Below are 56291 nucleotides of genomic sequence, written 5' to 3'. Positions count from 1 at the left end.
CCCACAGGCCCAGATCGGCCCAGCTGATGCGGCCGCGCGCTTCGACCGCAGTGGCCTCCAGGATCAACAGGCCCGCACCGGACTGCGCCAGGTTGCCCAGATGCATGGCGTGCCAGTCACTGGCGCGGCCGTCTTCGGCGGAGTACTGGCACATCGGCGCGACGACGATGCGGTTGGACAGGGTCAGGGGGCCGAAGGAGATCGGCGAAAACAGCTGGCTCACGGCAGTGGGGGTGTATCAAAGGGGGTGCGTATTGCACCGCTGTACGGCCGATAGATCAACCGTGTGGGTAGATCGCTGTTTCGTGGGCAAGGCGCAGCCGATGTCTCAGCGCACCCAGCCGGCCAGCGCCTCGGCGCAATCGCGCTCGTCCTTGAACTGCAGCAGGTCGTCGGCACGGGTGCGGCCACGGTTCAGCGCGGCCACCGGCAGGCCAGCCTTGGCCGCCGCCTGCACGAAGCGGAAGCCGGAATAGACCATCAGCGAGGAGCCCACCACCAGTACCGCATCCGCCTGTTGCAGGTGGTCGTGCACGGCATCCACACGCTCACGCGGCACGTTCTCGCCGAAGAACACCACGTCCGGCTTCAGCAGGCCGCCGCAGTGCGCGCAGTCGGGCACCACGAACGTCGAGAAGTCGGTTTCCAGATCGGCATCGCCGTCGGGCGCGATACCGGCCTGCAGCGATTCCCAGCCGGGGTTGGCGTCCAGCAGCTGCTGCTGGAAGTCCTCACGCTCGCTGCGACGTTCGCAGCCCATGCAGCGCACCAGGTCCAGGCGACCGTGCAGGTCGATTACGTTGCGGCTGCCGGCACGCTGGTGCAGGCCATCCACGTTCTGGGTCAGCAGCACCTGCAGCTTGCCGCTGTCTTCCAGTGCGGCCAGCGCCTGGTGGGTGCCGTTGGGCCGGGCCCGGCCGAAGCGTGGCCAGCCCAGCAGGCTGCGCGCCCAGTAACGCTGGCGGGTGGCGGCCTCGCCCATGAACGCCTGGTAGGTCACCGGCGGCGTGCGCTTCCACTGGCCATCGGCATCGCGGTAATCGGGAATGCCCGAAGCGGTGCTGCAGCCGGCGCCGGTCAGCACGAACAGGCGTTGGGCGCGGTCGATGAAGTCGGTGAGCGGCAGGGTCATGGCAGCCAGATGGGGGCGCGCGGGCGCCCCCGCAAGCACAGGCTCAGGCCGCCGGCGCGCCGGGAAGCTGCGGCACGGTCACCGGATGGCCGTCCTCGCCCAGGGCGATCATCACGAAGTGGCCGCGGGTGCACAGCTTGCGCTCGCCGCTGTGCAGGTCCTCGGCGATCAGCTCCACCTCGACCTTCATCGAGCTGCGGCCGACCTCGACGATGCGGCCGATGGTCTCCACCATCTGGCCGATGCGGATCGGCAGCTTGAAATCGACCTGGTCGCTGCGCGCGGTCACCACGGTGCGGCGCGAGTAGCGGGCGGCGGCCAGGAAGGCGGCCTTGTCCATCCATGCCAGTGCCTGGCCACCGAACAGGGTGCCCATGTGGTTGGTGTGGTTGGGGAAGACGATTTCGGCCATGCGCACTTCGGTCGGCGGCACGGTCTCGGGAATGGGGGTCATGGGGGCGGTTCGGGTGTGGGGTAAGACGGATTTTAAGGCAGGTGGCGTGCAGGCGGCGCTACACTTCGGCACCCCCACTGCGTGAACCCACCATGCCCGCCACGTCCAACCTGCTGGCCTTCGCCCTTGTCTCGCTGGCCATGGTGCTGACACCCGGGCCGAACATGATCTACGTGATCTCCCGTTCGATCTGCCAGGGCCGCGTGGCCGGGCTGATCTCGCTGGGTGGGGTCGCGCTGGGCTTCGTGTTCTACATGCTGTGCGCGGCGCTGGGCATCACCGCGCTGCTGATGACCGTGCCGTTCGCCTACGACGCGCTGCGCATCGGCGGCGCGCTGTACCTGCTGTACCTGGCCTGGCAGGCGCTGAAGCCGGGCGGCCGCTCGCCGTTCGCGGTGCGTGACCTGCCGGTGGACGGCCCGCGCAAGCTGTTCGCGATGGGCTTTCTGACCAACGTACTGAACCCCAAGGTCGCGGTGATGTACCTGTCGCTGCTGCCGCAGTTCCTGCACCCGGACAGCGAAGGCGGCGTGTTGATGCAGTCGCTGGTGCTGGGTTCCACCCAGCTGCTGGTCAGCGTGAGCGTGAACGCGGTGATCGCGATAATGGCCGGCAGCATCGCCGGCTTCCTCGCCGCCCGCCCCACCTGGCAGGCGGTGCAGCGGTGGTTCATGGGCACGGTACTGGCCGGACTGGCCGTGCGCATGGCGGTGGATGGGCGGCGGTGATGACCCTTCCGATGCTGCAGCGATACTCCTATCTCAAGATCGATGGGCCGTCCTGCGTTTGAACATGCTGTGCCGGCTGTAGTTCAAGGATCGCTGCTTGCGATTGAGTCAATGCATCAGCACGATGAAGCGACTCCGCTTCAGGCGCACGAAGCGCATCCATCGTATTCATGTGTCCTCGGCGATGGGCTGGATCATCCATTGCTCCCTCCACTATGAAGACCCTCTCACCCCGAGCCAGGCTTTCTGTCGGGTTGTTCAGCACAACATGGTCAACCCGCGAAAGCCCCTGCTCCTTCGCCAGTACCAGCAGGCTTGCGGACATGCGCTGACTCGACTCGTCCCACGGCTTCCCATGCTCGGTGTCCAAGCGTTCCACACCAGCCCTGATCTGCATATAGAGAGCACGGTCTGCATCGCCAAGTTCAGCTGTTGAAGAAGACACTCGATGCAGCGACGGTGAGTCGTCGGCGGGAGTGCCAACTCTGTCCGCAACTGCGGTGCGTTCGGCGTCAAGTTCTGGCTCTGGCCTGCGTCGTCGCTGCCGCTGCGAGGGCGCTATGTGCTGGTCATAGTGTGCGCCGTAGTAAAGCTCGTAGTTCGCATGAGGACCAACAGACGGAGCCTCCGTCTTGAATACCTCGGCGATCTGATCCAGTGCTTGGCTACGGTTGATCCTTCCGGCCTGGAGTTCCGCCGCAATGGCTCCATATTGTTGTGGCCGGTTACCTGTGCCGGAAACGCCAATGTCCGGACCGCCAGCGGCGACAATTTCGCGCTGGACCTGGACATTGCTGAGAGTCGCAGCTGCTTCTCCTCGCAACTTGCTGTTTACATAGGATTGCTTAGTCGTCGGATCTGATGGTTCGGTGAAGAGATGGTGCCCAACTTCGTGAGAAAGAGAACGTGCGATTCTGGAGCCTTGCCCGATTGCGTTCTCGTCAATAACGATCTTCACACCGGGAATAAGATAGGTGCCGCCACCGGCTTGCCCCCATTCGACACCCAGGTTGTCGCGATCAGCCTGTGCGAGACCCGCTCGAAGTGTTGGGGATTTCGCCAGAAGCGGCGCCAGCGAGGGATCGGCCAATGGCGAAGCCGGACGACGTGTGGCTCCTGGTCGGCCACCCTCCTGCGGCTGTGACAGTGCAAGTTCTTCATTACGCTCCATGGTGCGGCTCCTTCGCAATGACAGGGGGCTAGCGCTGACTGATCGATACGAAGGTCAGCGTCTTGTAGTCGAGGGAGAGCCCGAGCACTACCTTGGCACTGTTCACCTGAGCAGACCAGTAAGGTCGGGAGTCAGGCGCATCGGGGTGAGGTGGCTCTATGGTGGAGTTCTCCCAGATGATTTCCTCGAGCGCGATGCTCGGTGGCGCGACCTCAAAGATCAGGGTCGCGTGCGTAGGATCGTCGGCAGAACTTCTCAGCGTGATGTTCCGGACCTCAAGGTCGCCCAACATTCCGCGTTCTGCGGTCCGCTCGTCCCGCAGGCCCTGTCGCGTCGGTGCACCCAAGTGCGTGTGAAGTTGTTCATTCAATGCGTCGACATCATCAAAACGCACGCTGGCCAAACGCTCGATATCGTTCTTGAATCGCTCCATACCAATTTCACTCCCTGATTTGATGGACTGTCTTTGATTCAAATGATGCGAGGGGGTTGGGCGTGCACCGCTCGAACACGCTGACAGTACCAACGCTGCAATAGTGATTGTGAGGCAGCGATACCCTGCTACCCAGGGGCGGCGTCGAAGTCCACCTTTTGATGAAGAAGCGCATTTCTCGACCGATGCATTCATGAAAGTACCTCTCGCGGGAGTCCCACTTTCGCGAATCTAGCACGACGTCGGAGTCAAGCAGGTCACTGGCCGTGGGCACTCAGTCGCCGATGTGGCAAGTCGGCTCGGTGAATCGATCCACGGTCTTCACCGCTGGCGAAAGAGGTATGTGAATCCATCATCCACGCGCCCGGTGGCAACGGCTCGGAGATGGATGACCGACATCCGGGCACGGTGCTGGCCGGGTTGGCGGTGCGCATGGCACCCTGAAAACCTTCCGCGCTGCGCGCTCGCCGGGCATGGCCCGGCGCTACCGTGGAAACGAAAAACCCCGGCATTGGCCGGGGTTTCTCGTTGCGACAGACCTGACCGGTTCGATCAGAAGTTCATGTCGAAGGCGACTTCGCCCTTCACGCCCACCTGGTAGGCCGAGGCGCGGCGTTCGAAGAAGTTGGTCAGTTCCTGCACGTCCTGCAGTTCCATGAAGCTCAGCGGGTTGCGCACGTTGTACTTGCGCTCCATGCCCAGGCGATGGAAATGGTTGTCGGCGCAGTGCTGCAGGTACTGGCGCATGTCACGGGTGGAAATACCCGCCACGCCACCGGACAGCACGTCCTCGGCGAACTGCACTTCGCACTCGATGGCTTCGGCCAGCATGTCGTAGACATCCTGCTTCATCTTGTCGTCGAACAGGTCCGGCTCTTCCTCGCGGATCACGTCCACGCACTCGAAGGCGAACTCCATGTGCGCGCTCTCGTCGCGGAACACCCAGTTGGTGCCCGAGGCCAGGCCATTGAGCAGGCCGCGCGAACGGAAGTAGTACACGTAGGCGAAGGCAGCGAAGAAGAACAGGCCTTCGATGCACGCAGCGAAGCAGATCTGGTTGAGCAGGAACTGGCGGCGCTCGTCGCGGGTCTCGATGCGCTTCAGGTCCTGGATCGAGTCGATCCACTTGAAGCAGAAATCGGCCTTCTTCTTGATCGAGTCGATGTTCTCCACCGCGGCGAAGGCTTTGACGCGCTCGTCCGGATCCGGCAGGTAGTTGTCCAGCAGGGTCAGGTAGAACTGCACGTGCAGCGCTTCTTCATACAGCTGGCGCGACAGGTACATGCGCGCTTCGGGCGCGTTCAAGTGCTGGTACAGGTTCAGCACCAGGTTGTTGGACACGATCGAATCGCCGGTGGCGAAGAACGCGACCAGACGGTGGATCAGGTGACGCTCGCCCGGCGACATCTTGCTGTGCAGGTCGCTGATGTCGATCTGGAAGTTGATCTCTTCCACCGTCCAGGTGTTCTTGATCGCGTTCCGGTACATGTCATAGAACTGCGGGTAGCGCATCGGGCGCAGGGTCAGTTCAAAACCGGGATCGAGCAGCATCTGCTTGGGCTTGTCGGCCATGGGTGTTTCCTTGAATTCCTGGGTGAGCGGCCGGGCATGGCCCGGCGCTACCGTGGGTGTCTCTCTGCAGCCGAGCATGGCTCGGCTCTACAGGTATGAGGTGCCGGCGATCGCCGGCACGGCGCGTCTTACTGGCAGGCCTCGCAGGCTTCCGGGTTCTCCAGCGAGCAGGCGATGGCCTCTTCCGGGCTGAACACCTTCTCCGGGCCGGCGGTGGCCACGTGGCTGACGGTGGTCTTGGCGATCTTGGTGGCCGGACGCGAACGCAGGTAGTAGGTGGTCTTGATGCCCTGCTTCCAGGCGTACATGTACATGGACGACATCGCGCCGATGCTCGGGCTTTCCATGAACAGGTTGAGCGAGGCGGACTGGTCGATGAAGGCACCACGATCGGCGGCCATGTCGATCAGCGAACGCATCGGCAGTTCCCATGCGGTGCGGTAGACGTGGCGCAGCGTTTCCGGAATCTGGGTGATGGCCTGGATCGAGCCGTCGGCCAGCTTGATCGCATCGCGCATTTCCGGGGTCCAGTGGCCCAGCTTCTTCAGCTCGTTCACCAGGTAGCGGTTCACCTGCAGGAAGTCACCGGACAGGGTCTCGCGCTTGAACAGGTTGGACACCTGCGGTTCCACGCACTCGTAGCAGCCGGCGATGGAGGCGATGGTGGCGGTCGGGGCGATCGCGATCATCAGCGAGTTGCGCAGGCCGTGTTCCTTGATGCGCTCACGCAGGACGTCCCAGCGTGCGGCATCTTCCGGCACCACGTTCCAGGCATCGAACTGCAGCTCGCCGCTGGCCGCACGGGTGTCGGCGAAGGACGGGTGCTTGCCACGTTCCTGGGCCAGTTCCACCGAAGTTTCCAGCGCGTGGAAGTAGATGGTCTCGGCGATCTTCTTCGACAGCGCGCGGGCTTCGGCGCCATCGAACGGCAGGCGCTTGCGGAAGAACACGTCCTGCAGGCCCATGCAGCCCAGGCCGACCGGACGCCAGCGCAGGTTGCCGCGACGTGCCGATTCGATCGGGTAGAAGTTCAGGTCGATCACGCGGTCCAGCTGGCGCACGGCCAGGCGCACGGTGTCGGCCAGCTTGTCGAAATCGAACTCGCCGTTGCCGTCGAAGTGGTTGCCCAGGTTGATCGAACCCAGGTTGCACACCGCGGTCTCTTCGGCCGAGGTGACTTCCAGGATCTCGGTGCACAGGTTGGACAGGTGGATCACGTTGCCAGCGCGCAGGGTCTGGTTGCTGGCGCGGTTGCACTTGTCCTTGAAGGTCATCCAACCGTTGCCGGTCTCGGCCAGGGTGCGCATCATCCGCGAGTACAGCTTGCGTGCGGAGATGGTGCGGTTGGCCTTGCCCTGTGCTTCGGCCTGCAGGTAGGCAGCCTCGAAGGCTTCACCGAACAGGTCGGTGAACTCGGGCACCACGCGCGGATCGAACAGCGACCATTCCTGGTCCGACTCGACGCGCTTCATGAACAGGTCCGGGATCCAGTTGGCCAGGTTCAGGTTGTGCGCACGGCGCGATTCGTCGCCGGTGTTGTCACGCAGCTCGAGGAAGTCCTCGATGTCGGCGTGCCAGGTTTCCAGGTACACACAGGCCGCGCCCTTGCGCTTGCCCCCCTGGTTCACCGCAGCCACCGACGAATCCATGGTCTTCAGCCACGGCACGATGCCGTTGGAGTGGCCGTTGGTCGACTTGATCAGCGAGCCACGCGAACGCACGCGGGTGTAGCTGACGCCGATGCCGCCGGAGAACTTGGACAGCTGGGCGATGTCGCCGTACTTGGAGTAGATCGATTCCAGCGAATCCTGCGGCGAGTCCAGCAGGAAGCACGAGGACAGCTGCTCGTGGGTGGTGCCGGAGTTGAACAGCGTCGGGCTGGACGGCAGGTAGTCCAGGTTGCCCATGCGCTTGTACAGCGCCAGGGTTTCCGGCACGTCCTCGCTCAGCGCGCTGGCGATGCGCAGGAAGAACTGCTGCGGGGTCTCGATCACCTTGCGGGTGTGCGGATGGCGCAGCAGGTAGCGGTCGTACAGGGTACGCAGGCCGAAGTAATCGAAGTTCAGGTCCAGCGAGATGTCGATGGCATCGTTGAGCTTGCGTGCGTTGGTCTGCACGAAGTTCAGCAGGCGGTCGTTGATCAGGCCCACTTCGTGGCCACGACCCACCGACTGCGAGAACGCGTGGATTTCCTGGTTGGACACTTCCTTGGCAATGAAGTTGGCCAGCAGGCGCGCGGCCAGGCGGCCGTACTCGGGCTCTTCGCCGATCAGCAGCGCCGCGGTGCGGATGGACAGTTCGTCCAGCTCCTGGGTGGTGGCGCCGTTGTACAGGCCGGAAATGGTGCGGGTGGCCACGCGCATCGGATCGACGGCGTGCAGGCCTTCAGAGGAACGCTGCACCGCGCGGACGATCTTGTTCAGATCCACCAGCTCGGTCGTGCCATTGCGCTTGGTCACACTCATCGCGTTGGACGTCGGCGGCGACGTCAACAGGAACTCGCTTTCCTTCTCGATGGTGGCGCTGGTCTCGGTGGTCACGGCGTGTGTCCTCTTGGCGTGATGGATGGTGGCTCGGTGCATCGGATGACGCGGCCCGGGACGTGACACCCCAGGGTGGCAGACCGGTGTCGCAGGAAGTGAGACCTGCGCCTGTGGCTGCTGCTGGCAGTGCTGACCGGTGCCGCTGCGGGCATGGAGGGCGTATCACCGGAGGCTCCGGCGATCCATTCCATGGACCCGGCGGCTTGGGGTCCCCACAACCGACAGCCACAAGATAGTGGGGGTAGTTGGGTCCGTCAACGCCAAATGTAGTGAAATTCGGCAATCCCTTGCGCCGCAAGGATCGTGCCATCGGCGCCCGGTTTGGACGCTTTGGACCTGCTGGAACGGGCTGCGCAGTCAAGCCCGAAAAGCGTCGTGATGGCGGTAATGAGCACCCCACCAGCGGAACAATGACAGCTTCACATGACAGGGCCATGCAGGCGAGGGACAACTCTGTGGATAGGTGGTGGGCAGCCAGTGGGCAGCCGGTGGACGGGCGACACCGGGTAGTGCCGGCCGCTGGCCGGCAGCCCATGGGCCCGGAGGCATCGTGCGGATGCCGGCCAGCGGCCGGCACTACCCCTCACGCCCGGTGCGGGGTGCCCAGGTACTCGGCGCTCTGCATTTCGATCAGGCGCGAGGCCGTGCGCTCGAACGCGCCCTGCAGACGAGTGCCGGTGTACAGCTCGACCGGCGAGGTGCTGGCGGTGCAGACCAGGTTGACGTGGCGGTCGTACAGCTCGTCGATCAGGTTGACGAAGCGGCGCGCGGCATCCTCGTTCAGGCGATCGAAGGCCGGAATGCCCCCCAACAGCACGGTGTTGAACTCGTGCGCGATCTCGATGTAGTCCGACGGCCCACGCGGCCCTTCACACAGGGCGGCGAAGTCGAACCAGGCAATGCTCTTGCCACGCGCGCGCACCGGGATCTTGCGGCTCTCGATCTCGATGTTGCCCGCCTTGGCCGGTTGGCCGCCACTCAGTTCGCCCCAGCGCGTGGCCAGCCAGGCGTCGCTGTCGGCGGCCAGCGGCGCGCGGTACACCGGCGAACGGGTCAGCGCGCGCATGCGGTAGTCCTCGGTGCCCTCGGCGTACAGTTCCACGCAGTAGCGCTGCAGCAGGCCGATGGCCGGCATGAAGCTCTCGCGCTGCAGGCCGTTGAGGTACAGGTTTTCCACCGCCGTGTTGGAGGTGGTGACCAGCGTCACGCCCTCGGCGAACATCCGCTCCAGCAGGCGCGCCAGCAGCATGGCATCGCCGATGTCGGTGACGAAGAATTCGTCCAGCACCAGCACGCGCAGGTTGCTGCGCCATTCCTGGGCGATCTTCGCCAGCGGGTCGCTCTGGCCCTGGTGCTCGCGCAGGCGCTCGTGGACGCTGCGCATGAAGCGATGGAAGTGGGTGCGGTACTTCTGCTTGATCGGCAGGCCGTCGTAGAACAGGTCGACCAGGAAGGTCTTGCCGCGGCCGACGCCGCCCCAGAAGTACAGGCCCTTGACCGGCTCGGGTTTCTTCCAGAACGAGGACAGGCGGTCCAGCCAGCCGTCCTCGGCGCTGTCCACCAGGGCCAGGTGGATCCGGTCCAGCTCGGCCAGGGCCGCATGCTGGGCCGGGTCGTTCTGCCAATCGCCGCGTTCCACCCCGGCCGCATAGCGCTGCGTCGGGGTCAGTTCCACCTCGCTCATGCCGCCGTGCCCAGCCAATGCTTGACGCCGTGGGTGAGCGCGCCGCGCAGGTCGATCAGCTTGCGGTGGAAGAAGTGGCTGGTGCCCGGCATGCGCACCAGCTCATGCGGCGCATCGAGGGTGTCCAGCCACTGGTAGACGGCCTGCGGGTCGACGATTTCATCCTGCTCGCCCTGGATCACCAGCCAGCGCGCTGGCGGCGCGATGCCGTCGAAGTCCCAACGGCCCGCCGGCGGGGCGATCGAGATCAGCGCTTCGGGCTGCAGCTCGGCGGCGGCCTTCAGCGAAACGAACGCGCCAAAGCTGAAGCCGGCCAGCCACAGGCGGTCGTCCGGACGCTGCTGGCGGACCCAGGCGGTGACGGCCTTCAGGTCCTCCTGCTCGCCCACGCCATGGTCGAATTCACCGGCAGAACCACCGACGCTGCGGAAGTTGAAGCGCACCGTGGCGATGCCCAGCTCGCGCAGGGTGGTGGCGGTCATGGTGACCACCTTGTTGTGCAGGGTGCCGCCTTCGGTGGACAGCGGATGGCAGATGACGGCCACGATCGGCTGCACCGGCACATCGGCCTTGGGCAGGTCGACGAGCACTTCCAGCGGGCCAACCGGGCCTTCCAGTGAGATGCAGGCGGTTTCGCCGGGGGCGACGGGGAACGAGGGCTTGTGCATGGCACCATGATAGCGTCCCCCGCCGCTGCCCTGTGCCCGCCCCATGCTCTACCTGTCCCTGGCCGTGATCTGCAGTGTGCTGGTTTCGGTGTTGTTGAAGGTGGCCGGACGCCGCCAGCTGGATGTTGCGCAGATGGTGACCTGGAACTATCTGGTCGCCGCGACGATGACGGCGGTGGTGCTGCAGCCGCCGCTGGATGCCTTGCGCGCACCGCATGCACCGTGGGTGTCACTGCTGGCGCTGGCGGTGGTGCTGCCCTCGATCTTCCTGGTGCTGGGCCGCGCGGTAGCGGTGGCCGGCATCGTCCGCAGTGATGTGGCGCAGCGGTTGTCGCTGCTGCTGTCGCTGGCAGCGGCATTCCTGTTCTTCGGCCAGACCGCCACGCCGTGGAAGCTGGCCGGGCTGGGCCTGGGCCTGCTGGCGATGGTGGCCATCAGCCTGCGTCCACGCGGCCCTGCAGTGGCCGCTTCCGCCGGTGGCTGGGGCTGGTTGCTGGGCGTGTGGGTCGGCTTTGCGGTGGTGGATGTGCTGCTGAAGCAGGTGGCGCTGTCGGGCACGCCGTCGATGGCGGCGGTGCTGGCCAGTTTCAGCGTGGCCTTCGTGCTGATGCTGGCGCTGCAGCTGCGGCGGCATTTCAGTGGGCGCAGCCGCCTGGCCTGGCGCAACCTCGGTGCCGGCGCGCTGCTGGGCCTGCTCAACGGCGGCAACATCCTGTTCTACGTGCATGCGCACCAGTCGATGCCGGACAGTCCGGCCACCGTGTTCGCCGGCATGAACATCGGCGTGGTGGTGCTGGGTGCGCTGGTGGGCGTGTTCGCCTTCGGCGAGGCGACCACGCGCTGGAATCGTGCCGGCCTGGCGCTGGCAGTGCTGGCGATCGGGTTGATCGCCTGGGGGTAAGCCCCGGGCGATCTTGCCCCTTGTAGAGCCGAGCCCATGCTCGGCTGCCGTTGGCGCACAAAGCAGCCGAGCGTGGGCTCGGCTCTACAAGAAGGGCCGCCGGGTTATCTTTCGAAGCCCAGCAGCAGTGGGTCGTGGTCGGAGCTGCGCCATGGGCCCTGGACGTTGCGGCCCTGGTAGCCGCTGGCGTCCTGCTCGTCGGCGTTGCTGTGCCACTCGGCGGCGCCACGCAAGCGCTTGGCCATCGTCGGGCTGAGCAGTGCGTGATCGAGGCGGCCGGTATAGCCGTTGTAGACGTAGCTGTAGGGCTGTTCGACCTTGGCTACCTTGAAGGCATCCTGCCAGCCCAGGTCATGCAGGGTGCGGATCGGGTCTTCCATGGCGTAGGCGTTGAAGTCGCCCATCAGCACCACATCCTTCACCTTCAGGCGCGCGGCTTCGGCCTGCACCCAGGTGTTGAGCTGCCTGGCCGATTCCACGCGGGTGGCGTTCCAGCAGCCCTGCCCGTCATTGCGGTCGGCGTCGGCGCCACTGGCCTCGCGGCAGCCCTTGGACTTGAAGTGGTTGGCGACCACCATGAATGGTGCGCCCTTGCCCTGGAAGGCCTGTGCCAGCGGTGCACGGCTGTGTTCGACGAAGGGGCCGTCGAGCTTGGTCAGCGGCGTGCCGAGCGGCTTGAACTCGCTCCTGCGGTAGATGATGCCGACGCGGATCGGATTGCTGCCAGGGCCCTGCCCGGCATCGACGAACGCCCACTGCTTGTCGGCCGCGAGACCGACATTGAGTGCGTCCACCAGTTCGGCGATGGCCGACTGCGGGCCGTAGCCGTCGTTCTCCAGTTCCATCAGTGCAGCGATGTCGGCGCCCAGCGCGTTGACGGTGGCGACCAGCTTGCCGACCTGCGCCTTGTGCTCGTCCAGCGTGCGCGCACCGCGCAGGGTCGGGAATCCACCGCCCTGGCCGTCACCATTGAAGAAGTTCTCCAGGTTGAAGGCGGCGATATGCAGGCTGCCGGGCACGCTCGGCACGGCCGGCCGCTGCAGTTCCGGCAGCTTCAATGTGCCGTCGACCAGCAGGCTGGGGCGGCCCTGTGCATCCACGCGCACGGTGCCTTCCACGTTGCGCAGCTGCATGCCGGTGCGCAGCACCGGGTTGCCGGGCAGGTAGGCGACGCTTGCCGGGTCACGTGCATCGCTGCCATCGTCCAGCAGCAGGCGGCGGCGCTGGTTGTCGGCCATCACCTGTTCGATACCGGCACTGCCGGGCACGGCCACTTCGGTCGGCTGCCAGAGGCGGCCATCGAAGGCGACGGTGAGCTGGCCGAAGCGTTCCAGGCCATCGGTGCCGGCCAGGGTGAGCGGCGCGGCGATGCGCACGTGCTGGCCCTCCAGTGCACGCCAGTCGGCCGGCGCGGCGGCCAGGGTGACGGTGGCCGGGCTGCGCGGCGCGGGCGCCGGGGTCGGCGCAACCTGCGGCTGGGCCTGGGCGAAAGCGGATGCCGGCAGCAGCAGGGACAGGGCAAGGGCGAGGGAACGGCGACGCATCGACAGACGACTCCACGGAAGAGGCGCACAGACTAACCCTGAAATGCGAAACCCCGCCTGCGCAGCGGGGTTTCGGCCTTGGTGGGCAAAGGGAGTGCCGGCCGCTGGCCGGGCACGCGTATCCGCGGTAGATCCACGCCATGCGTGGATGCGGCGCCCGTTATTTCAGATTGCCCAGCATCCAGTCCACGGTGGCGTGGATCTGCTCTTCGGTGAGCGCCGGGTTGCCGCCCTTGGGCGGCATGATGCCGCCGTCGGGGCCGGTGTAGCCCTCGATGGCGTGCTTGTAGAGCGTGTCCTTGCCCTGCGCCAGGCGCTTGTCCCAGTGCGAGTGGTCCAGCGTCGGCGCCATGCCCACGCCGGTGGTATGGCAGGCGGTGCACAGGTTGTCGAAGATCACCTTGCCGTCCTTGGTACCGCCGTAGGCCACCTGCGAGGCGGCCTTGGCCAGCGCAGCGGCATGCGCTGCAGCCTGCGCGGCCGCGCCGGTGCTGCCGGCGTACACCGCACCGGTGGGCGAAATGCGCTGTTCGGTGCGTTTGGCGGCGGTAGGCGACACCTCGGGCGGAATCCGGGTGTGGATGAACGCGGCCAGGAGGATCAGACCGAGGGTGATGGCCATCAACAGCGCGATCACCATGGAGAAGCGTTTCAGGAACTCCAGATCGTAATTCCGCACTCTTCGTTACCCCTGGCTGATAGTCGTTGGACCACGGCTGAGCGACTGCGTGATGGGCCGAGTATAGAACGCACGCCGCGCACGACAACAGGCGTCAGGGCTGGTGCGGCGCAGCATGCGGCCGTCGCCGCATGCGGGTAGCGCCGGGCCATGCCCGGCGAGCGCACAGCGCGGCAGAAGCCGCCCGGCACGCGCAACAGCGGCATCACCCTGCGCCAACAGCCCGCAGGCAGAAACTGCAGATGGCCTCGACCAGCGCGTCCTCGTCGCGATGCGCTTCGCGGCTGGGCGCGGTCGGGCCGACCATCGCTTCGGTGAAGGCACCCACCAGGCAGGCGGCGGCAGCGTGCGCGTCCTGCGCCGGCAGCTCACCGGCTGCCACGCCCTCTTCCACCAGGCGCAGGAACACATCACCGAAGGCACGACGGCCGCGCATGCGCTCGGCTTCCACGTCCGGGTCCACCGGCTCGACGATGAAGGCGTGGGCCAGGCCAGGGCCAGCCAGGGCTCGGCGGACAAAGGCGGTGATGGCCTGGCGCAGGCGCACGCTGGCCGGCTCCGGCGCACTGGCGATGCGCTCCATGATCGCCACCTCGTGGGCCACGGCGGCGTTGAGCACTTCCACGAACAGCTCGGCCTTGGACGGGAAGTGGCGGTAGATCAAACCGGTGGAGACCCCGGCCTGGGTTGCCACGGCCGTTACCGGCGCGTTGCGCCAGCCGCCGGTGGCGACCAGTTCGCGGGTGGCCAGCAGGATCCGTTCACGGGCCCCGGCCAGGCGTTCTTCCATCAATGCTGAGCGTTTATAGGCCATGGTCTGAGTCTAGTTTCAATTTTTGAATTTGTATTCACTTCTTACCCGAACCCCGCTACGCTGGGGTCCAATCGCCCGCGCGGGCTGCTGCTGTGAACAGCTGCCCGCTTCCCCCTTCCGGGTGCGTCCATTCCCCACCTTCCCTCGTGGAGCCATCGCAATGCACGTGCCATCCCTGAACTTCGACCTCGGCGAAGATATCGACCTGCTGCGCCAGAGCGTGGCCCATTTTGCCGCTGCCGAGATCGCGCCGCTCGCGGCCGAGACCGATGCGACCAACCAGTTCCCGTTGGCACTATGGCCCAAGCTGGGCGAGCAGGGCCTGCTGGGCCTGACCGTGGAAGAAGAATACGGCGGCACCGGCATGGGCTACCTGGCCCACGTGGTGGCGATGGAAGAAGTCTCGCGTGCTTCCGGTGGCATCGGCCTGTCCTACGGTGCGCATTCGAACCTGTGCGTGAACCAGCTGCGCAAGAACGGCACCGAGGCGCAGAAGCAGCGTTTCCTGCCGGACCTGTGCAGCGGCGCCAAGATCGGTGCGCTGGCGATGAGCGAACCCGGCGCGGGTTCGGACGTTGTGTCGATGAAGCTGCGCGCGGACAAGCGCGGTGACCGCTACGTGCTCAACGGCAACAAGATGTGGATCACCAACGGCCCCGACGCCGACGTGCTGGTGGTCTACGCCAAGACCGATGTCGAGGCCGGTGCCAAGGGCATCACCGCCTTCCTGGTCGAGAAGGGCATGAAGGGTTTCTCCACCGCGCAGAAGCTGGACAAGCTGGGCATGCGCTCCTCGCCCACCTGCGAACTGGTGTTCCAGGACTGCGAGATTCCCGAAGAGAACGTGCTGGGTACGGTCGGTGGTGGTGTACGCGTGCTGATGTCCGGCCTGGACTACGAGCGCGTGGTGCTGTCCGGCGGCCCGCTGGGCCTGATGGCCGCCGCCATGGACGTGGTGATGCCGTACGTGCACGAACGCCACCAGTTCGGTGAGCCGATCGGCAGCTTCCAGCTGATCCAGGCCAAGATCGCCGACATGTACGTTGGCCTGGGCGCCTGCCGCGCCTATGTGTATGCGGTGGCGCGCGCCTGCGACCAAGGCCGCACCACCCGCCAGGATGCGGCCGGCGCGATCCTGTACGCCGCCGAGAAGGCGACCTGGCTGACCGGCCAGGCGATCCAGATCCTCGGCGGCAACGGCTACATCAACGAATACCCGACCGGCCGTTTGTGGCGCGACGCCAAGCTGTATGAAATCGGCGCCGGCACCTCGGAGATCCGCCGCATGCTGATCGGCCGCGAACTGTTCCAGCGCACCCTGTAAGGCACCCCATGAGCATCCTAGGCAGCCAGCTGCAACCGGGCAGCGATACGTTTGAAAGCAACCGCGCGGCGATGCAGGCCGTAGTCGACGACCTGCACGCCACCCTCGCCCGCACCGCGCTTGGCGGCAGCGAAGCGGCGCGCGCCAAGCACACCGCGCGCGGCAAGCTGCTGGTGCGCGACCGCATCGATGCCCTGCTCGACCCGGGCAGTGCGTTCCTGGAAATCGCGCCGCTGGCCGCGCACGGCATGTACGACGATGCCGTGCCCGCTGCTGGCGTGGTCGCCGGCATTGGCCGCGTGAGCGGCGTGGAGTGCGTGATCGTGGCCAACGATGCCACCGTCAAGGGCGGCACCTATTACCCGGTGACGGTGAAGAAGCATCTGCGCGCGCAGGAAATCGCCGAGCAGAACCACCTGCCGTGCATCTACCTGGTCGATTCCGGTGGCGCCTTCCTGCCGCTGCAGGATGAGGTGTTCCCCGACCGCGACCACTTCGGTCGCATCTTCTACAACCAGGCCAACCTCTCCGCGCAGGGTATTCCGCAGATCGCCTGCGTGATGGGCAGCTGCACCGCCGGTGGCGCCTATGTGCCGGCGATGAGCGACGAGACGGTGATCGTGCGCGAGCAGGGCACGATCTTCCTCGGCGGCCCGCCGCTGGTGAAGGCGGCCACCGGTGAAGTGGTGACGGCCGAAGAACTGGGCGGTGCCGATGTGCACACGCGCATTTCCGGCGTGGCCGACCACATGGCCGACAACGACCTGCAGGCACTGGCGCGGGTACGCGCGATCATCGCCCAGCTCAACTGGCGCAAGCCCGAAGCAGCAATGGCGCTGCAGCCGGTGGAAGAGCCGCTGCTGCCGGCGCACGAACTGTACGGGGTGATCCCGGCCGATACGCGCAAGCCGTACGACGTGCGCGAAGTCATCGCGCGGCTGGTCGACGGCTCGCGCTTCGAGGAGTTCAAGCCGCGCTATGGCGCAACGCTGGTCACCGGCTTCGCCCATCTGCATGGCTACCCGATCGGCATCATCGCCAACAACGGCATCCTGTTCTCCGAGTCCGCACTGAAGGGCGCGCACTTCATCGAGCTTTGCACCCAGCGCAACATCCCGCTGGTGTTCCTGCAGAACATCACCGGCTTCATGGTCGGCCGCAAGTACGAGCAGGGCGGCATCGCCAAGGACGGCGCCAAGCTGGTGATGGCGGTGGCCTGCGCCAAGGTACCCAAGTTCACCGTGGTGATCGGCGGCTCGTTCGGTGCCGGCAACTATGGCATGTGCGGCCGCGCGTACTCGCCCAACTTCCTGTGGATGTGGCCGAACGCACGCATCGGCGTGATGGGCGGCGAACAGGCGGCCAGCGTGCTGGCCACGGTCAAGCGTGATGGCATCGAAGCCAAGGGCGGGCAGTGGCCGGGCGAGGAAGAGGAGGCGTTCAAGGCACCGATCCGCGACCAGTTCGAACAGCAGGGCCACCCGTATTACGCCAGTGCGCGGCTATGGGACGACGGTGTGATCGATCCGGTCGATACCCGCCGGGCATTGGCCCTGGCCCTGTCGGCCAGCCTCAATGCTCCCCCGCAGCAGACGCGCTTCGGCGTGTTCCGCATGTGACCTGTGCCATGACCGAGTCTGTTGCCATGTTCAGCAAAGTCCTGATCGCCAACCGCGGCGAGATCGCCTGCCGCGTCATCGCCACCTGCCGTCGCCTCGGCATCGCCACCGTGGCGGTGTATTCCGATGCGGACCGCAATGCACGCCATGTGCGCCTGGCCGACGAGGCCATCCACATCGGCCCGGCCGCTGCGCGCGAGAGCTACCTGCGCAGCGATGCCATCCTCGATGCCGCACGCCGCAGCGGCGCGCAGGCCATCCATCCCGGCTACGGCTTCCTGTCCGAGAACGCCGATTTCGCCGACGCCTGCGTCGCGGCGGGGATCACCTTCATCGGTCCGCCCGCCAGTGCGATCCGCGCGATGGGCGACAAGAGCGCGGCCAAGGCCCTGATGGCCAAGGCTGGCGTGCCGCTGACGCCGGGCTACCACGGCGACCAGCAGGCGCCTGAGTTCCTGCGCACCCAGGCCGATGGCATCGGCTACCCGGTGCTGATCAAGGCCAGCGCCGGCGGCGGCGGCAAGGGCATGCGCAAGGTCGAGCGCAGCGAGGACTTCGTCGATGCGCTGGCCAGCTGCCAGCGCGAGGCAGCCTCGGCGTTCGGCAACGACCACGTGCTGGTCGAGAAGTATGTCGAGCGCCCGCGCCATATCGAGATCCAGGTATTCGGCGGTGGCCATGGCGAGGCGGTGTATCTGTTCGAGCGCGACTGCTCGGTGCAGCGCCGCCACCAGAAGGTGCTGGAAGAAGCGCCGGCCCCGGGCATGAGCGCCGACCGCCGCGCAGCGATGGGCAAGGCCGCGGTCGATGCCGCGCGCGCGGTGGGCTACGTTGGTGCGGGCACGGTGGAGTTCATCGCCGGTCCGGACGGCGATTTCTATTTCATGGAAATGAACACCCGCCTGCAGGTCGAACACCCGGTCACCGAATTCATCACCGGTACCGACCTGGTGGAATGGCAGCTGCGCGTTGCAGCCGGCCAGCCGCTGCCCAAGCGCCAGGACGAACTGACCATCCACGGCCATGCCCTCGAAGCGCGCTTGTACGCCGAAGATGCCGACCGTGGCTTCCTGCCGTCCACCGGCACCCTGCGCCGCCTGCGCCTGCCGACCCCGTCGGCGAACGTGCGGGTGGACACGGGTGTGGAGGAAGGCGACAGCATCACCCCGTACTACGACCCGATGATTGCCAAGCTGATCGTCTGGGACGTGGACCGCGACGCCGCGCTGCGGCGCATGAGCCAGGCCCTGGCCGACTGCCAGGTGGTGGGCGTGACCACCAATGCCGGCTTCCTGCGCCGCCTGCTGCACACTGATTCGTTCGCCAACGCAAAGCTGGATACCGCGCTGATCGAGCGTGAGCAGGCCGCACTGGCGGTGACCGGTGACGGTGAGCAGGCGCTGTGGGAACTGGCAGCGATCGCCGCCGTGGTGAGCACACCGGCCGCTACCGCCGATGTGCGCGACCCGCATTCGCCGTGGCAGGCACAGGATGGCTGGCGGCTGGGTGCGCCTGCCGCACGCGTGGTGCCGCTGCAGCAGGGAGAGCGGGCGCACACGCTGAAGGTGTGGGCCACGGCCGATGGCTGGCGCGTGCAGTGCGATGACGCCGCGCCGAAGCAGGTCGTCGGCCATGCCGATGGCCACACCCTGTCGGTGCAGCTGGACGCGCGTCGCTGGCGGTTGCAGCTGCAGCGCGATGGCGACCAGCTGTACCTGTTCGGCAGCGATGGCCAGCACCGCTTCACCCTGCACGACCCGGTGGGCGAATCGGAACAGGCCAGCGCCGACGCCGGCAGCCTGCTGGCACCGATGCCCGGCAGGATCGTGGCAACGCTGGTGGCGGCAGGCACGCAGGTGAAGCGCGGCACGCCGCTGGTGGTGCTGGAAGCGATGAAGATGGAGCACACCCTGCAGGCACCGGCCGATGGCACGGTGAAGGGGTATCGCGCCAAGGCCGGTGACCAGGTGGGAGATGGTGCAGTGCTGGTGGATTTCGAAGCGGCGTGATGGAGGGTGAGCCGGGCGCTGCCCGGCTCACAAATCGTTGGGCGTCTTGCGCCTGCGGACCACAGACTGCCTTGCACGGCGTTGCTTCGCGGACAACCTGCAAGGCGCCGGCGTCGGCAGCATGCAGTGCGTTGATCATTTCAGCACGTCGCCGCCAGCTGATAGTCTTCGTTTGCCGCTCTGCGGCGCATCCATCACTTCGGCTATCACAGGAGTCACCATGTACCGAAAGCCCCCGCTGTCCGCCGACAACGCCGTACGCCTGCTCGATCTGCTGTGCGACGATGACGCGTTCCGCAACGAATTCTCCGTTGATCCCAGTGCAGCGTTGGTTCGACATGGCCTGCAGCCGATGGCGGGTGGCAGCCCCTGTGCAATCCATGGCGTGCTGGCCAGCAAGGAGGAGTTTTCCGCCGTCCGTTCCCAGCTGGTGGCATCGCTGATCTGTAGTGGCCCCTTCAAAGTCCCCTTCATGTTCGAGTCGGAGCAACTGGGATTGGTCCTGGCTCCTGAGGCCATGAAACAGGTGGCCTGACGGCGCATCAGACGACGAGCCGAACGCGCCTGGCCACTACGGCAGGCGCTGGTGTCTCAGCGGCCTAGCTGCGCCAGACCTGCTGCAGCGGGTCGAATTCACTGGTGACCTGGGCGGCCGCGCGCCACCCCAGGCCACATATCATCACCGGGCTGGCGTCGATGCCATCCAGCCCCAGCGCCTTCTCCACGTTGATTTCGTTGATCGCCGCAGTCACGTACGCGGCCAGCCCAAGTTCGGTGGCTGACAGCATCCACTGTTGCGAAAGGTGCCCCGCATCAAGCAGCACGGCCCTGTAGGCCTTTGGATGACTGCGGTATTTCCAGAAGCTGCGTGGGAAGCGTGCCACCTGGATGATGTGCAGCGGAGCGTCGGCAAACCAGTCCTGCCCGGAAACAAAACCCAGCACCATGCTGCGCAGGTCATCGGTGGCGACGGCGACCGGTCGCAACGCGTGTTCCATCGGATGGTAGTGATAGACGCCTGGCGCAAGACCGTCGACAGCCAGGGCGACCACATAGGTTTCCAACGGATGCAGGCCGCCGCCGGAAGGAATGTTCTTCTTCAGGAACTCCATGCCGTCCCCCGGCCGCAGAGCAGCGTGTGCCTGCACGGTCCGCTTGAGCACCTGCGCCACCAACGGAAGCGCCAGCGCACGCTGCGCATCGAAGTTGCGGCAGGTTGCACGCTTTCGCAGCAGCTGGTCACGCGCATCGTCAGGCGTATCGGGTAACACCAAGGGATCGGTATCGGGCGCGTCCACTGCGACGGGCGGTGCACCGAACCTGGCATGCAGATCCTGCGCCGTGACCAGCTTGTGTTCACGCATCTCACGCGCGCTGTTGATATCTCCCCAGCGACCCATCCGGTGCTGCAGCGCCGACAGAGGCCACCAGTTGGCGTCGCGCACGCGCTGGTCGCGGTCCCGATGAGCCGCCTCGCTAGGCTGCTGACAGATCACCAGACCAACCTCCAGCAGCCGTGCCAGCACGGCGCCTTCGATGCCGACCTGTGCAGGCTCCACCCAGCGATCCGACGCGATGCGGCCCAGCACGTCGATTTCCTCGATGCTCACCTCCACGGGTGCCTCCAGGTGGGCAGCAAGGGCCTGCCAATGCATGCGCGTCGCCAGGCCCGCCTGGCCCTGCAGCAACAGGGAGAGGTCCAGCGAGACTTCGCTACGGGGTTCGAACATCACGATCGCGCAACGTCGGATCTGCATCATGGGGCTTCCACCAGTTGAACCCATAGTATGCGGGTTGCCCACACCCGCCGCGGTACTGCGGCCGTGTTCGTGTGCAATGCACACGTCGCCCTAAATGCCGGGCGCTGGTGGCCGATACCGTAGGTTCAACTCTGGATGATCGACATGGCTACCGACCCCCGCCTTTCCGCTGAAGACGCCGGCGTACTGCTGGACAACCTCATCAACGATGCCGCGTTCCGCGAACGCTTCGCCGAATCACCGGCTCAGGCCCTCTCCAGCATCGGCCTGGACGCCGCCCTGGGTGAGAAGGACTGCATGAAGATCGACTCGCTCGCCTCGGTGGAAGAACTCACCCGCGTTCGTGACGGCCTGCAGAAGCACCTGGCCAGCTCGCTGACCGCGATGAATGTGGTGTTCTGCTTCGAAGCCGGCAAAGTCGACGAGCGCATCGGCGGCTGATTACTGCCTCAGGGCGCGCCGACCGCTTTGGACGGTGCGGCCCAGGTCGATACATCGTGCACGTTCAGCGGCTGCCAGACCTGCATCGCCGTGACCTCAGCAATGGCCTGACCACGGTGACGGGCCAGCCATTCCTGCTCGCGGCGCACGCCGGCGTCATCGCGCTGCGCACGTAACGCATGCAGCAGCACCACGTGTGCCTGCACCGGTTCGCTGCCATCCAGCATCGGCTCGATCAGCGCGCGTGCGGCGTCAGGCCGTTGTCCCTGCAGTTCGCCCATCGCAGCAACCACGCGCATCCATTTACCGACCATCGGGCTGCGCTGGGCACGTAGCAGCGCCTCGTTGGCATGCAGCCAGCCTTCGGCGACATCGGTCTGTCCCTGCCGCTGGGCCAGATAGACAAGAGCCAGCCACTGCAGGCTGCGGGCCTGCTGCATGGGATCGTCGCGATCTTCCAGCAGCGGCTGCAGCTGCGCTGCGATGGCCTGCAGCTCGGCTTTGTCGCCCGCCGCGCACAACGTGGTTACGCTGGCGTGCTGCAATCGCTGCTGGACCTGCATGTCCGCAAGCTCAGGTGCCGGCGCATCCTCGCGCACAGCCGCCTGCATCGAGGCACAATCACCCTGGTCAGCGGCCAGCAGCAGCTGTGCACGCAGCCGCATACGCTGCGCCAGCGCATCACCGGTGCGCAGCTTCACTACCAGCTGTCCGGCCTGCACATAACGGCGCTGCGCCACCAACACATCGACCCCGGTGTCATCGGGATCATCGCGGCCGCGCAGCCCTTGTGCCTGCACCAGCGTTTCGGCGGCGAGCTGTGGTTGGTTGTGCGCGATCTGGATGCGTGCCAGCTGCACCATCGGATACAGCCTCAGCGGATCCTGTGGTACGGACGCCGCATGGGCGTAGGATTCGGCTTCGCTGAAACGATTGTCCTGCAGCAGCAGCCAGGTCGTGTTGGACAACCCGGCGAAGGAATCGGGATAGACCTTGGCCAAGGTCCGCCATTGTTCAAGGGCCCAGCCACCCGGCTCCAGCTCCGCCTGCCAGGCCTTCAGGTACAGGCGCTCGCGCGGTGGCAGGCGTTCCTGCTGGGCGAGCGCGTGCTGCATCGCCTCGCGGGCCTGCCGCCCTTCTTCGGTGCGGGCCAGCAGCTTGGCCACGCCCATGTAGGCCAGGGCAAAACCAGGATCGATGTCGATCGCCGCCTGGTAGAGATTGCGTGCTTCCTCGAAGCGGCGCTGGCCCAGGGCATTCTCGGCCAGGGCATAGGCGCGCAGAGCGCGCAGGTCGCGGGTGGAGGCCTTCGGCAGCGGCAGGGACTGTTCCAGGCTGGCCACCGATTCACCGAGGCCGCGGCGCAGACGACCGACGACATCGTCCACCGCGAACATCATCTGGTCAGGGCCGTCGGCGGCGACGGTGAAGCTGCGCACCACCTGCCCGCTGCCGGGCGCCACCACATCGATTCCCAGCTGATAGCCCCCTGCCTTGGGGCGTACGGTCGGCAGCAGGACCGCTCGTGCACCTTCGCGCATGGCCACATCGATGGCTGCACCGCGGTTCAAGCGGGTATCGCCAGACAAGCGCGCCATTTCCAGGCTTTCGCGGATCTTGCCTTCGGACAGCACATTCACGTAGCGGGACTGTTCCAGCGCGATCAGTATCGCGTGGCGTGTCGATTCATCGAACACCGGCTCGCCGGTGAAATTCTCAAGGTCGGCCAGCACCACCCAATCGCGTTCTGAGAATGCGATAGCCGGCTCCGGGCGCAACAGAAACCAACCACCCACCACGACAGACGCCAGGATCAGGCTCTCCGCCAGCAGCACCACCGGCTGCCGCCACAACGGCAGATCACGCCGCGCCTTGGCGTTGCCGCGCGGCAGTCGCAGCGGAGCAAAGCCGATCTCGCCAACCTCAATCACTTCCTGGACGGTCGGCATACCCTTGAACCGCCAACGCCCGTGCGACTTCCACAGCAGGCGTTCGCCACGCTCGCCCAAGGCATCGGTGGCGCGTCGGGTCAGCGACTCGGCAACCGCGGACATCAGGATCTGGCCAGGACGCGCCAGCGTCATCAGGCGCGCGGCCATCGGCTTGGCCAGGCCTTCGACTTCCATCGACTTTGCGCCGACCTTGACCGCCTCGGGACTGTTTTCCCAGGTCAGCACATCACCCACATGCAGGCCCGCCCGTGCACGCAGTTCCACTCCACGCTGTTCGCCCAGCGCCTGCAGGTCGCGCTGGTAATCCAGTGCAAACCCGAGCGCGTCCACCGGGCGTTCGAACAGCAGGAACAGACCGTCGGAACGGTCGATCAACTGCCCGTTCCAGCGATGCTGCAGCACCAGCACCAGACGGTCGTGTTCCTGGAAGAGGGTGGCCGCGGCGGCGTCGCCGATACGCTCCACCAGCTGCAGCGAATCGCACAGGTCGGTGAACAGCAGCGCCCGCAGCTGGGCGTTATGCGGGGCCGACGTTCCGTTGTCGCCATTCATCGCCTGGATCTCCGCTCAGTGTCCATCCGGACCATCGGTCCACCGCAGGCAGTTGCCGCCTGCGCGCTTGGCTTGGTACAGCGCACGATCGGCGCGAGCGTACCACTCGCTCCAGTCCGCGTCAGGGGCCAGCAGGCTGGCACCGATGCTGGCCAGGCTGACGTGCGGGGTGCCATGGCTGCGTTCGAGCAGGCCGTGCACCGCACTCAGGATGAACTCGGCGGCGTGCTGCACGATCTCGACGTTGGCCCGGCGCAGGATCAGGCAGAACTCGTCGCCGCCCAGGCGACAGGCCAGGTCGTGCTCGCCGGCCATCGAGCGCAGGATGTTGCCCATGCTCTGCAGCACCCGGTCGCCGGCCTGGTGGCCGTGGCGGTCGTTGATCTGCTTGAAGCGGTCACAGTCGATCAGCAGCAGGGCCTGCGGGGGCCCTTCTTCCTGCGTTCGGCATTCCTGCAGGTACAGGGCCAGGCCGCGGCGGTTGTGCAGGCCGGTCAGTTCGTCGGTGCGCACCAGTTCGCGGGTATGGGTGAGCTGGTGGGTAGTGATGTACAGGTTGTCCAGCGCCGCTTCCAGGTCATGGTTGCGCCGCCGCAGCTGGCTGATCAGGGCCTGCTCGTTGGTCAGCACACGCAGGATCGTGCGCCGCAGGAAGTAGGCCACCAGGCCCGGGTCGGACTCGACCAGGCGATGGAAGTCCGCCGGCCCCAGTTCCAGCACGTGACAGTCGGCCATCACCCGCGCGCTGGCGCTGCGCGGATGGTCGCCCATCAACAGGCCGAGCTCACCGAAGAACTCATGCCGGCCAAGCGTCTTCAGCACCAGGTCCTCGCCGAAATCCAGCTCGATCAGGCCTTCGAGGATGATGTACATGCACTCGCCGCGGTGGCCGCGATGGAACAGCCACTGGCCCGCCTGCAGCCTGCAGGGCTGGGCGAACCGGGCGAACAGGGCAACCTCTTCTTCGGAGAGCAGCGCGTGCACGATCTCGGCCATCGCCGTCTTGGCGATACCGGTTGTCGTGTCGATGTTCTCGGCCGCACCCCTGCCGGTCATTCCCTGCACCCGCCGCCAGCGTCCCCTGGTGAGCCGCGGAGCATATCAGTGAATCAAACTGTGCGCCGCTTCTCATTTTTGTGAAGACGCAGCGCTCCGCATCGTCTACGGGGAAATGCCCCATTCACGCCTGGTGGCGGCGGAAGGAAAGCAAGCCTTATCAATATCTTGGGGTGGCCGCGCCGCCGATTGTCGCAGCGGCGGCAGATACAACGACGCCGGCAGATCCCCCGATCTGCCGGCGTCGTCTGGCCCTTCCCTGGCCACCCTGATCGGATCCGCAGCCCCGGTAGAGCCGGCCGCTGGCCGGCTGCCACGCAGCGCCCGGAGCATCGTGTGGTTGCCGGCCAGCGGCCGGCCCTACCGGGTCACGCGGCGCGTTCGCTGCGCCCGCCGTGGAACTGCTCTTCCTCGGTCGAGCCGGTCAGCGCGGTGGTCGAGGACTGCCCCTGCTGGATGGCCTGGGTCACCGCATCGAAGTAGCCGGTGCCGACCTCGCGCTGGTGCTTGACTGCGGTGAAGCCACGCTCGGCCGCTTCGAACTCGGCTTCCTGCAGTTCCACGAAGGCGCTCATCTGCCGGCGTGCATAGCCGTGGGCCAGGTTGAACATGCCGTAGTTCAGCGCGTGGAAACCGGCCAGGGTGATGAACTGGAACTTGTAGCCGTAGCTGCCCAGCTCCTTCTGGAACTTGGCGATGGTGGCGTCGTCCAGGTTCTTCTTCCAGTTGAAGCTGGGCGAGCAGTTGTAGGCCAGCAGCTTGCCCGGGAACTTCGCATGGATCGCCTCGGCGAATTTCCGCGCGAATTCCAGGTCCGGCTTGCCGGTCTCGCACCACACCAGATCGGCATAGGGCGCGTACGCCAGGCCACGGCTGATGGCCTGGTCCAGGCCGTTGCGGGTCTTGTAGAAGCCTTCCACGGTGCGCTCGCCGGTGGCGAACGGCGTGTCGTTCGCATCGATGTCGCTGGTCAGCAGATCGGCCGCTTCGGCATCGGTACGCGCCACCAGCAGGGTCGGCACACCCAGCACGTCGGCGGCCAGTCGCGCGGCGTTGAGCTTCTCGATCGCCTCGCGGGTCGGCACCAGCACCTTGCCGCCCATGTGCCCGCACTTCTTCACCGAAGCCAGCTGATCTTCGAAGTGCACGCCGGCCGCACCGGCTTCGATCATCGCCTTCATCAGTTCGAAGGCATTGAGCACGCCACCGAATCCAGCCTCGGCGTCGGCCACGATCGGCTGCAGGAAGTCGATGTCATCCTTGCCTTCGGCATGGTGCAGCTGGTCGGCGCGCAGCAGCGTGTTGTTGATGCGCTTGACCACTGCCGGCACCGAATCGGCCGGATACAGCGACTGGTCCGGGTACATCTGCCCGGCCAGGTTGGCATCGGCCGCCACCTGCCAACCGGACAGGTAGATCGCCTTCAGCCCGGCCTTCACCTGCTGCATGGCCTGGTTGCCGGTCAGCGCGCCGAGCGCATTGACGAAGTCGCGCTCATGCAGCGACTTCCACAGCTTTTCCGCACCCAGCCGGGCCAGCGAATGCTCGATATGGACAGTGCCACGCAAGCGCACCACATCGGCGGCGCTGTAGTTGCGCTGGATGCCTTCCCAGCGCGGATTGGTGTCCCAGTCGTGCTGGATCTGTTCGGCAGTGGGCAGCGTGCTCATGTCTATCTCCAGTTCGGTTCGTGCGGATGCAGCGGGGAAGGAAACGGCGGGGAAGCGGCATGCAGCGATCAGTCGATGCGCGCGTACGCCGGAAGGGTCAGGAAGTCGGTCAGTTCATTGCTGCGGCTCAGCTCGGCCAGCAGGGCGATGGCTTCTTCGATGCGGCCGCCACCGGGCAGCGCCGAGGTATCGCCAAGGCGCGCGGGCAGCTGCGCCAGGGTGGTATCGAGCAGTGCCAGATCAATCGCGGTGCCGTCGTCCAGCTGCTGGCCCGGCGTGTGCAGCCACTGCCACAGCTGGCTGCGGCTGATCTCGGCGGTCGCTGCGTCCTCCATCAGGTGGTGGATCGGCACGCAGCCGTTGCCGTCCAGCCACGCGGCCAGATAGCGCACGCAGACTTCGACATTGCCTTCGAAGCCGGCGCGGGTGATCGTGCCCGGCGGACGCGCGATCAGTTCATCGCGGCCCACGCGCACGTCCTGGCGCAGCACGTGGTGCTGGTTGGGCGTGGGCATGTGTTCGTCGAAGATCGCCATCGCCACCGGAATCAGCGCCGGGTGCGCGACCCACGTGCCATCGTGCCCGGCGCTCACTTCGCGCAGCTTGTCGGCACGCACCCGCGCCATCGCCTGCTCGTTGGCGACCGCATCGTTGTTGATCGGAATCTGCGCGGCCATGCCACCCATCGCATGTGCGCCGCGGCGATGGCAGGTCTGGATCAGCAGTTCCGAATACGCCTTCAGGAACGGCTGGGTCATGGTCACCTGGCCACGCTCGGGCAGCACGCGGTCAGCGTGGCGGCGGAAGGTCTTCAGGTACGAGAAGATGTAATCCCAGCGTCCGCAGTTGAGGCCGACGATGCGATCGCGCAGGGCGTGCAGGATCTCGTCCATCTCGAACACCGCCGGCAGCGTTTCGATCAGCACGGTCACCTTGATCTGCCCGTGCGGCAGGCCGAGCATGCCTTCGATGTGCGACAGCGCGGTCTCCCACAGCGCCGCCTCTTCCATGTTCTGCAGCTTGGGCAGGTAGAAGTACGGGCCACGATCCCTGGACTGCAGCGCGCGCGCATTGTGGAAGGCGAACACCGCCGCATCGAACAGGCCACCGGCGAGGAACTGGCCATCCACGCGCACATGCTTTTCGTCCAGGTGCCAGCCGCGCGGACGCACGATCAGCACCGCCTGCTCATCGTAGGGGCGCAGCGCGTAATGCTTGCCCGCCTTGCCGTTGGATGCCGGTGCGGTGTACTGCAGGTCGCCGCGCACTGCGGCAGCCAGCGACTGCTGGCCGGCCAGCAGGTTGCGCCAGGTCGGCGAGGTCGAATCCTCGAAGTCGGCCATGAACACCTTGGCACCGGAGTTCAGCGCGTTGATGACCATCTTCGGGTCGGTCGGCCCGGTGATCTCGACGCGGCGGTCCTGCAGCGCGGCCGGCAGCGGCGCCACGGTCCAGTCACCGCTGCGGATCGCGATGGTGTCCTGGCGGAAGTCCGGCAGGCCGCCCTGGTCGAAGAACGCCTGGCGCTCGCGGCGGGCCTGCAGCCGCGCCTGCCGGCCGGGTTCCACCGCCCGGTGCAGGGACACCAGCAGGGCCAGCAACGGCGCCGGCAGCACGGTGGCCTGGCCCGCCACCTGGGTCGCCAGGGCGATGCCCGGCGTGGCCTTGGCAGCAGTGGAGGGAACAGCGGAAGCGACGGCGGACATGGGAGGACTCCAGCGTGGGGGAACGACTCCACCGTGCGGCCGCAGCCCCGTATTTGGCAAAACAGTTTTTGCAATGCTTTACATAACTTGTGCTAATACTTATGACGCCATGACCACGCGCACCTCGCCAAGTCCCCGTTTTTCCTACAAATCCGATCGGCTGAAGCCGCTGCGCGCGTTCTGTCAGACCGTGCGTCTGGGCTCGGTCTCACGGGCGGCTGAGGCGCTTTTTGTCAGTCAACCGGCCATCAGCCTGCAGTTGCAGGCGCTGGAGCGTGAGTTGGGGGTGCCGCTGTTCGAGCGTAGCGGCCGGCGCCTGGTGCCCAGCCGCGAGGGCCAGCTGCTGTATGAAATGGCGCAGCCGCTGGTGGAAAGCCTGGACGGCCTGGAAGCGCGCTTCCGCGACAAGGTGCGCGGGCTGGACGCGGGCGAGCTGAACATCGCCGCCAACAGCTCGACCATCCTGTACCTGCTGCCGAAGATCGTCGAGCGCTTCCGCCAGCATTACCCCGATGTGCGCCTGACCCTGCACAACGCCATCAGCGCCGACGGCACCGACCTGCTGCGCGAGGATGCCGCCGATCTGGCGATCGGTTCGATGACCGATGTGCCGGCCGACCTCAGCTACGCCCCGGCCTACCGTTTCGAACAGGTGCTGATTGCCCCGCATGACCATCCACTGGCCAGCGGTGGCGAGCTGGAACTGGCCGACATCGCCCGTTACCCGCTGGTGCTGCCGCCGAAGCGGCAGATCACTTACCGGCTGGTCGACCAGGTGTTCCAGCGCCACCGCATCGCCTACACCGTCGCGCTGGAAGTGGGTGGCTGGGAAGTAATCAAGCAGTACGTGGCGATGGGCATGGGCATTTCCATCGTGCCGGCGCTGTGTCTGAACGATGCCGACCACGAGCGGTTGGCCGCACGCTCGATGAAGCGCTGGTTCCCCGAGCGCAGTTACGGGGTGATCGTGCGCCGCGGCAAGGCGCTGTCGGCGCAGGCGCGGGCGTTTGTCGAGCTGATCCAGCCGGAGTTGTTCAGTCCGCGCGATTACGACCAGAGCGGGCATTCGGAGCGGTGAGGGTTTGCCGGCAGGGCTGCGCCCTGCACCTGCCGAAGCAACGGCAACGGCAACAGCCTGCATTCCGTGGATGGCGGGTCGGTGTGGGTGGGCAGGACACGCCGTAAACCCGTCCATGGGGGCTCGATGGCGCCATCCATGGCGCCAACGGTCCTGCCCACCCACACCGCCCCGCCTCTGACAGATTCCCGCGATCTGTCGGGGGTCGGATCCCGTTGCTGCGCAACGGGCTCTGACCCCTGCCTCGTTCTGTGCTGCTGTTGGTGGGTGTCGACCTTGGTCGACACGGTAGATCCACGCCATGCGTGGATGACGTACGAATGATCTGGGCCCATTTGTGGCTGGCGATGCATAGACTGGGCGCATGTCCATCGAACTCCGCCATCTGCGTTACTTCCTCGCCGTCGCCGATACCCTGCACTTCGGCCAGGCGGCCGAGCGGTTGGGGATGTCGCAGCCGCCGCTCAGCCAGCAGATCCGGCAGCTGGAGGAACTGATCGGTGCGCGGTTGTTCGTGCGCAGCCATCGGCGTGTGCAGCTGACGGCTGCGGGGGAACTGCTGCAGGAACGTGCGCGCGGCATCGTGCAGCAGGTGGAATCGGCGGTGGATGAAGTGCAGCGTGCACAGCGTGGCGAGCAGGGTGAGCTGCGTATCGGCCTGACCCGGGCCACGCCGTTGTCGCCGCAGATTCCGCGTTCGATCCTGCAGTACCGGCAGCAGTACCCGCAGGTGCGGTTGCAGCTGAGCGAGATGAACACCCTGCAGCAGATCGATGCGCTGCTCGATGGCTCACTGGACGTGGGCATCATCCGCAAGCGCACGCTGCCGGCCGAGCTGGTGGCGCACAGCCTGTTCGTCGATCCACTGGCGCTGATCCTGCACGCCGACCACCCTGCCCTGCGTCGCCTGTCGAAAGGCGGCACGCTGGCGTTGCGCGATCTGGCGCAGGAACCGTTCGTGGCGTTCCGCCGCAGCGCCGGGGCGGGCATCCATGACCACATGATCGCGTTGTGCGCGGCGGCGGGCTTCACGCCGCGCATCGTGCAGGAGGCCGGTGAGGCGTCGACGTTGATCAGTCTGGCTGCTGCGGGACTGGGTGCGGCGATCCTGCCTTCGTCGTGCGACCACATCCGGGTGGAAGGTGCACGCTTCGTGGCGCTGGCCGATGCTGGCGCGCATTCGGAAGTGCAGCTGGCGTGGCGCCGCGAGGGTGTGACGCCGTTGATCCGCAATTTCGCCGGGCTGCTGCGTGGGGCGTTCGTCGCGGGATGATGCGCCGCGCTGCGCGCTCGCCGGGCATGGCCCGGCGCTACCGTCTTCCACCCTGATCGGGTAGCGCCGGGCCATGCCCGGCGAACGTCAGGCCGTCACCGGCTGCGGGGCGCGCTGCTGCAGTGCCCACACGATGCCACCGCCGATCACGGTCAGCAGCGCGGCGAACGCGCACACGCCCAGCCAGTCCCACGCGGCATAGGCCAGGCCGCCCACGCCGCCCAGCACGCTCGAGCCCAGGTAATAGGCGAACAGGTACAGCGCCGACGCTTCCGCTCGCATCGAACCGGCACGGCTGCCGACCCAGCTGCTGGCCACCGAATGGCCACCGAAGAAACCGAACGTCACCAGCGCGATGCCCACGGCCATCGCCGACAGCCACGGCATCGCCAGCAGCACGATGCCGGCGGCGATCAGGCCGAAGGAGATCGACAGGATGCGACCGCGCCCGTAGCGCGTTGCCTGCTGGCCCATCCACGCCGAACTGAAGGTGCCGACGAGGTACACGCTGAAGATCAACCCGACCACCGTCTGGCTGAGCTGGTACGGCGGCGCCAGCAGGTGGTAACCGAGGTAGTTGTAGAGAGTGACGAACACGCCCATCAGCACGAACGAGGTGGCGAACAACCACGGCAGGCCAGGGTCGGCGAACAGCGTGCGCCAGCGCGCGGGCAACTGCCGCAGGCCGCTGCGACTGGCCTGGAAGTGGCGCGACGGCGGCAGCTGCAGCCACAGCAGGACGGTGCTGGCCACGGCGATGATCGAGACCACGCCGATGCCCCAGCGCCAGCCCCAGTGGTCGGCGATGATGCCGGCCAGCAGGCGCCCGCTCATGCCACCGATGGCGTTGCCGCCGATGTACAGGCCCATCGCCAGGCCCAGCGCGCGGCTGTCCATTTCCTCGACCAGGTAGGTCATCGCCACCGCCGGTACGCCGCTCAGCGCCAGCCCCAGCAGGGTGCGCAGCACCAGCAGGGTGGACCAGTCATCAACCAGTGCCGTGCACAGCGACAACGTGGCCGAGGCCAGCAGCGCAACGATCATCAGCGGGCGCCGGCCCACCACATCGGACAGCAGGCCGGCCAGCAGCATGGCCACGGCCAGGGTGCCGGTGGTCAGCGACAGCGACATCGCGCTGCCCGCAGCGGACACGCCGAAGTGGCGGCTGAACTCGGGCAGCAGTGGCTGCACCGTATACAGCAGGCCGAAGGTCGAAAAGCCGGCGAGGAACAGCGCCAGCGCGGTGCGGCGGAAGGCCGGCGTCCCCTGCTGGATGCGGGTGTCGGCGGCAGCGTGGTCAATACGGGGACGGTCGGCGAGGGCCGCCGGAGTTTCGCCAGTCATGGGGGCGGTGGGCCGTGGGGGCGGCCGGAATGGAGGGGACGGGCCTCAGACTAGGCCCGTCCATCCAGTCGATCCATAACCTGATAGGTCAGGATTGATACTCCAGGCATATCGATTCAGCTTACAGCCGCTGCCATTCGAAGCCGTCACCACGGCGGTAATAGACCGCCACCGCACGGCCGTAGATCTTGTCCGCATCGACGAAGCCGAAGAAGCGGCCATCGAAGCTGTTGCCGCGATGGTCGCCCAGCACCAGCACCTTGCCGGCGGGCACCTGCAGATCCGCGATGTCCGGGCCACCGCCCCTGTCCAGGTCGAGGCTGGCGCGGCGCTCACCAAAGGCTTCGGTATCGGCCAGGTCAGCGATCTGCAGCGGTTGGCCGTTGATGCTCAGGTGGCCATCGTGCAGTTGCACGTGGTCGCCGGCCACGGCGGCGACGCGCTTGATCAGGCGGGTGCCGTCCGCCGGTGAATCGAACACGGCCACCTCACCACGCTGCGGCGTGCCGGTACCCAGCAGCTCCTTGCTGGTGAACGGCAGGCGCAGGCCATAAGCGCGCATGTCCACCACCACCCGGTCGCCCGGTTGCAGCGTCGGCTGCATCGAGCCGCTGGGCACGACGTAGTGGTTGGCGAGGGTGTCGCGGGCGGCGGCGAGCAGGCCCAGCATCACCAGCAGGGGCAGCGCCTCCTTCTTCAACCAGGCAAGCGTGCGCTGCGAAAACGGGGGGCGGGCAACAGCATCCATGACAGGTTCCGGAAGGGGTGATATCGGCATCAGACCACATCCGGCCCGAAGAGGTTCCCGCGCCCGCATCCTGTAGAGCCGAGCCCGTGCTCGGCTGCCGTTCCGTAGCGTCGAGCAAGCCGAGCATGGGCTCGGCGCTACAGGAGGGGTTACGCAGGTTTTACGCCACTGCCCGTCATCGGGCATCGCACCTTTACGGCCACCACGCGCATCGTGTGCCTACCGCGCCGCAGGGCGCTTTGCGCAAGGTGTTGTATGACCCTCCTGGTGATCCGGCATGCGTCGCCGTCGGTGCCGCGTCCGCTGCTGCCGGCCGAGTTGTCCGGCCATCCGGTGCTGTGCACCGACTGCGCCAGCCTGGCCGATGTGCGCCAGTGCCTGTGCCAGCCGCAGGCGCGCAGCGCGGACTGGGTGCTGCTTGATGTCGGCGTGGCCGACGAGGCGCAATGGTGTGCCGAGGGTGGTGCGCTGCAGGCGGCGCTGGACGGTCTGCCGGCGGAGTACATCGAACTGCAGTCTCCCCATCAGCCCGGTCTGGAAGCGCGCCTGCGGCTGCAGCATGGCCCGGCCGCCGTGGTGGTCGACCAGCGCAGCCAGCAGGCGGGTTATCCGCTGTCGTTGGCCATCGTCAGCCGCCGCCTGGCACGGGAGGGCTGAGCCATGTCGATCTTCATCATCCGTGGCCCGGAAGCGGCTGGCGCGCTGATCCGGACCGCCGCGCCGCTGCCGGCGCCGGTACTGAAATCTCTGGTGCACCGTGCGATCGATGCGGGCACCAGCGTGGCGATCCGCGCCTGCGGTTCGGAACAGGAACTGCTGGACGCGCTGCGCGTGGCCGACCACAGCCGTGGCGAGGTGACGCTGCTCGATCCGGGCGCATGTGCCGACAGCCTGCGCCTGCAGCGGTTGCTGCCGTACCTGCACAACGCGTACGTGGAAGTGCATGACGACGGCGCGGTGGCCGAGCCGTGCCTGCCGGCGGGCGTGGGTCAGCGATTGGGGATCGCGGCCGGGTATGGGGCGCAGAGCTATGTGCTGGCGCTGGATATCGCGCTGGATCATCTGGGGCTGGCCGAGCAGGCGAACCGGGTGCACGTAGGGACCTGATGCGCTTCGGTAACTCGCTTTTCCGCCTGTGTAGAGCCGAGCCCATGCTCGGCTGCCTTTCCAGAAAACATCAGCCGAGCGTGGGCTCGGCTCTACAGAAGAAAGCCGAGCATGGCTCGGCTCCACACAAAGAAAAACGGCGGGGTTTCCCCCGCCGTTTTCTGTTGCTTACTTCAGGCCGCGGAACTTCAGCAGCGGTTCCACCGACGGGTCCTTGCCGCGGAAATCGCGGTACAGGGTCGACAGCTCCACGCTGTTGCCGCGCGAGAGGATCTTGTCGCGGAATTCCTGGCCGTTGGCGGCGGTCAGGCCACCGTGTTCGGTGAACCACTGGTAGGCGTCATGGTCCAGCACTTCCGCCCAGAAGTAGGCGTAGTAGCCGGCCGAGTAACCGCCACCCCAGATGTGGTCGAAGTAGGTGGTGCGGTAACGCGGCGGCACCTGCGGCAGGTCGACCTTGAACTTCTTCAACGCGCTGGCTTCGAAGGCGCCGACATCCTGCAGCGGCGCATCGGCCTTCTGCGTGTGCCAGGCCAGGTCGAGCAGTGCGGCCGACAGGTACTCGGTGGTCGCATAGCCCTGGTTGAAGCTGCGCGCCTTGAGGATCTTGTCGACCAGTTCCTGCGGCATCGCTTCGCCGGTCTTGTAGTGCTTGGCGTAGTTGGCGAACACCTTCGGGTCCAGCGCCCAGTGTTCGTTGAACTGCGACGGGAACTCGACGAAATCGCGCGAGGTGGCGGTGCCAGCGATCGACGGATACTTCACGTTCGAGAACATGCCGTGCAGTGCATGGCCGAACTCATGGAACATCGTGGTGACGTCGTCGAAGCTGATCAGCGCAGGCTGGCCAGCGGCCGGCTTGGTGAAGTTGCAGACGTTGTAGACCACCGGCTTGGCACCGGTCAGGCCGTCCTGTTCGACGAACACGTCCATCCAGGCGCCACCGGACTTGCTGTCACGCTTGAAATAGTCGGTGTAGAACAGGGCCAGCGAGGTGCCGTCCTTGTCGAACACTTCGTACACCTTCATGTCCGGGTTGTAGGTCGGAATGTCGGTGCGCGGCTTGAAGGTGATGCCGTACAGCTGGGTGGCGGCGTAGAAGACGCCGTTCTGCAGCACGTTGTCCAGTTCGAAGTACGGCTTGATCTGCGACTCGTCCAGATCGTACTTGGCCTTGCGCACCTGCTCGGCGTAGAAGTCCCAATCCGAGGCGGCCACCTGGAAGCCACCCTTCTGCGCGTCGATCACCTTCTGGATCTCGCCGGCTTCGGCACGCGCCTTGGCAGTGGCGGCAGGCACGGTGTCGGTCAGCAGCTTCAGCGCGGCCGCCGGGGTCTTGGCCATCTGGTCGCCCAGCTGGTAGTCGGCGAAGGTGTCGAAGCCGAGCAGCTTGGCCTTCTGCGCACGCAGCTGGGCCAGGCGCTGCACGGTCTGCCGGGTGTCGTTGGCATCGCCGCGCTCGGCGCGGGTTTCCGAAGCCTTCAGCACGGCGGCACGCTGGTCGCGGTCGCTCAGCGAGCCAAGCACCGGCTGCTGGGTGGTGTTCTGCAGCGGCAGCAGGAACTTGCCGTCCAGCTTGCGGTCCTTGGCGGCGGCGGCGGCGTTGTTGACCGCGCCCTCGTCCAGGCCGGCCAGCTTGGCCTTGTCGTCCACCACCACCGCGGCAGCGGCGGTTGCCGCCACCAGGCGGGTGTGGAACTGGGTGGAGAGCGTGGTCTCTTCCACGTTGAGCTTGCGCAGCGACGCTTTGTCGGCGTCGGACAGCTGTGCACCGGCGCGCACCAGGCCATCGTAGTAATGCTCGACCAGGCGCTTCTGCACCGGATCCAGGCCCAGCGTCTCGCGCTGGTCGTACAGCGACTTCACGCGCGCGAACAGCTTCGGATCGAGGTTGATCTCATCCTGGTGCGCGGCCAGCTTCGGCGCCACTTCTTCCTGGATCTTCTGGCGGGCATCGTTGGTATCGGCCTGGACCAGGCCGAAGAAGATGCGCGACACGCGGGTCAGGGTCTCGCCGCTGCGCTCCATCGCCACGATGGTGTTGTCGAAGGTGGCCGGCTCGGCGCTGTCGGCGATCTTGCGCACGTCGGCCAGATGCTGGCGCATGCCTTCTTCGAAGGCCGGCAGGTAATCGCTGTCCTTGATCTTGTCGAACGGCGGTGCCTGGAACGGCAGGCTGCTGGCGGTCAGCAGCGGGTTGGTGGAGGCTTCGGCCGGCTGCTGGGCCGGTGCTTTCTGGGCTTCGGACACGGGGGTGGACTCCTTGCCGGAACAGGCCGCCAGCGCCAGGCTGATGGCGGCGGCCAGGACTACGGTACGCGACATGTAAAACGCTCCTTGGGCAGACGGTACGGGATGGCAGCCGTCCACCCTACTCCTGTCACGGGCGCCCGGCATGTGCCGGACGTGGCGTCTGCGCTGCCGGCAGCGGCCGGCTCAGACCGTGCCGCGGGTCTTGCCGATCCACGGCCGGTAGAACTCGCGGATGGCGGCCATGTCGGCGGCGTCATCGCCGGTCGGCGTGAACACCGGACCGATGCCGATGATCTTCTCCGGGTAGTGGAAGTACGCCGCCAGGATCGGCACGTCGGCCATCCGCGCGATCTTCAGGAAACCGGCCTTCCATTCCTTGACGGCCTTGCGGGTCCCTTCCGGGGTGATCGCGAACCACATCTTCTCGTTGTCGCGCAGCAGGTCCACGGCCTGGCCGACGGTGCCCTGCGGCGAGCTGCGGTCCAGCGGGATCACGCCCAGCTTGTGCAGCAGCGGACCCAGCGGCCACCAGAACAGCGAGGCCTTGCCCAGCACCTTCACCTTCATGCCCAGCGCGATCTTCGCCGCCATGCCCCACAGGCCGTCCCAGTTGGACGAATGCGGGGCGATGATGAACACCAGCCTCGGGATGTCCGGCAGGGTGCCGGTCACCTTCCAGCCGCCCATGCGCAGCGTGCAGCGCGCCAGCCAGCGCAGGAAACGGTTGGGTCTGACCTGCGGCATGTTCGGCGGAATGGCCGGCAGCAACGGCGTCGGGTTGTTCAAGCAATCACTCCCAGTCACGTGATGAGCGCCCGCGCTTGATCTGCGCGCGCCCGCGTTTGGCGTCCAGACGACGCAGTTTCGACCCGAAGGTCGGCTTGGTGGCCTTGCGTGGTTTGGGCACGCTCAGCCCGGCCTGGATGAAGGCCGCCAGCCGCTCGCGCGCATCCTCGCGATTGCGATCCTGGGTGCGGAACCGTTGCGCGTCGATGACCAGCACGCCTTCGCCGGTCATGCGCCGGTCGCGCCGCGCCAGCAGGCGCTCGCGCAACGGTTCGGGCAACGAGGGCGAACCGGCCACGTCGAAACGCAGTTCCACCGCGGTGGAGACCTTGTTGACGTTCTGGCCGCCGGCGCCACTGGCACGCACGAAACGCTCGACGATCTCGCCGTCGGGGATTTCAAGCTGCGCGCTGATGGTGACCGGTCCGTTGCCCATCCGCGCATTGTAGCGGCAGCCGCGTTGCCGTGGCTGCCATCGCGCGCCGTATGCCGCCGATCAGGCACCGAACACGCCGCCTTCGCCTTTGCCGGGGGTATGCTTGCGGTCCCGTGTACTGCAGGACGCTCCGCATGATCCGCTTCGTTCCCTCCGTGTTGCGCCGCGCAACCCTGCTGCTGGTGCTGGCCGCAGCAAGCGCGCCGGTGCTGGCCGCAGCGCCCACCGATGGCGACATCAACCGCCTGCTGTCGGCCTCGCGTGCGCAGAGCATGATCGACACCATGCTGCCGCAGATCGAAGCGATGCAACAGCAGCAGTTCCAGCAGGTGGCCGCACAGCGCCAGCTCAACGCCCAGCAGCAGGAACAGCTGCAGCGCATCCAGGCGCGTACCAGCCAGACCCTGCGCCAGGCACTGTCGTGGCAGCAGCTGCGGCCGATGTACGTGGACCTGTACAAGAAGACCTTCAGCAAGGAAGACGTGCTGGCCATGGCCGAGTTCTACGAGAGCCCGGCCGGCCAGAGCCTGCTCGACAAGACCCCGGCGCTGATGCAGAACGTGATGGTGGCGATCCAGACGCGCATGCAGCCGCTGTTCGCCGATCTGCAGAAGGATCTGGAAGCGATCGTCAACGAGCCGGAAAAAAAGTGAGGTAGTGCCGGCCGCTGGCCGGCAACCCGGATTTCCGTAGCGCCCGAGCCCATGCTCGGGCGGCGGCGCGCAGCGCCGGGAAGCGCAGCCGAGCGTGGGCTCGGCTCTACAGGTCCTGGCTCCAGCCGAACAGGTCCAGCGCCTTCTGGAACTCACCGTCGACCGGGGCCCGCACGTCCACCGTGCCGCCATCCGGATGCGGGAAGCGCAGCCGCTCGGCATGCAGCAGCATGCGGTGCACCCCCTGCATGCGGAAGTTGCGGTTGTGCCGGCCATCACCATGGCTGGTATCGCCGATCAGGTGGTGAGACAGGTGTTTCAGATGCCGGCGGATCTGCCGGAAGCGCCCCGTCTGCGGCTGGCAGCGCAGCAGCGCGTAGCGCGAACTGGCGAACTCCCCCACCGGCACCGACAGTTCGCCGGCAGCCAGACGCTGGAAATCGGTCACCGCCGGCTTCTTCACCGGCTTGCCCGGACCGCCGTCCAGATCATGGTCGACCTGCCAGGCCTCCTCGGCCGGCCAGCCGCGGCAGATCGCCAGATAGTCCTTGCTCACCTCGCCGCCCATCAGCGCCTTGCCCAGCATGCTGGCGGCGTCGCGGTCGAACGCCAGCAGCAGGCAGCCACTGGTGGCGCGATCCAGGCGATGGACCAGGAAGATCGGCCGGCCCAGCTGCTCGCGCAGGCGATCAGCGAGGAAATCATCTTCGCCACGGGCCAGCTTGCTGTCGTGGACCATCAGCCCGGCCGGCTTGTTGACCACCGCCAGGCGTTCGTCCAGGTGCAGCAGCTGCAGGGGCGCGGTTTCAATCTCGACCGCGGCGAGGGTGTCAGGTTCGGTACTCACCGCGCGATTATAAAGGCCTGCCCTCTGTAGAGCCGAGCCCACGCTCGACTGCTCCGCGCGCCCGGCAATAGCGTGCCAACCAAGGTTGGCACCTACCTGTAAAGCAGTCAGGCGTTGCGCAGCGCCAGCAGCTCGCCATTGCCCACCGGCACCAGGCTGGTGGTGAACGCCGCATCGGCAGCCAGCAGGGCGCGCAGGGGTTCCATCTGCTCGGCATGCGAGGTGGCGTTGTCGACCACCAGCAGGCCGCCGGGGCGCAGCACCCGGCGCAGCTGCGGCCACCAGCCTGCGTACTGCCCGCGATCCGAATCCAGGAACAGCAGGTCGATGCAGCCCTCCACCGCCTGCGCCAGCCATTGCCCGGCATCAGCGTGGACCAGGTCGATGCGCTCACCCAATCCACTGCGGGCGAAATTCGCGCGGGCCATCGCCACCTTGTCGGCGGCGAACTCCAGCGTGGTCACCCTGCCATCGATGGCAGCGGCAGCCTCGGCCAGCCACAGCGTGGAATACCCATTGGAGGTGCCGATCTCCAGCACGCGGCGGGCATTGCCGAAACGCACCAGCACCGACAGCAGCTCACCGGTATCGGCGGTGATGTTGAGCATGCGCCGGCCGCGTTCGGTTTCGCACGCATCGTTGTGGCTGCCGAAGCGGGCCAGTTCATCCTTCAGTGCAGCCAGATCCATCGGCTCGATCTCCGCGGTACGGGCAAACGCCGGATGGCGATGCGCCAGCAGCATTCTCGCTGCTTCCAAAGCGCCTGTCCGCATCTGTGCATTGACGTCATCGGCCTCCGTGGAGCCGTTCACCCACTGCCGGCGGCCGATGCCTTGTCTCGCCGCGTTGTTGCACGGCAAGGCCTGGGCCGAGCGTCGACGCGTTTTCGTAATGTTCCTAGGCCCTTTTTCACCTGGCCATTGCGATAGTCCGCGCCCGCTGCAGTGCGTTCAACGCGTCTGCCGCATTTCCCCTGGATTCCCGCAAGGACATGGCCATGGCCCACGACATCCTGGCAATCGGCGCCCATCCCGATGACATCGAACTGGGCTGTGGCGGCAGCCTGGCCAAGCTCGCCTTCGCCGGCGCGCGCATCCATGCCCTGGTACTCAGCCGGGGTGGTCGCGGCTGTCACGATGGCGCCGATCGCAGCGACGAATCGCATCGCGCGCTGCGGCAGCTCGGCGTCCGCCAGGTGCTGCAGCATGACTTCCCGGATACCTGTTTCCCGTCCTGCCGCAACGCCATCATCAGCGCGCTGGAGCAGGCCTGCGACGCCATCCGGCCACAGCGCGTCTACACGATGTGCGGCGAAGACCATCACCAGGATCATCGCACCGCCCATGAAGCCTCGATCGTCGCCTGCCGCAGCGTGCCGCAGATCCTGTGCTACGAGAGCCCAAGCACGCTGCCGCAGTTCGTCCCGCAGGTGTTTGAAGACATCAGCGTGCAGCTGGAACTGAAGATCCGCGCACTGCGCGAACACGCCAGCCAGGGTGATCGCCCTTACATGCAGGAAAGCCATCTGCGCTGCCATGCCCAGTTCCGCGGCCAACAGGCGGGTGTCGGCCCCAGCGAAGGCTTCGTGCCGCATCGGCTGGTGCTGTGATGAAAACCCTGCTGTTCGTGGCGATGTGCGTCTTCATCGTCGTGCGCCTGCTGGTCCACGCAACGCGCAGGCCCAGCGGGCAACTGCGCAGCATCGATGCGATCGTGCCGGCCTACAACGAAGCACCGTGCCTGCGACGCTCGCTCACCGATCTGCTGCAGAACCCCTACATCGCGCGGGTGATCTGCGTGAACGACGGCTCCACCGACACCACCGCGCAGGTGCTGGATGCGCTGCAACTGCAGTGGCCTGATCGCCTGCTTGCCGTGCACCAGGCCAATACCGGCAAGGGCGGTGCGCTGATGCACGGGCTGCAGCATGTGACCACCGCCCAGGTATTCCTGACCGATGCTGACACACGCGTCGATCCACGCAGTACCGGCCTGGGCCACCTGCTGGCGGAAATAGAACGTGGCGCCGACGCGGTGGGTGGCGTGCCATCGTCATGCCTGCAGGGCGCCGGCTTTCTTCCGCACGTGCGGGCCAGCCTGAAGCTGCCGATGATCGTCATCAAGCGCAGCTTCCAGCAGTGGCTGGGCGGTGCGCCGTTCATCGTCTCCGGCTCGTGCGGGCTGTTCCGCACCAGCGTGCTGCGCAAGGTCGGTTTTTCCGACCGCACCCGGGTCGAAGACCTGGACATGTCCTGGTCGCTGGTGGCCCAGGGCTATCGGGTACGGCAGAGCATCCGCTGCGTGGTCTACCCGCAGGAATGCAGCACGCTGGTGGAGGAATGGCGCCGCTGGCGGCGCTGGATCGTCGGCTATGCGGTGTGCATGCGCCTGCATCGGCGGTTGCTGCTGACCCGCTTCGGCCTCTTCAGCATCCTGCCGATGATCCTGCTGGCGCTGCTGGGCATCACCGCGGGGCTGCAGGTGGCATTCGGCGCCGCTACGGTGCATGGCCCCGCCGGCCTGGTGGTGGCGGTGGTGCCGCTGGTCTGGATCGGCATCGTGATGGCGCTGGGCCTGGTCAGTGCCGTGCACCACCGGCGCGCCTGGCTGGTACCGGCTGCAGCGTTCTCCGTGCTGTATGTGCTGCTGGCCTATGCGGTCTGGCTGATCCATGGACTGAAGGGGCTGTTCACCGGCCGCGAGCCGGAACGCGACAAGCCGACGAGGTATCCGCATGTGGTGGAATGACCTGGAAGCAATGGCCGGCGAACTGGCATCGCTGCAGCCCTGCCTCGATCCACGCGCGGACATATCGCCACAGGCCACGATACGCGGTGCGGTGCGCATCGGCGTCGGCAGCCGCATCTGCGATGGTGCCCATATCCAGGGGCCGGTGTCGATCGGACGCCACTGCCTGATCGGCAACGATGCGCTGCTGCGTGGTCCGCTGCGCATCGGTGACGGCACCCGCATCGGCTTTGCCAGCGAGCTCAAGAACACCGTGGTCGGCCAGCGGGTCAGCATCGGTCCGCAGTGCTTCATCGGCGACAGCCGCATCGACGACCACGCCTATCTGGGTGCCCTCGTGCGCACCAGCAACCACCGCCTGGACGGCGCGTCGATCGCCGTGCATGTCGATGGCCAGGTCATCGACAGCCAGCGCGACAAGCTCGGCGCGTGGGTCGGCGCAGGTGCGGCGCTGGGCGTCGGCGTGATCATCCTGCCCGGTCGCATCGTCGCACCGGGCAGCCAGTTCGGGCCGCGGATCACCGTGGAACGGAACCTGCCGGCGGGCCGCTATCGCCTGCTGCAACACCTGCATTCCCAACCCCTGGAGTAATCACCATGCGATTCATCAATCGTGGCGTACTGCCGTGCGCCCTGCTGCTGGCCGCCGCCAGCGCCCATGCCGGTGTCGACCGTGTTTCCCTGCAACTGGACCACACCGACTACAACGAAGGCTTCGGCAAGCGCGACGTGCAGACAGTGGATGTGGCAGGTCGCACCGGCGCCAGTCGCTGGCACCTGGGCCTGGCCCACGGCGAGCGCGATTACGGCAGCTCGCGCTACAGCGGAAACCGGGTGCAGGGTTCGTTGCACCACGACTGGTCAGACACCGTCACCACGCGTACATCGGTGATGGCGTCCAACGACGATCCGGTCTTCGTCAACCGCCAGATCAACCAGGACATCCTGTGGAAGGTGGCCAGGAAGACCGTCCTGAGCGTAGGTGGCAAGTACGCCGAGTACCACGGCAGCGGCTACGTCAATGGCTGGTCGATCGGTGCCTCCCACTACTTCCCGCGGGTGACGGCATCGGTCAAGCATGAGCGCCATCGCCAGTCCAACGGGCCCGATGGCCATGGCAGCACCGTGTCACTGCGTCTGAAGGACCGTCAGGGGCATGGCTCGACCCAGCTGTGGCTGGGCAGTGGCACGTCGGGCTATACCGCCGATGCCGACCCGCTGCTGCTGCGCGAACACGAAGCCAAGCGCCTGTTCCTGCGCCGCAGCCAGCCGCTGGTAGAGCACCTGGTACTCGACGTCGGGCTGGGCAAGACCTGGCACAAGACACGCCTGGATCGCTTCCAGAGCGTGCATACGCAGGTGGGCCTGGGCTACCGCTGGTAATCCAGCCGGCGACGACGGTCCGCTGTCGTCGCCGTTTCAGCAGGCTGCGGTCATCGCCACCAGGCACGCGCCAGCGCGAACACGCCAACGGTACCGGACAACCAGCTCCACGCCGGCACGTCACCCCAGTACCAGCCCGGCGGCTGCAGCACGTACATCAATGCGGCAATCGCCAGCAGACCAACGCCGGTGATCGCCCCGACCGCGCGCTTCTGCAGCCGCTGCAGGCTGGCATCGAGTGCGACCAGATCGCGCGAGCGCATCGCCAGTTCATGCCGGCCTTCCACCTGCTGGGTCAGCCAGGCGTGCACCAGGCGCGGCATGTCCGGCGCATGGGTCATGATTTCCGGCAGGCGCTTGCCGATCTCGCGCACGACACGGCGCGGGCTGTAGCGCTCGCGCAGGATCTTCGCCAGCACCGGCTTGGCCACCGCCCAGATGTCGATCTGCGGATCGAGCTGGCGGCCGACGCCTTCGATGTTGAGCAGGGTCTTCTGCAGCAGGATCAACTGCGGCTGCAGGGTCAACTGGTAGCGCTGGGCCACGCGGAACAGCTTCATCAGCACTTCGGCCAGCGAGATCTGCGACAGCGGGCGGGTGAAGTACGGCTCGCACACCGAACGCACCGCCGCTTCCAGATCATCGATGCGCACGTTGTCGGGCATCCAGCGCGCCTGCACGTGCAGTTCGGCGATGCGGCGGTAGTCGCGGTTGAAGATGGCCATGAAATTCTCGGCCAGGTAGTACTGATCTTCCTGCGAGAGCTGGCCCATGATGCCGAAGTCCAGCGCGATGAAGCGCGGGTTGTCGCGGCGCGCCGGATCGATGTCGACCCAGATGTTGCCGGCGTGCGCGTCGGCATGGAAGAAGTTGTCGCGGAACACCTGGGTGTAGAACACCCGCACGCCCTTGGCGGCCAGCGCCTTGCGGTCGATGCCGGCCTTGTCCAGTGCGGCGATGTCATCGGAGGGAATGCCCCATACGCGCTCCAGGGTCAGGGCGCGCTCGGCGGTATGGCTCCAGATCACTTCCGGCACGTACAGGTCGTCGGAGTTCTCCCAGAAGCGGCGCAGCACGCTGGCATTGGCGCCTTCGCGCTGCAGGTCGAGCTCGGCCGCCAGGGTGTTTTCGACTTCGGCCACCACTTCGCGCGGGCGGATCTTGTCGGCACGCGGATGGGTGCGCTCGACCAGCGTTGCCAGCGAGTTGAGCAGGGCGATGTCGGCGTCGATCTGCTTCTCGATGCCCGGGCGCAGCACCTTGACCACCACCTGGCGGCCATCGGCCAGGGTGGCCGCGTGCACCTGCGCGATCGAGGCCGAGGCCAGCGGTTCGGTGTCGAAACTGGCGAAGGCTTCGCTGACCGGCAGGCCCAGCGCTTCCTCGACGATGCGGCGCGCCGCGTCGCCGTCGAAGGGTTTGACCCGGTCCTGCAGCAGGGTCAGCTCATTGGCCACATCCGGCGGCACCAGGTCGCGGCGGGTCGACAGGATCTGCCCGAACTTGACGAAGATCGGCCCCAGATCCTGCAGCGCCAGGCGCAGGCGTGCACCGCGCGACTGTGCGGCGATGTCGGCTGAAGCGCGCGGCACGAACGGCTTGGCCAAGCGCAGCCAGCGCTCGGCCGGCGTGCCCTGCAGCAGGTCGTCGAGGCGGTAACGCAGGATCACCCGGCCGATGCGGCTGGCCCGCAGCAGCGCCTTCATGCGGCCCCCCGCAGGCGCTGCACGCGTGCGCCGAGGCGCTCGACATCATCGCGCAGTACGTCCACGTCGTCGTGGAAAGCATCCAGTTCAGCACGTGGCACCACGTCGCGCGATTCCTCGGTGATGAATTCAGCGGCACTGTGGGCCAGGTCGATCGCGCCCTGGCGGGCGTGCTGCAGGGCACTGCGCAGGGTGTTGGCCACCTGCACGCCGAGCACGTCGCCGAACACGCTGACGAACGGCTGCTGCCAGTCCGGATCGAAGCCCTTGGCCAGCTGCTGCAGGCGGCGCGCCAGCTCGGCGTCGCCGGCCACGCGTACGCGGCCCTTGCCGTTGTCAGCACCCTGGCGCGCACGCGCCAGCAACGGCAGCTGCGCCAGCACACCGGCCAGGCTGCTGCGCACGGCCAGGTCGGCTTCCTGCGCATCCACCGGGCCCACCCGCAGCTGGTTGCCATCAACACTGATGCGCATCGCCAGCGGCGGTGCGTCCAGGGTCAGGTCGATGTGGCGACCGTCGAGGCTGGCCAGTGCATGGCGGGTATCCGGATCCAGCGCCAGCGCGCGGTTCAGGGCGATCTGCAGCGCGCGGCCAGCGACCGGCTTGAGGGACTTGAGCAGGGAAAGAGCCATGTGCGCATTCTACCTGCGTGGGTGGGGGGCTGGGCCGGGCTGCCGCCCGGCACCCGCAGACGCAACGGCCAGGGCAACCGCAAGGTCAAACGCCGGCGTGCAGTGGGGAGGCGGGGTGGGTCCGGTTGCGGGGGACGCTGCAAGTACGTCCCTGTAAGCTCGGTCGCGCCATCCATGGCGCTCACGCCCCCGCAACCGGACCCACCCCGCCTTCGACAGTTTCCCGTGATCTGTCGGAACGGCACGGGGTCCGCTGCTGCTGTTGATGGGTGTCGGCTGCTGCTGTTGGTGGGTGTCGACCTTGGTCGACACGGTAGATCCAGGCCATGCGTGGATGACACGCGCGACTGGATTTCTGGTTCATCTGTGCCTCACGCGGAAGGCCGATGAAGGTTCATGCTATGCAGCCACGCAACGCACAGGACATCGCACTTCCATGGCACGGACCCGGGTCGGCATCATCTTCGGTGGCAGGTCTTCCGAACACGAGGTTTCACTGCAGTCGGCGAAGAACATTCTCGATGCGCTGGATCGGGAGCGCTTCGAGCCGGTGCTGGTCGGCATCGACAAGCAGGGCCAGTGGCACCTGAGCCAGCCGGATACTTTCCTGCTCAATGCGGATGATCCGGCGCGCATCGCCCTGCATGCTTCCGGTACCGCGCTGGCGGTGCTGCCCGGTACCGAGCAGGCGCAGCTGCAGCCGACCGATGCGGGCAGCGCGCTGGGGCAGATCGATGTGGTGTTGCCGATCGTGCACGGACCACTGGGCGAGGACGGTGCGCTGCAGGGGCTGCTGCGCATGGCCAACCTGCCCTTCGTCGGCTCGCCGGTGCTGGGTTCGGCGGTGGCCATGGACAAGGACGTGACCAAGCGCCTGCTGCGTGATGCGGGCCTGCAGGTGGCGCCCTGGGTGTGCATCCGTCGCCATGAAGCCGATGCGGTCGATGTCGCGGCGCTGATCGAAGTGCTTGGCCTGCCGCTGTTCGTGAAGCCGGCCAACCAGGGCTCATCGGTGGGCGTGAGCAAGGTCAAGGATGCAGCGGGTTTCGCCGCGGCATTGCAGACCGCACTGCGCTACGACCACAAGGTCCTGGCGGAATCGGCCGTGGCCGGCCGCGAGATCGAATGCGCCGTGCTCGGCAACGAGCGGCCGCAGGCCAGCGTCTGTGGCGAGGTGGTACTGCACGACGAGTTCTATGCCTACGACACCAAGTACATCAACGAAGACGGTGCTGAGGTGGTGGTACCGGCCGCAATCGATGCGGCAACGCAGGCGCGTATCCAGCAGATCGCGTTGCAGGCCTACCAGGCGCTGGAGTGCGCCGGCATGGCGCGCGTGGATGTGTTCCTGACCGCCGATGGCCAGATCGTCATCAATGAAGTCAACACGCTGCCGGGCTTCACCCGCATCAGCATGTATCCGAAGCTGTGGGGCGCCAGTGGCGTGGACTACACCACGCTGATCACGCGCCTGATCGAACTGGCGCTGGAACGGCACGAAGCCGATCGCGGATTGCATAGCGCAGTTCGTTGACCGCGCTTCGGTACCGCGCTTCGGTAGTGCCGGCCGCTGGCCGGCAACCCCGCAACTGTCGAGGTTGCCGGCCAACGGCCGGCACTACGGCTCAAGCGGTCATGTGCGCTTGCGGAACATCGAGATCACGGCCAGCACCAGGAACACCACGAACAGGATCCAGGCAATGTTGCTGGCGGCACCGGCAATGCCGGAGAAACCGAGCACGGCGGCGATGATGGCGATGACAAAGAAGATGACGGCGTAATGCAGCATGGTGCTCCTCGCAGGTGGTCGGCCGTGGGTGGCGTTGTGTCCATCCTGCGCATCTGCCGGTGTGCAACCGGTGATGGCGATCTCTGCGCGTAATGAAGGCTTCAGCGCGGTGATGCCGCCGTCATGATGCGGCCTTCAGCCGTCGCAGTCCTTCTTCGATGCTGACCTGCGGCACGTAGCCGAAATCACGGCGTGCCGGCTCCATGCTGTACCAGTGCGGCGTACACAGCTGCTCGGCCAGGAAGCGCGTCAGCGGCGGCTCGCCACGCAGGCGCAGCAGCGGCCACAGCCGCTCGCAGATCGCGCCGATGCGATACGCCGTCTTGAAGCTGATCGCCTTGTCCACGGTCGGTGCCCCCACCGCCTGCAACAGCTTGTTGACCAGCTCGCGCATCGGCAGCGGCTCGCCATTGGAAATGAAGTACGCCTTGCCGGCGCAGGCAGCACCCGGAGCCAGCGCCTCGAAGGCGAGGAAATGCGCCAGCGCGGCGTTGTCGATGTAGGTGGTATCGACCTTGTTGTTGCCATCGCCCACCAGGCGCAGGCGGCCAGCGCGTGCACGATCGGCCAGGCGCGGCACCAGCTGCTGGTCGCCCGGGCCCCAGATCAGGCGCGGGCGCAGCGCCACGGTCGCCAGCGTGGCGTCGTTGGCCGCCAGCACCCGCTGTTCGGCAATGGCCTTGGTTGCTGCATACGGCGCCTGGAAGTCCTCGCCATAGGGCACGTCGTCCGCACCCAGTCCTTCCACCGGGTGCGTGGCGCGATGGGTCACGCTGGGCGTGGAGGTATAGACCAGCTTGCCGATGCCATGCGCGCGGCAGGCGGCGATGACGTTGTCGGTGCCGACCACGTTGGCCTGGTGATAGCTGTCATAGCTGCCCCACGCACCGGCCTTGGCGCCGTTGTGGAACACCGCATCGACACCGGCCACTGCATGCAGCACCGCCTGCGGGTCGGCCAGGTCGCCGCGGATCTGGCCCACGCCCAGCGCCTGCAGTTCCGGGTAATGGCTGCGGTTGAACGCCAGCACCTGGTGGCCACGTTCGAGCAGGCCACGGCACAGCGCCTGGCCAAGGAAACCACCACCACCGGTGACCAGGATCTTCATGCGCGCTTCTCCAGTTCGGCGCGGGCCCAGACGGCGAGCTTCTCGCGGCCGATCTTGGCGTTGTGACGGATATCGACGGGGAACGCCGGGTGCATCAGCACGTGTTCCAGCGTCAGCTCGGGCAGACGCGCAGCGGCCGTGGCATGCAGCGCCTCACGCAAGGCAGGGCTGTCGGACTGGCCGCGCTGCAGCTCCACGCACAGCACCGGCACCTGCGCACCGGCTGCGCCGACGCCGACCAGCGCCGTGCGTGCCACCCCGGGCACGGTGTTGAACACCGGCTCGACCTGTTCGGTGTACAGCGGCCCGTGCGCGGTTTGCACGCGATGGGTCTTGCGGCCACAGAACCACAGCCGCCCCTGCGCATCGAAGTAGCCGACATCGCCCATGCGATGCACGATGCGGACGCTGCCATCGGCCAGGGTTTCGCTGATCTTCGCCGCCGCCGTCGCCTGCGGGCGGTTGAAATAGCTGTCAGTGGCGGTCGGCCCGGCCACGGTGATCTCGCCGATCTCGCCCACGGCCAGCACGCGCGCCTGCGACCAGTCCGGCAGCGGCGCGTCGTCGATGGCGATGATGCGCACCTCGTTGGGTGCGACCACGCTGCCGACGCAGGTGCCGGCACCGCCCTCGGTGGCCGCGCGCGTACGCTCCAGCTCGCGCCCCTCGACCACTGCCACCGGCAGGCACTCGGTGGCGCCATACGGTGTCCAGAACTGGGCATCGGCCGGCAGCAGGCTGCGGATGGTGGCGACCACGTCCGGCGGCACCGGTGCACCGGCGGAGGTCACCCGGGTCACCGACGGCAGCGGCCGCCCATGCCGTGCCAGCACCCGCATCAACGCAGGCGAGCCGAACAGCTGGGTCACGCCGAAACGCTGGATGGCGTCATGCAGGCGCGCCGGATCGGCCTGGGCCGGCCGGGTCGGGTCCATGTCCGGAATGACCGAGGTCAGGCCCAGCGCCGGATCGAACAGGGCAAACGGCGGGAAGGTCGGCAGGTCCACCCCACCCGCCTCCATGCCGAAGGCGCTGCCCAGCAGCTCGATCTGGCCGACGAAGTGGCGGTGGCGGTAAACCACGCCCTTGGGCACGCCGGTGGAGCCACTGGTGAACAGGATCGCCGCGGTGTCCTCGCCATCGGTGTCGGCCAGCATCGCACCACGGTTGGCGCCAGCACGCTCCAGCGCGGCCAGGGTGGTACCGCCCCAGCCCAGGCGACGGCCGACGGTGACCAGACGGGTCGCCGAAGGCGCCCAGCGCAGCGCGAGCCGCGCCACGTGGGCCAACGGGATGCCGATGAAGGCCTGCGGCTGCGCCTCGTCCAGGCACTGCTTCAGCGCGCGCTTGTCGATGCCCGGATCGACCAGCACCGGCACCGCGCCCAGCTTGAACAGGGCGAACATCAACAGGAAGAACTCCGGCGACGGCCGCACCATCACCACCGTACGCACCCCGCGGCCGATCCCGTAGCCGGCCAGGCCGGCCGCCATCGCATCGCTGCGGGCGTCCAGCTGGCGGTAATCGAGGGTCACGTCGTAGGCCGCCATGCCGTTGCCGGCGCCGCGTCGGCCGGGGCAGCGGATGGCGATCTGGTCGGGGCGTTCACGCGCCAGCTCGGGCAGCCGCGCGGCGATGTTGCAGGATCGGTTCATCCGTTCATTGTCGCCGCTTACGGAATTTCTTGCGCGACGGCCGCCAGCGTGGAAAATCCGCATCCTCGTCCCTTTCCCGATGCCGCCCGAGGCGGCTTGCCCATGCAACATCCCTGCATGACCTGCGGCGCCTGCTGCACCCAGTACCGCGTGGCCTTCCACTGGATGGAATCGGACGAGGTCACCCCCGGCGGCGTGCCGCACCAGCTCACCGAGGTGCTCGACCCGCATCGCCTGTGCATGCGCGGCACCCATTCCAAGCCGGTGCGCTGCGTAGCGCTGGATGCGCAGATCGGCGTCTATTCGCGCTGCACGATCCATCCCAACCGGCCCAGCGTGTGCCGCGAAGTGGATGCGTCATGGGAATACGGCAAGGCCAGCCCGCAGTGCGACAAGGCGCGCATCGCCTATGGCCTGGATCCGCTGACCCTGGCCGATTGGCGCTGGCGCGACGAAGCAGGCAACGACGACGACCACCCGGACGACAACGGCAACAGCCCCTCGCCGCAGGCCCCGATCGCGGCGTAGTCCGGCGTGCCGACCAACGGTCGGCACCTACCCTCTCCTTCTCCCGGTGGGTGCCGACCGTTGGTCGGCACACCTCTTAGATCGGATTCGCGTCCAGGAACGCGCGGATTTCCGGCACCAGCACTTCATGCTTGTCTTCCAGCACGTAGTGACCGGCATCTTCGAACGCGTGTACCTGCGCCTGCGGCAGTGCGGCCTGGAAGCCCTTCAGGAAGTGGTGGTCGAACACGAAGTCGCACAGGCCCCAGCCGAGGAAGGCCGGGCGATCGGCGAAGGACGGCAGCGCCTTGCCGGCGCGCTCCAGCAGCGACCACGCCTTGTCGGCCGGCGACAGCGGGATGTCCTGCATGAAGCGGATGGTGCTGATGCGGTTGGCGTAGCTGTTGTACGGCGACACATAGGCGCGGCGCACGTCGGCCGGCATCTTCCGCTCCACGCCCAGCCACGACGCGCCGGAGGAGAACGCATTGAAGGTGCGGATGATCCACTCGCCGATCTTCCAGTGCCGCCCCAGCGCGATCTGCCACGGCATCTTCTTCGCCGCCGGCATCGGGAACGCGGCAGTGTTGAGCACCACCAGGCGCTTGACCTGATCGTGGTGCGACAGCGCCCAGCCGAAGCCGATCATGCCACCCCAGTCGTGCACGGCCAGGGTCACCGGGCCGGTGATGCCCAGATGCTTCAGCAGCGCATCCAGATCATCCACGCGCGACTGCAGCGTGTACTCGTAGCGGCTGTCGTCGGGCTTGTCCGACAGGCCCATGCCGATATGGTCCGGCACGATGCAGCGGTACCGGTCCGACAGGCCGGCCACCAGCGTGCGCCAGTAATAGCTCCACGACGGGTTGCCGTGCACCATCACCACCACCTCGCCGTCGCACGGGCCTTCGTCGAGATAGTTCATCGACAGGCCGGGGCGGACCTCGAAGCGCTGCGGGTGGGCGGGGTAACCGGGAAGATCGCGCATGCGGAGCACCTTGGAAGAATCGCGGCGCAGTGTAGAGCCGAGCCGATGCTCGGCTGCTCTCCGGTCAGGCCGCGGAAGAACCGCGCTGCGCGCGTGAGCCGAGCGTGGGCTCGGCTCTACAGGGAGTCTGGCAGAAGGGTCTTACCAGACCACTTCGGCCATCGAGCAGTTCAGGCCCGAGCCGATGCCCAGAAGCGCGATGCGGTCGCCCTTCTTCAGCTTGCCCAGCTGCTTGAGCTTGCTCAGCACGATCGGCACCGAGGCCGGACCGATGTTGCCGTGCTCGCCGAAGATGGTCATGACCTTCTTCGGGTCGATGCCGAAATTCTTGATGAACGCAGCGGTGTGCGGCTGGCTGACCTGGTGGATGACGAACTGGTCCAGCTCTTCCACGGCCCAGCCCAAGGCGATCTTGGCGGCGGTGAAGGTCTTCTGGGCCAGCTTGATGCCCTCGATCAGCAGCATGCGGGTGTCGGTGACCATGCGGTCCAGGTTGCCCAGGCACAGCTGGTTCCACTCGGTGGCCGAGCGGGTCACGCCCCCCTTGTAGCGCGGCGCGTCGGGGACCAGCTCCGAACGGGCCATCACCATCGCGGCCGCACCGGAACCGGTGGTCAGCGCCGCCAGCTCATTGCGGAAGTCATCGGCGGTGACGTCCGGCGCGGTCATCCGCTCCAGGGTCTTTTCGTACACCAGGTTGGCGGTTTCGCCATCCACCACCAGCGCGTAGTCGATCTCGCCGCGCTCGAGCATGCGCGCCGCGATGTCCATGCCGTTGATGAAGGCCAGGCAGGCATTGGCGACGTCGAAGGTCATGCACTCGTCGCTGACACCGAGGTTGCCGGACACGATGGAGGCGGTCGACGGCTCCAGGTAGTCACGGCTGACCGAGGTGTTGATCAACAGGCCCACCTGCGTCGCATCGATGCCTGCGTCTTCCAGTGCCTTGCGGCCGGCCATGGTGGCCGCGTCGGACGCCAGCACGCCGTTGTCCCACAGGCGGCGCGCGTGGATGCCGGCGATGTCGCCGAGGACATCGGTACGGATACCAAGGCGATCCAGCGTCGGCTGCAGCCGTTCGTTGATTTCCTTGGTCGTCAGCGTGTGCGGCGCATCAACGTGAGCCAGGCCGGCAATCGAGACATTCTTGAAGAGCATCGAGGTTAGCGCCAAGGCTCAGGCAAAGGGGGCGCTATTCTATAACCCCCCGGGCCTTCACCGCATCTTTACGAATTCAGCCTTGGCCGTATGGTGAAGGATTCAGCGCGGCGGGCACTGGAAAGCAGCGAAGCGCTGGCTGCCATCGGCCGGGGCCGCAGCGGCCTGCACGGCGTTGGCGCCGGTGGTCGGGGCCTCGTTGCGGGCCAGGGTCTCCAGCTCTTCCTGCACGCGCAGCGGGTTGCGGTTGTAGAAGCCGACCTTGCTCTTCACGGTCACCACCACTTCGCCCTTGGAGATGCACCCGGCCGGTACCGGGCCTGCCGGCAGCACGCGGGTCGCCTTGCCGGCCGGTTCGATCGGCACCCAGGTGCAGGCGGTGACGGTGAGCAACAGGGACGACAGCAGCAGAACGCGCATGGGCAGGATCCTGGAAGGGAATGTCAGGAGTGTGCCTGAACCGTCTGAATCAGGGATAGCCGGGACGGGGTCGGATCCCCCGCAGGGGGCTCTGACCCCAGAGTACGACGGGGTCGGAGCCCTCCCTGGGGGAGGGATCCGACCCCTGGCCGGCGTATTGCCTTACTTCTTTACCGGGTTGCCTTCGGCATCAATCACGGTCACTTCGCCCAGGTTCAAGGCGCGTACGGCCGCTTCGGTCTGCTTGAGGTCACCCACCACCACCCAGGTCAGCGCCTGCGGCTTGATCTCCGCGGCCGCCTGCTGCACCTGTGCCGGGGTCATCGCTTCGATCTCGGCCTTGCGGCGCAGCACGTAGTCGTCCGGGCGCTTGAACTGCACGATCGTGCCGATGGTCGCGGCCACCGCGCTGGCGGTCTCGTAGGCACCGGGCAGGCTCAGGGTCTGGATGTTGCGGATGCGCGCCACTTCAGCGTCGGTCGCCGGCTTGCTGCCGTTGGCGAACTCGGCGATCTCCTTGCGCATTTCGGCCATGGCCGGGCCGGTCTTGTCGATCTGCACCGGTGCCATCGCCATCCACGGGCGCTGGCCCACGGTGTTGCTGGCGCTGGTGCGGGCACCGTAGGACCAGTGCTTGTCCTCGCGCAGGTTCATGTTCAGGCGCGAGGTGAAGTCGCCACCGATCACACCGTTGGCGATGTCGAAGCGGGTCGAGCTGGCGTCGCTGGACGGCGGCACGACCTGGCCGGCGAACAGGTTGGCCTGCACCGCGCCCGGCTGGTCGATCAGGAACACGCGCGGGCTCTTCGGCAGTGCCACGGCGGTGGTGGCCTTGATCGTCGGTGCATCACCGGTGGCCTTCCAGTCGCCCAGCTGCTTGTCCAGCAGCGGCACGATCTCGGCCAAGGTGGTATCGCCGACCACGATCAGGGTGCCGTCCTGCGGACGCAGCCAGTCGCGGTGGAAGTCGACCAGGTCCTCGCGGCCCAGGCTGCTGATCGCCGCTTCATCACCGCTGCCGGTGAACGGAATCGCGTAGGGGTGGCCCTTGCCGTACAACAGCGGCGGCAGCACGCGCATCGCCACCGCACCCGGATTGACCTTCTCCTGCTGGATACCGGCGATCCAGGTCGCCTTGACCCGGTCGATCTCGCTCTGCTCGAAGCGCGGCTCGCGCAGCAGGCTGGCATACAGCGCCAGCGACGGCACCAGGTTCTCCTTCAGCGCGGACAGTTCCACGTCCACCGAATCCAGGCCGGCGGAAGCATCGAGGTCCGCACCCAGCGCATCGGCCGCATCGGCGAAGGCCAGCGAACCCAGCTTGCCAGCGCCTTCGGTCATCAGGCTCATGGTGAAGTTGGCGGTACCCGGCTTGCGGCCCTGGTCAGCGGTGAAGCCGCCCGGGAACTGGTAGCTGAACTGCACCACCGGAATCTCATGGCGCTCGGCCAGCACCACCTGGGTGCCGTTCTTCAGCGTGGCGCGCTGCAGTGCCGGGAACTTCAGCTGCGGGAATTCGCGGGTCTGCGGCACGCCGGCCTTGCGGTCCACCTGCTCGGGCAGGGTGCTGTACCTGCTGTCCGCGGCCGGCACGTTGAATGGCTTCGGCGCCTGCGACGGATCTTCCTTCAGCGCTACGCGTTCACCCGGCTCGACCACCAGGGTGTGGCTGCCCTTGTCCAGCCACTGCGCGCCCAGGCGCTTGAGGTCGGCAGCGGTGGCCTTGTCGATGTTGGCCAGCGAGGTGCGGAAGCAGCCCGGGTCGCCGGTGTACACCGTGCATTCGGCCAGCGCGTCGGCCTTGCCGCCGAAGCCGCCGATGCGCTCGATGCCGCGGATGAAGGCAGCGCGCGAGCCGGTCTTGGCGCGTGCCAGTTCTTCGGCGGTCGGGCCCTCCTTCAGCAGGCGCTCGATTTCCTCATCGATGATCTTTTCGACCTTGGCCGGATCCTGGCCCTGCTTCACCGTGGCCATCACCATGAAGTTGGACCCCAGCTGCGAGGCGTAGGCGCCAGCGCTGATGTTGTCCACCAGCTTGTCCTGGTGCTGCAGGCGCTGGCTCAGGCGCGAAGACTTGGCGCCGCCGAGCACATAGGCCAGCAGCTGCAGCTGGTCGACGTCGGTGGTGCCGACCTGGGCCACGTTCCAGGCGCGGTAGATGCGCGCCTGCGGCACCTTGTCGGTCATTACTTCGCGGGTGTCGGCCGGGCGCTTGGCCACGTCCACCTTCGGCTGTGCCATGGTCGGGCCGGCCGGGATGCTGCCGAAGTACTTGGCGGCCTTTTCCTTGGCCGTGGCCAGATCGATGTCACCGGCCAGCACCAGCACCGCGTTGTTCGGGCCGTACCAGGTGCGGAACCAGGTCTTGACGTCGTCCAGCGAGGCGGCGTTGAGATCGTTCATCGAGCCGATCACGCTGTGGTGGTACGGGTGGCCCACCGGATACAGCGCGCGGTTGAGCTGTTCCCACACCTGGCCATAGGGCTGGTTCTCGCCCTGCCGCTTCTCGTTCTGCACCACACCACGCTGCTCGTCGAGCGCGGCCTGGTCGATCGCGCCGACCAGATGGCCCATGCGATCCGATTCCATCCACAGCGCCATGTCCAGCGCGGTGGTCGGCACGTTCTCGAAGTAATTGGTGCGGTCGGTATTGGTGGTGCCGTTCTGGCCGGTGGCACCCACCTGCTTGAAGGGCTCGAAGTACTCGCCGTCGTGGTTCTCGCTGCTCTGGAACATCAGGTGCTCGAACAGATGCGCGAAGCCGGTACGGCCGGCCGGCTCATCCTTGCTGCCGACGTGGTACCAGATGTTGACCGCAACGATCGGTGCCTTGCGATCGGTGTGCACCACCACGCGCAGGCCGTTGGGCAGGGTGAACTGCTCGAACGGGATATCGACCTTGCTGGTCGCGGCCGGCTTGGCCGCCAGCGCGTAGGTCGGCGCGAGCGTGCCGAGAGCAGTACTGAGAGCAACAGCGAGCAGCGCGGCGCGCGGGCGCAGGGTGAGCGACATATCCGGGTCCTTGGTCACATAGGTGAATCCCGATCCTAGCGCGGGCGTGCGGCCACCGGTATCGGCCACCAGTCACTGGGGGTGATCGGCCACATCGGCCATCGCGATCACGTTTTCAGGGTCACGAACGGCGGTGATTCACGTCCGGACAGTGTCCGCGGCACCCCGAATGGACAGGTGTCCGCCCGGCGGACACTTTTCATACGCCATAAAACCCTTATGAATCAATGAGTAAAAGTTGGCACGGG

General features: G+C 66.7%; 51 protein-coding genes (1 of these 51 running past the window's edge). 18 read left to right on the top strand and 33 right to left on the bottom strand.

The window, feature by feature from the left end:
* From CR919_RS08235 to CR919_RS08225, 3 genes are all read right to left on the bottom strand, one after another.
* Nucleotides 1–223 carry the 5' portion of an NADH:flavin oxidoreductase/NADH oxidase gene (locus CR919_RS08235; protein ID WP_099819593.1) on the bottom strand. The gene continues 881 nt to the left of window position 1, outside the view, so 223 of the gene's 1104 nt are visible here — the first part of the coding sequence; it begins with the start codon at nt 221–223; its stop codon lies off the left edge, out of view.
* A gap of 105 nt (nt 224–328) precedes the next feature.
* Nucleotides 329–1132 carry an NAD-dependent protein deacetylase gene (locus tag CR919_RS08230; protein WP_099819592.1) on the bottom strand — a complete coding sequence of 268 codons (804 nt, stop codon included), beginning with the start codon at nt 1130–1132 and terminating at the stop codon, nt 329–331.
* Between the two features lie 43 nt (nt 1133–1175).
* The gene (locus CR919_RS08225) at nt 1176–1586 is read right to left on the bottom strand and encodes an acyl-CoA thioesterase (protein ID WP_089241503.1); all 411 of its coding nucleotides are present in this window, start codon (nt 1584–1586) and stop codon (nt 1176–1178) included.
* 92 nt (nt 1587–1678) lie between these two features.
* On the opposite strand from CR919_RS08225, the gene CR919_RS08220 reads away from it, so the two are divergent.
* Nucleotides 1679–2314: a LysE family translocator gene (locus tag CR919_RS08220; protein ID WP_099819591.1), complete on the top strand. Its 636-nt coding sequence runs from the start codon at nt 1679–1681 to the stop codon at nt 2312–2314.
* 28 nt (nt 2315–2342) lie between these two features.
* Here CR919_RS08220 and CR919_RS08215 read toward each other — a convergent pair whose 3' ends face one another.
* From CR919_RS08215 to CR919_RS08190, 6 genes are all read right to left on the bottom strand, one after another.
* A complete protein-coding gene (locus CR919_RS08215; RefSeq protein WP_099819590.1) occupies nt 2343–3485 on the bottom strand; it encodes an XVIPCD domain-containing protein in 1143 nt (380 codons plus the stop codon).
* Nucleotides 3486–3513: 28 nt separating this feature from the next.
* Entirely contained in the window at nt 3514–3918 is a 405-nt protein-coding gene (locus tag CR919_RS08210) for a hypothetical protein (protein ID WP_099819589.1), read from the bottom strand.
* A 552-nt stretch (nt 3919–4470) separates the two neighbouring features.
* On the bottom strand, nt 4471–5490 hold the full coding sequence (locus CR919_RS08205; protein ID WP_089241511.1) for a ribonucleotide-diphosphate reductase subunit beta: 1020 nt from the start codon (nt 5488–5490) through the stop codon (nt 4471–4473).
* 128 nt (nt 5491–5618) lie between these two features.
* Nucleotides 5619–8030, bottom strand: coding sequence for a ribonucleoside-diphosphate reductase subunit alpha (locus tag CR919_RS08200; RefSeq protein ID WP_099819588.1), 2412 nt, complete (start codon nt 8028–8030; stop codon nt 5619–5621).
* A 586-nt stretch (nt 8031–8616) separates the two neighbouring features.
* Complete coding sequence (zapE, locus tag CR919_RS08195) at nt 8617–9717, bottom strand: cell division protein ZapE (RefSeq protein WP_088100770.1); 1101 nt, start codon at nt 9715–9717, stop codon at nt 8617–8619.
* Nucleotides 9714–10385, bottom strand: a complete 672-nt coding sequence (locus CR919_RS08190; protein ID WP_099819587.1) for a CocE/NonD family hydrolase — start codon at nt 10383–10385, stop codon at nt 9714–9716. The genes zapE and CR919_RS08190 overlap by 4 nt, the downstream gene beginning before the upstream one ends.
* A 43-nt stretch (nt 10386–10428) precedes the next feature.
* Between CR919_RS08190 and CR919_RS08185 the strand changes: the two genes are divergently transcribed.
* The gene (locus CR919_RS08185) at nt 10429–11286 is read left to right on the top strand and encodes a hypothetical protein (protein ID WP_099819586.1); all 858 of its coding nucleotides are present in this window, start codon (nt 10429–10431) and stop codon (nt 11284–11286) included.
* Between the two features lie 104 nt (nt 11287–11390).
* On the opposite strand, the gene CR919_RS08180 is transcribed toward CR919_RS08185, so the two are convergent.
* The 3 genes from CR919_RS08180 to CR919_RS08170 all read right to left on the bottom strand — a co-directional run bounded on the left by CR919_RS08180 (nt 11391) and on the right by CR919_RS08170 (nt 14323).
* Entirely contained in the window at nt 11391–12830 is a 1440-nt protein-coding gene (locus CR919_RS08180; protein WP_099819585.1) for an ExeM/NucH family extracellular endonuclease, read from the bottom strand.
* 160 nt (nt 12831–12990) lie between these two features.
* A complete protein-coding gene (locus CR919_RS08175) occupies nt 12991–13509 on the bottom strand; it encodes a c-type cytochrome (RefSeq protein ID WP_088100772.1) in 519 nt (172 codons plus the stop codon).
* A 205-nt stretch (nt 13510–13714) separates the two neighbouring features.
* Nucleotides 13715–14323: a TetR/AcrR family transcriptional regulator gene (locus CR919_RS08170; RefSeq protein WP_089241525.1), complete on the bottom strand. Its 609-nt coding sequence runs from the start codon at nt 14321–14323 to the stop codon at nt 13715–13717.
* Nucleotides 14324–14483: 160 nt separating this feature from the next.
* Between CR919_RS08170 and CR919_RS08165 the strand changes: the two genes are divergently transcribed.
* From CR919_RS08165 to CR919_RS21190, 4 genes are all read left to right on the top strand, one after another.
* On the top strand, nt 14484–15647 hold the full coding sequence (locus CR919_RS08165) for an isovaleryl-CoA dehydrogenase (protein ID WP_099819584.1): 1164 nt from the start codon (nt 14484–14486) through the stop codon (nt 15645–15647).
* Between the two features lie 8 nt (nt 15648–15655).
* Nucleotides 15656–17266 (top strand): carboxyl transferase domain-containing protein, encoded by a 1611-nt coding sequence (locus tag CR919_RS08160; protein ID WP_099819583.1) that lies wholly within the window; start codon nt 15656–15658, stop codon nt 17264–17266.
* 26 nt (nt 17267–17292) lie between these two features.
* Nucleotides 17293–19275, top strand: a complete 1983-nt coding sequence (locus tag CR919_RS08155) for an acetyl/propionyl/methylcrotonyl-CoA carboxylase subunit alpha (RefSeq protein WP_099819582.1) — start codon at nt 17293–17295, stop codon at nt 19273–19275.
* A gap of 220 nt (nt 19276–19495) precedes the next feature.
* Entirely contained in the window at nt 19496–19810 is a 315-nt protein-coding gene (locus CR919_RS21190) for an NHLP-related RiPP peptide (RefSeq protein WP_049465413.1), read from the top strand.
* 64 nt (nt 19811–19874) lie between these two features.
* Here the strand turns inward: CR919_RS21190 and CR919_RS08145 are convergent, their stop codons facing one another.
* Nucleotides 19875–21032, bottom strand: a complete 1158-nt coding sequence (locus CR919_RS08145; protein ID WP_099819687.1) for a putative peptide maturation dehydrogenase — start codon at nt 21030–21032, stop codon at nt 19875–19877.
* Nucleotides 21033–21179: 147 nt separating this feature from the next.
* On the opposite strand from CR919_RS08145, the gene CR919_RS08140 reads away from it, so the two are divergent.
* Complete coding sequence (locus CR919_RS08140) at nt 21180–21476, top strand: NHLP-related RiPP peptide (RefSeq protein ID WP_099819686.1); 297 nt, start codon at nt 21180–21182, stop codon at nt 21474–21476.
* Between the two features lie 8 nt (nt 21477–21484).
* Here the strand turns inward: CR919_RS08140 and CR919_RS08135 are convergent, their stop codons facing one another.
* The 4 genes from CR919_RS08135 to aceB form a co-directional block, all read right to left on the bottom strand.
* A complete protein-coding gene (locus tag CR919_RS08135; RefSeq protein ID WP_207761021.1) occupies nt 21485–23980 on the bottom strand; it encodes a putative peptide modification system cyclase in 2496 nt (831 codons plus the stop codon).
* A 15-nt stretch (nt 23981–23995) separates the two neighbouring features.
* The gene (locus CR919_RS08130; RefSeq protein WP_099819579.1) at nt 23996–25036 is read right to left on the bottom strand and encodes a GGDEF domain-containing protein; all 1041 of its coding nucleotides are present in this window, start codon (nt 25034–25036) and stop codon (nt 23996–23998) included.
* 368 nt (nt 25037–25404) lie between these two features.
* A complete protein-coding gene (gene aceA / locus CR919_RS08125) occupies nt 25405–26706 on the bottom strand; it encodes an isocitrate lyase (RefSeq protein WP_099819578.1) in 1302 nt (433 codons plus the stop codon).
* Between the two features lie 68 nt (nt 26707–26774).
* Complete coding sequence (gene aceB / locus CR919_RS08120; RefSeq protein WP_099819577.1) at nt 26775–28412, bottom strand: malate synthase A; 1638 nt, start codon at nt 28410–28412, stop codon at nt 26775–26777.
* Between the two features lie 109 nt (nt 28413–28521).
* Here aceB and CR919_RS08115 point away from each other — a divergent pair, with 109 nt between their 5' ends.
* Together CR919_RS08115 and CR919_RS08105 are read left to right on the top strand one after the other, a co-directional pair.
* Nucleotides 28522–29490 (top strand): LysR family transcriptional regulator, encoded by a 969-nt coding sequence (locus tag CR919_RS08115; RefSeq protein WP_099819576.1) that lies wholly within the window; start codon nt 28522–28524, stop codon nt 29488–29490.
* Nucleotides 29491–29854: 364 nt separating this feature from the next.
* Nucleotides 29855–30763 (top strand): LysR family transcriptional regulator, encoded by a 909-nt coding sequence (locus CR919_RS08105; protein WP_099819574.1) that lies wholly within the window; start codon nt 29855–29857, stop codon nt 30761–30763.
* 87 nt (nt 30764–30850) lie between these two features.
* On the opposite strand, the gene CR919_RS08100 is transcribed toward CR919_RS08105, so the two are convergent.
* Nucleotides 30851–32107, bottom strand: a complete 1257-nt coding sequence (locus CR919_RS08100) for an MFS transporter (protein ID WP_099819573.1) — start codon at nt 32105–32107, stop codon at nt 30851–30853.
* Between the two features lie 121 nt (nt 32108–32228).
* The gene (lepB, locus tag CR919_RS08095; RefSeq protein WP_099819572.1) at nt 32229–32855 is read right to left on the bottom strand and encodes a signal peptidase I; all 627 of its coding nucleotides are present in this window, start codon (nt 32853–32855) and stop codon (nt 32229–32231) included.
* A gap of 255 nt (nt 32856–33110) precedes the next feature.
* On the opposite strand from lepB, the gene CR919_RS08090 reads away from it, so the two are divergent.
* Nucleotides 33111–33512 (top strand): hypothetical protein, encoded by a 402-nt coding sequence (locus tag CR919_RS08090; RefSeq protein ID WP_099819571.1) that lies wholly within the window; start codon nt 33111–33113, stop codon nt 33510–33512.
* Between the two features lie 3 nt (nt 33513–33515).
* Entirely contained in the window at nt 33516–33962 is a 447-nt protein-coding gene (locus tag CR919_RS08085) for a hypothetical protein (RefSeq protein WP_025875822.1), read from the top strand.
* A 168-nt stretch (nt 33963–34130) separates the two neighbouring features.
* Here CR919_RS08085 and dcp read toward each other — a convergent pair whose 3' ends face one another.
* The 3 genes from dcp to arfB form a co-directional block, all read right to left on the bottom strand.
* A complete protein-coding gene (gene dcp, locus CR919_RS08080; RefSeq protein ID WP_099819570.1) occupies nt 34131–36287 on the bottom strand; it encodes a peptidyl-dipeptidase Dcp in 2157 nt (718 codons plus the stop codon).
* Between the two features lie 111 nt (nt 36288–36398).
* Nucleotides 36399–37001, bottom strand: a complete 603-nt coding sequence (locus CR919_RS08075; protein ID WP_099819569.1) for a lysophospholipid acyltransferase family protein — start codon at nt 36999–37001, stop codon at nt 36399–36401.
* 4 nt (nt 37002–37005) lie between these two features.
* Entirely contained in the window at nt 37006–37437 is a 432-nt protein-coding gene (arfB, locus tag CR919_RS08070) for an alternative ribosome rescue aminoacyl-tRNA hydrolase ArfB (protein WP_089241560.1), read from the bottom strand.
* 134 nt (nt 37438–37571) lie between these two features.
* Between arfB and CR919_RS08065 the strand changes: the two genes are divergently transcribed.
* Nucleotides 37572–38090, top strand: a complete 519-nt coding sequence (locus tag CR919_RS08065) for a DUF2059 domain-containing protein (protein WP_099819568.1) — start codon at nt 37572–37574, stop codon at nt 38088–38090.
* Between the two features lie 106 nt (nt 38091–38196).
* Here the strand turns inward: CR919_RS08065 and CR919_RS08060 are convergent, their stop codons facing one another.
* Together CR919_RS08060 and CR919_RS08055 are read right to left on the bottom strand one after the other, a co-directional pair.
* Nucleotides 38197–38937, bottom strand: a complete 741-nt coding sequence (locus CR919_RS08060) for a pseudouridine synthase (RefSeq protein WP_099819567.1) — start codon at nt 38935–38937, stop codon at nt 38197–38199.
* A 107-nt stretch (nt 38938–39044) separates the two neighbouring features.
* A complete protein-coding gene (locus CR919_RS08055) occupies nt 39045–39626 on the bottom strand; it encodes an O-methyltransferase (protein ID WP_099819685.1) in 582 nt (193 codons plus the stop codon).
* A gap of 308 nt (nt 39627–39934) precedes the next feature.
* Between CR919_RS08055 and CR919_RS08050 the strand changes: the two genes are divergently transcribed.
* From CR919_RS08050 to CR919_RS08035, 4 genes are read left to right on the top strand one after another with little or no spacing between them, the layout of a single operon-like run.
* Complete coding sequence (locus CR919_RS08050) at nt 39935–40546, top strand: PIG-L deacetylase family protein (protein WP_099819684.1); 612 nt, start codon at nt 39935–39937, stop codon at nt 40544–40546.
* The gene (locus tag CR919_RS08045; protein WP_099819566.1) at nt 40546–41685 is read left to right on the top strand and encodes a glycosyltransferase family 2 protein; all 1140 of its coding nucleotides are present in this window, start codon (nt 40546–40548) and stop codon (nt 41683–41685) included. Before CR919_RS08050 ends, CR919_RS08045 begins: the two co-directional genes overlap by 1 nt.
* Nucleotides 41672–42277 carry an acetyltransferase gene (locus CR919_RS08040; RefSeq protein ID WP_099819565.1) on the top strand — a complete coding sequence of 202 codons (606 nt, stop codon included), beginning with the start codon at nt 41672–41674 and terminating at the stop codon, nt 42275–42277. The genes CR919_RS08045 and CR919_RS08040 overlap by 14 nt, the downstream gene beginning before the upstream one ends.
* 5 nt (nt 42278–42282) lie before the next feature.
* Nucleotides 42283–43068: a YaiO family outer membrane beta-barrel protein gene (locus tag CR919_RS08035; protein WP_099819564.1), complete on the top strand. Its 786-nt coding sequence runs from the start codon at nt 42283–42285 to the stop codon at nt 43066–43068.
* A 50-nt stretch (nt 43069–43118) separates the two neighbouring features.
* Here CR919_RS08035 and ubiB read toward each other — a convergent pair whose 3' ends face one another.
* Complete coding sequence (gene ubiB / locus CR919_RS08030; RefSeq protein ID WP_099819563.1) at nt 43119–44774, bottom strand: ubiquinone biosynthesis regulatory protein kinase UbiB; 1656 nt, start codon at nt 44772–44774, stop codon at nt 43119–43121.
* Nucleotides 44771–45406, bottom strand: coding sequence for an SCP2 sterol-binding domain-containing protein (locus CR919_RS08025; RefSeq protein WP_099819562.1), 636 nt, complete (start codon nt 45404–45406; stop codon nt 44771–44773). Before CR919_RS08025 ends, ubiB begins: the two co-directional genes overlap by 4 nt.
* Before the next feature lie 436 nt (nt 45407–45842).
* Here CR919_RS08025 and ddlA point away from each other — a divergent pair, with 436 nt between their 5' ends.
* Nucleotides 45843–46940 (top strand): D-alanine--D-alanine ligase, encoded by a 1098-nt coding sequence (ddlA, locus tag CR919_RS08020; RefSeq protein ID WP_099819561.1) that lies wholly within the window; start codon nt 45843–45845, stop codon nt 46938–46940.
* A 99-nt stretch (nt 46941–47039) separates the two neighbouring features.
* Here ddlA and CR919_RS08015 read toward each other — a convergent pair whose 3' ends face one another.
* From CR919_RS08015 to oleC, 3 genes are all read right to left on the bottom strand, one after another.
* Nucleotides 47040–47195 carry a DUF1328 domain-containing protein gene (locus CR919_RS08015; RefSeq protein ID WP_025875842.1) on the bottom strand — a complete coding sequence of 52 codons (156 nt, stop codon included), beginning with the start codon at nt 47193–47195 and terminating at the stop codon, nt 47040–47042.
* Nucleotides 47196–47316: 121 nt separating this feature from the next.
* On the bottom strand, nt 47317–48303 hold the full coding sequence (gene oleD, locus CR919_RS08010) for a 2-alkyl-3-oxoalkanoate reductase (RefSeq protein ID WP_099819560.1): 987 nt from the start codon (nt 48301–48303) through the stop codon (nt 47317–47319).
* Nucleotides 48300–49958 (bottom strand): olefin beta-lactone synthetase, encoded by a 1659-nt coding sequence (oleC, locus tag CR919_RS08005; protein ID WP_099819559.1) that lies wholly within the window; start codon nt 49956–49958, stop codon nt 48300–48302. Before oleC ends, oleD begins: the two co-directional genes overlap by 4 nt.
* A gap of 102 nt (nt 49959–50060) precedes the next feature.
* Between oleC and CR919_RS08000 the strand changes: the two genes are divergently transcribed.
* Nucleotides 50061–50486 (top strand): YkgJ family cysteine cluster protein, encoded by a 426-nt coding sequence (locus CR919_RS08000; RefSeq protein WP_004135417.1) that lies wholly within the window; start codon nt 50061–50063, stop codon nt 50484–50486.
* Nucleotides 50487–50562: 76 nt separating this feature from the next.
* On the opposite strand, the gene CR919_RS07995 is transcribed toward CR919_RS08000, so the two are convergent.
* From CR919_RS07995 to CR919_RS07980, 4 genes are all read right to left on the bottom strand, one after another.
* Complete coding sequence (locus CR919_RS07995) at nt 50563–51453, bottom strand: alpha/beta fold hydrolase (RefSeq protein WP_099819558.1); 891 nt, start codon at nt 51451–51453, stop codon at nt 50563–50565.
* Nucleotides 51454–51594: 141 nt separating this feature from the next.
* A complete protein-coding gene (locus CR919_RS07990) occupies nt 51595–52611 on the bottom strand; it encodes a 3-oxoacyl-ACP synthase III (RefSeq protein WP_025875853.1) in 1017 nt (338 codons plus the stop codon).
* Nucleotides 52612–52713: 102 nt separating this feature from the next.
* Nucleotides 52714–53031: a DUF4156 domain-containing protein gene (locus tag CR919_RS07985; RefSeq protein ID WP_025875855.1), complete on the bottom strand. Its 318-nt coding sequence runs from the start codon at nt 53029–53031 to the stop codon at nt 52714–52716.
* Nucleotides 53032–53193: 162 nt separating this feature from the next.
* Entirely contained in the window at nt 53194–56043 is a 2850-nt protein-coding gene (locus tag CR919_RS07980; protein ID WP_099819557.1) for a pitrilysin family protein, read from the bottom strand.
* Nucleotides 56044–56291 lie beyond the last annotated feature (248 nt).

Source organism: Stenotrophomonas sp. LMG 10879 (genome assembly GCF_002750935.1).
Taxonomy (GTDB): Bacteria; Pseudomonadota; Gammaproteobacteria; order Xanthomonadales; family Xanthomonadaceae; genus Stenotrophomonas; species Stenotrophomonas lactitubi_B.
The sequence above is the reverse complement of the archived record's forward strand: the minus strand, read 5'-3'. Positions and strand labels throughout refer to the sequence as shown.

What these genes read in the sequence shown, in the direction of transcription:
- CR919_RS08145 (WP_099819687.1), bottom strand. Translation starts at nt 21,032, where the DNA reads ATGCAGATCCGACGTTGCGCGATCGTGATGTTCGAACCCCGTAGCGAA.
- CR919_RS08130 (WP_099819579.1), bottom strand. Translation starts at nt 25,036, where the DNA reads ATGACCGGCAGGGGTGCGGCCGAGAACATCGACACGACAACCGGTATC.
- CR919_RS08035 (WP_099819564.1), top strand. Translation starts at nt 42,283, where the DNA reads ATGCGATTCATCAATCGTGGCGTACTGCCGTGCGCCCTGCTGCTGGCC.
- aceA (WP_099819578.1), bottom strand. Translation starts at nt 26,706, where the DNA reads ATGAGCACGCTGCCCACTGCCGAACAGATCCAGCACGACTGGGACACC.
- CR919_RS21190 (WP_049465413.1), top strand. Translation starts at nt 19,496, where the DNA reads ATGTACCGAAAGCCCCCGCTGTCCGCCGACAACGCCGTACGCCTGCTC.
- dcp (WP_099819570.1), bottom strand. Translation starts at nt 36,287, where the DNA reads ATGTCGCGTACCGTAGTCCTGGCCGCCGCCATCAGCCTGGCGCTGGCG.
- CR919_RS08140 (WP_099819686.1), top strand. Translation starts at nt 21,180, where the DNA reads ATGGCTACCGACCCCCGCCTTTCCGCTGAAGACGCCGGCGTACTGCTG.
- CR919_RS08170 (WP_089241525.1), bottom strand. Translation starts at nt 14,323, where the DNA reads ATGGCCTATAAACGCTCAGCATTGATGGAAGAACGCCTGGCCGGGGCC.
- CR919_RS08215 (WP_099819590.1), bottom strand. Translation starts at nt 3,485, where the DNA reads ATGGAGCGTAATGAAGAACTTGCACTGTCACAGCCGCAGGAGGGTGGC.
- CR919_RS08180 (WP_099819585.1), bottom strand. Translation starts at nt 12,830, where the DNA reads ATGCGTCGCCGTTCCCTCGCCCTTGCCCTGTCCCTGCTGCTGCCGGCA.
- ubiB (WP_099819563.1), bottom strand. Translation starts at nt 44,774, where the DNA reads ATGAAGGCGCTGCTGCGGGCCAGCCGCATCGGCCGGGTGATCCTGCGT.
- CR919_RS08165 (WP_099819584.1), top strand. Translation starts at nt 14,484, where the DNA reads ATGCACGTGCCATCCCTGAACTTCGACCTCGGCGAAGATATCGACCTG.
- CR919_RS08225 (WP_089241503.1), bottom strand. Translation starts at nt 1,586, where the DNA reads ATGACCCCCATTCCCGAGACCGTGCCGCCGACCGAAGTGCGCATGGCC.
- CR919_RS08230 (WP_099819592.1), bottom strand. Translation starts at nt 1,132, where the DNA reads ATGACCCTGCCGCTCACCGACTTCATCGACCGCGCCCAACGCCTGTTC.
- CR919_RS08045 (WP_099819566.1), top strand. Translation starts at nt 40,546, where the DNA reads ATGAAAACCCTGCTGTTCGTGGCGATGTGCGTCTTCATCGTCGTGCGC.
- CR919_RS08160 (WP_099819583.1), top strand. Translation starts at nt 15,656, where the DNA reads ATGAGCATCCTAGGCAGCCAGCTGCAACCGGGCAGCGATACGTTTGAA.
- CR919_RS08220 (WP_099819591.1), top strand. Translation starts at nt 1,679, where the DNA reads ATGCCCGCCACGTCCAACCTGCTGGCCTTCGCCCTTGTCTCGCTGGCC.
- CR919_RS08105 (WP_099819574.1), top strand. Translation starts at nt 29,855, where the DNA reads ATGTCCATCGAACTCCGCCATCTGCGTTACTTCCTCGCCGTCGCCGAT.
- CR919_RS08135 (WP_207761021.1), bottom strand. Translation starts at nt 23,980, where the DNA reads ATGAATGGCGACAACGGAACGTCGGCCCCGCATAACGCCCAGCTGCGG.
- oleD (WP_099819560.1), bottom strand. Translation starts at nt 48,303, where the DNA reads ATGAAGATCCTGGTCACCGGTGGTGGTGGTTTCCTTGGCCAGGCGCTG.
- CR919_RS07980 (WP_099819557.1), bottom strand. Translation starts at nt 56,043, where the DNA reads ATGTCGCTCACCCTGCGCCCGCGCGCCGCGCTGCTCGCTGTTGCTCTC.
- CR919_RS08155 (WP_099819582.1), top strand. Translation starts at nt 17,293, where the DNA reads ATGTTCAGCAAAGTCCTGATCGCCAACCGCGGCGAGATCGCCTGCCGC.
- CR919_RS08115 (WP_099819576.1), top strand. Translation starts at nt 28,522, where the DNA reads ATGACCACGCGCACCTCGCCAAGTCCCCGTTTTTCCTACAAATCCGAT.
- CR919_RS08090 (WP_099819571.1), top strand. Translation starts at nt 33,111, where the DNA reads ATGACCCTCCTGGTGATCCGGCATGCGTCGCCGTCGGTGCCGCGTCCG.
- CR919_RS08065 (WP_099819568.1), top strand. Translation starts at nt 37,572, where the DNA reads ATGATCCGCTTCGTTCCCTCCGTGTTGCGCCGCGCAACCCTGCTGCTG.
- CR919_RS08185 (WP_099819586.1), top strand. Translation starts at nt 10,429, where the DNA reads ATGCTCTACCTGTCCCTGGCCGTGATCTGCAGTGTGCTGGTTTCGGTG.
- CR919_RS08100 (WP_099819573.1), bottom strand. Translation starts at nt 32,107, where the DNA reads ATGACTGGCGAAACTCCGGCGGCCCTCGCCGACCGTCCCCGTATTGAC.
- CR919_RS08190 (WP_099819587.1), bottom strand. Translation starts at nt 10,385, where the DNA reads ATGCACAAGCCCTCGTTCCCCGTCGCCCCCGGCGAAACCGCCTGCATC.
- CR919_RS08055 (WP_099819685.1), bottom strand. Translation starts at nt 39,626, where the DNA reads ATGGATCTGGCTGCACTGAAGGATGAACTGGCCCGCTTCGGCAGCCAC.
- CR919_RS07990 (WP_025875853.1), bottom strand. Translation starts at nt 52,611, where the DNA reads ATGCTCTTCAAGAATGTCTCGATTGCCGGCCTGGCTCACGTTGATGCG.
- zapE (WP_088100770.1), bottom strand. Translation starts at nt 9,717, where the DNA reads ATGAGCGAGGTGGAACTGACCCCGACGCAGCGCTATGCGGCCGGGGTG.
- CR919_RS07985 (WP_025875855.1), bottom strand. Translation starts at nt 53,031, where the DNA reads ATGCGCGTTCTGCTGCTGTCGTCCCTGTTGCTCACCGTCACCGCCTGC.
- CR919_RS08040 (WP_099819565.1), top strand. Translation starts at nt 41,672, where the DNA reads ATGTGGTGGAATGACCTGGAAGCAATGGCCGGCGAACTGGCATCGCTG.
- CR919_RS08210 (WP_099819589.1), bottom strand. Translation starts at nt 3,918, where the DNA reads ATGGAGCGATTCAAGAACGATATCGAGCGTTTGGCCAGCGTGCGTTTT.
- CR919_RS07995 (WP_099819558.1), bottom strand. Translation starts at nt 51,453, where the DNA reads ATGCGCGATCTTCCCGGTTACCCCGCCCACCCGCAGCGCTTCGAGGTC.
- lepB (WP_099819572.1), bottom strand. Translation starts at nt 32,855, where the DNA reads ATGGATGCTGTTGCCCGCCCCCCGTTTTCGCAGCGCACGCTTGCCTGG.
- aceB (WP_099819577.1), bottom strand. Translation starts at nt 28,412, where the DNA reads ATGTCCGCCGTCGCTTCCGCTGTTCCCTCCACTGCTGCCAAGGCCACG.
- CR919_RS08205 (WP_089241511.1), bottom strand. Translation starts at nt 5,490, where the DNA reads ATGGCCGACAAGCCCAAGCAGATGCTGCTCGATCCCGGTTTTGAACTG.
- ddlA (WP_099819561.1), top strand. Translation starts at nt 45,843, where the DNA reads ATGGCACGGACCCGGGTCGGCATCATCTTCGGTGGCAGGTCTTCCGAA.
- CR919_RS08085 (WP_025875822.1), top strand. Translation starts at nt 33,516, where the DNA reads ATGTCGATCTTCATCATCCGTGGCCCGGAAGCGGCTGGCGCGCTGATC.
- arfB (WP_089241560.1), bottom strand. Translation starts at nt 37,437, where the DNA reads ATGGGCAACGGACCGGTCACCATCAGCGCGCAGCTTGAAATCCCCGAC.
- CR919_RS08025 (WP_099819562.1), bottom strand. Translation starts at nt 45,406, where the DNA reads ATGGCTCTTTCCCTGCTCAAGTCCCTCAAGCCGGTCGCTGGCCGCGCG.
- CR919_RS08015 (WP_025875842.1), bottom strand. Translation starts at nt 47,195, where the DNA reads ATGCTGCATTACGCCGTCATCTTCTTTGTCATCGCCATCATCGCCGCC.
- oleC (WP_099819559.1), bottom strand. Translation starts at nt 49,958, where the DNA reads ATGAACCGATCCTGCAACATCGCCGCGCGGCTGCCCGAGCTGGCGCGT.
- CR919_RS08000 (WP_004135417.1), top strand. Translation starts at nt 50,061, where the DNA reads ATGCAACATCCCTGCATGACCTGCGGCGCCTGCTGCACCCAGTACCGC.
- CR919_RS08050 (WP_099819684.1), top strand. Translation starts at nt 39,935, where the DNA reads ATGGCCCACGACATCCTGGCAATCGGCGCCCATCCCGATGACATCGAA.